Origin of the sequence: Nitrospira sp. ND1 (genome assembly GCF_900170025.1) — a bacterium.
GTDB lineage: Bacteria > Nitrospirota > Nitrospiria > Nitrospirales > Nitrospiraceae > Nitrospira_A.
In genome coordinates, this window is record NZ_FWEX01000005.1 from 731155 (window position 1) to 788641 (window position 57487).

The 57487-nt window shown below is 59.9% G+C and carries 56 protein-coding genes, 1 pseudogene and 2 riboswitches (2 of these 59 running past the window's edge); of the genes and pseudogenes, 9 read left to right on the top strand and 48 right to left on the bottom strand.

What is annotated here, in order from left to right; genetic code table 11:
- From hflX to NSND_RS03670, 18 genes and pseudogenes are all read right to left on the bottom strand, one after another.
- A protein-coding gene (gene hflX, locus NSND_RS03585; RefSeq protein ID WP_080877652.1) for a GTPase HflX crosses the window boundary here: on the bottom strand, nt 1-541 show its 5' portion. 848 nt of this gene lie to the left of the window's left edge; only the first 541 of its 1389 coding nucleotides appear in the window; its start codon is at nt 539-541; its stop codon lies beyond the left edge, outside the window.
- Between the two features lie 94 nt (nt 542-635).
- On the bottom strand, nt 636-1034 hold the full coding sequence (locus NSND_RS03590; RefSeq protein ID WP_080877653.1) for a YkvA family protein: 399 nt from the start codon (nt 1032-1034) through the stop codon (nt 636-638).
- Nucleotides 1035-1320: 286 nt separating this feature from the next.
- Nucleotides 1321-2226, bottom strand: coding sequence for an HNH endonuclease (locus NSND_RS03595; protein ID WP_080877654.1), 906 nt, complete (start codon nt 2224-2226; stop codon nt 1321-1323).
- A gap of 56 nt (nt 2227-2282) precedes the next feature.
- A complete protein-coding gene (gene hsdR, locus NSND_RS03600) occupies nt 2283-4616 on the bottom strand; it encodes an EcoAI/FtnUII family type I restriction enzme subunit R (protein WP_080877655.1) in 2334 nt (777 codons plus the stop codon).
- Nucleotides 4617-5597 carry a virulence protein RhuM/Fic/DOC family protein gene (gene rhuM, locus NSND_RS03605; RefSeq protein WP_080877656.1) on the bottom strand — a complete coding sequence of 327 codons (981 nt, stop codon included), beginning with the start codon at nt 5595-5597 and terminating at the stop codon, nt 4617-4619.
- 13 nt (nt 5598-5610) lie between these two features.
- Entirely contained in the window at nt 5611-6789 is a 1179-nt protein-coding gene (locus tag NSND_RS03610) for a restriction endonuclease subunit S (RefSeq protein ID WP_159450614.1), read from the bottom strand.
- 38 nt (nt 6790-6827) lie between these two features.
- A complete protein-coding gene (locus NSND_RS03615) occupies nt 6828-8285 on the bottom strand; it encodes a class I SAM-dependent DNA methyltransferase (RefSeq protein WP_080877658.1) in 1458 nt (485 codons plus the stop codon).
- 172 nt (nt 8286-8457) lie between these two features.
- On the bottom strand, nt 8458-8826 hold the full coding sequence (locus NSND_RS03620) for a hypothetical protein (protein ID WP_143833378.1): 369 nt from the start codon (nt 8824-8826) through the stop codon (nt 8458-8460).
- 227 nt (nt 8827-9053) lie between these two features.
- Nucleotides 9054-9332, bottom strand: coding sequence for a DUF2442 domain-containing protein (locus NSND_RS03625; protein WP_080877660.1), 279 nt, complete (start codon nt 9330-9332; stop codon nt 9054-9056).
- A gap of 5 nt (nt 9333-9337) precedes the next feature.
- The gene (locus tag NSND_RS03630) at nt 9338-9598 is read right to left on the bottom strand and encodes a DUF4160 domain-containing protein (protein WP_080877661.1); all 261 of its coding nucleotides are present in this window, start codon (nt 9596-9598) and stop codon (nt 9338-9340) included.
- A 99-nt stretch (nt 9599-9697) separates the two neighbouring features.
- Nucleotides 9698-9987: pseudogene (locus NSND_RS22035) on the bottom strand (nucleotidyltransferase family protein).
- 401 nt (nt 9988-10388) lie between these two features.
- Nucleotides 10389-10730: a helix-turn-helix domain-containing protein gene (locus NSND_RS03640; RefSeq protein WP_080877662.1), complete on the bottom strand. Its 342-nt coding sequence runs from the start codon at nt 10728-10730 to the stop codon at nt 10389-10391.
- Nucleotides 10731-10751: 21 nt separating this feature from the next.
- Nucleotides 10752-11045: a BrnA antitoxin family protein gene (locus NSND_RS21605; protein ID WP_080877663.1), complete on the bottom strand. Its 294-nt coding sequence runs from the start codon at nt 11043-11045 to the stop codon at nt 10752-10754.
- Nucleotides 10963-11253 carry a BrnT family toxin gene (locus NSND_RS22040; RefSeq protein ID WP_080877664.1) on the bottom strand — a complete coding sequence of 97 codons (291 nt, stop codon included), beginning with the start codon at nt 11251-11253 and terminating at the stop codon, nt 10963-10965. Before NSND_RS22040 ends, NSND_RS21605 begins: the two co-directional genes overlap by 83 nt.
- Before the next feature lie 135 nt (nt 11254-11388).
- Nucleotides 11389-12378: a helix-turn-helix transcriptional regulator gene (locus NSND_RS03655; protein ID WP_080877665.1), complete on the bottom strand. Its 990-nt coding sequence runs from the start codon at nt 12376-12378 to the stop codon at nt 11389-11391.
- Nucleotides 12379-12556: 178 nt separating this feature from the next.
- Nucleotides 12557-12835 (bottom strand): MoaD/ThiS family protein, encoded by a 279-nt coding sequence (locus NSND_RS03660; protein WP_080877666.1) that lies wholly within the window; start codon nt 12833-12835, stop codon nt 12557-12559.
- Between the two features lie 122 nt (nt 12836-12957).
- The gene (locus tag NSND_RS03665) at nt 12958-13200 is read right to left on the bottom strand and encodes a cytochrome c3 family protein (RefSeq protein ID WP_080877667.1); all 243 of its coding nucleotides are present in this window, start codon (nt 13198-13200) and stop codon (nt 12958-12960) included.
- A complete protein-coding gene (locus NSND_RS03670) occupies nt 13197-16037 on the bottom strand; it encodes an FAD-binding and (Fe-S)-binding domain-containing protein (RefSeq protein WP_080877668.1) in 2841 nt (946 codons plus the stop codon). The genes NSND_RS03665 and NSND_RS03670 overlap by 4 nt, the downstream gene beginning before the upstream one ends.
- A gap of 107 nt (nt 16038-16144) precedes the next feature.
- On the opposite strand from NSND_RS03670, the gene NSND_RS03675 reads away from it, so the two are divergent.
- Nucleotides 16145-17116: a 2-hydroxyacid dehydrogenase gene (locus NSND_RS03675; protein WP_080877669.1), complete on the top strand. Its 972-nt coding sequence runs from the start codon at nt 16145-16147 to the stop codon at nt 17114-17116.
- A gap of 55 nt (nt 17117-17171) precedes the next feature.
- Here NSND_RS03675 and NSND_RS03680 read toward each other — a convergent pair whose 3' ends face one another.
- Together NSND_RS03680 and NSND_RS03685 are read right to left on the bottom strand one after the other, a co-directional pair.
- Nucleotides 17172-19091, bottom strand: a complete 1920-nt coding sequence (locus tag NSND_RS03680; protein WP_080877670.1) for a tetratricopeptide repeat protein — start codon at nt 19089-19091, stop codon at nt 17172-17174.
- A gap of 176 nt (nt 19092-19267) precedes the next feature.
- A complete protein-coding gene (locus tag NSND_RS03685; RefSeq protein WP_013249168.1) occupies nt 19268-19486 on the bottom strand; it encodes a cold shock domain-containing protein in 219 nt (72 codons plus the stop codon).
- A 310-nt stretch (nt 19487-19796) separates the two neighbouring features.
- On the opposite strand from NSND_RS03685, the gene NSND_RS03690 reads away from it, so the two are divergent.
- The 5 genes from NSND_RS03690 to lpxD all read left to right on the top strand — a co-directional run bounded on the left by NSND_RS03690 (nt 19797) and on the right by lpxD (nt 24881).
- Nucleotides 19797-20882 (top strand): LptF/LptG family permease, encoded by a 1086-nt coding sequence (locus tag NSND_RS03690; RefSeq protein ID WP_159450616.1) that lies wholly within the window; start codon nt 19797-19799, stop codon nt 20880-20882.
- Between the two features lie 4 nt (nt 20883-20886).
- On the top strand, nt 20887-21978 hold the full coding sequence (gene lptG, locus NSND_RS03695) for an LPS export ABC transporter permease LptG (protein ID WP_080877672.1): 1092 nt from the start codon (nt 20887-20889) through the stop codon (nt 21976-21978).
- Nucleotides 21979-22132: 154 nt separating this feature from the next.
- Entirely contained in the window at nt 22133-23389 is a 1257-nt protein-coding gene (fabF, locus tag NSND_RS03700; protein WP_080877673.1) for a beta-ketoacyl-ACP synthase II, read from the top strand.
- Between the two features lie 63 nt (nt 23390-23452).
- The gene (locus tag NSND_RS03705) at nt 23453-23794 is read left to right on the top strand and encodes an acyl carrier protein (RefSeq protein WP_159450617.1); all 342 of its coding nucleotides are present in this window, start codon (nt 23453-23455) and stop codon (nt 23792-23794) included.
- A gap of 4 nt (nt 23795-23798) precedes the next feature.
- Nucleotides 23799-24881, top strand: coding sequence for a UDP-3-O-(3-hydroxymyristoyl)glucosamine N-acyltransferase (lpxD, locus tag NSND_RS03710; protein ID WP_159450618.1), 1083 nt, complete (start codon nt 23799-23801; stop codon nt 24879-24881).
- 18 nt (nt 24882-24899) lie between these two features.
- On the opposite strand, the gene NSND_RS03715 is transcribed toward lpxD, so the two are convergent.
- The 28 genes from NSND_RS03715 to NSND_RS03840 all read right to left on the bottom strand — a co-directional run bounded on the left by NSND_RS03715 (nt 24900) and on the right by NSND_RS03840 (nt 55663).
- Nucleotides 24900-25424 (bottom strand): hypothetical protein, encoded by a 525-nt coding sequence (locus tag NSND_RS03715; RefSeq protein WP_080877676.1) that lies wholly within the window; start codon nt 25422-25424, stop codon nt 24900-24902.
- A 487-nt stretch (nt 25425-25911) separates the two neighbouring features.
- Nucleotides 25912-27984 (bottom strand): HD domain-containing phosphohydrolase, encoded by a 2073-nt coding sequence (locus tag NSND_RS03720; RefSeq protein WP_080877677.1) that lies wholly within the window; start codon nt 27982-27984, stop codon nt 25912-25914.
- Between the two features lie 199 nt (nt 27985-28183).
- Nucleotides 28184-29155: a hypothetical protein gene (locus NSND_RS03725; RefSeq protein ID WP_080877678.1), complete on the bottom strand. Its 972-nt coding sequence runs from the start codon at nt 29153-29155 to the stop codon at nt 28184-28186.
- A gap of 35 nt (nt 29156-29190) precedes the next feature.
- Nucleotides 29191-30681 (bottom strand): response regulator, encoded by a 1491-nt coding sequence (locus tag NSND_RS03730; protein ID WP_080877679.1) that lies wholly within the window; start codon nt 30679-30681, stop codon nt 29191-29193.
- Between the two features lie 28 nt (nt 30682-30709).
- Nucleotides 30710-31186 (bottom strand): chemotaxis protein CheW, encoded by a 477-nt coding sequence (locus NSND_RS03735; protein WP_159450619.1) that lies wholly within the window; start codon nt 31184-31186, stop codon nt 30710-30712.
- A gap of 16 nt (nt 31187-31202) precedes the next feature.
- Nucleotides 31203-31775 carry a chemotaxis protein CheW gene (locus NSND_RS20845; protein WP_143833379.1) on the bottom strand — a complete coding sequence of 191 codons (573 nt, stop codon included), beginning with the start codon at nt 31773-31775 and terminating at the stop codon, nt 31203-31205.
- A gap of 47 nt (nt 31776-31822) precedes the next feature.
- Nucleotides 31823-35212: a hybrid sensor histidine kinase/response regulator gene (locus NSND_RS03740; protein WP_080877681.1), complete on the bottom strand. Its 3390-nt coding sequence runs from the start codon at nt 35210-35212 to the stop codon at nt 31823-31825.
- A 52-nt stretch (nt 35213-35264) separates the two neighbouring features.
- The gene (locus NSND_RS03745; RefSeq protein ID WP_080877682.1) at nt 35265-37139 is read right to left on the bottom strand and encodes a methyl-accepting chemotaxis protein; all 1875 of its coding nucleotides are present in this window, start codon (nt 37137-37139) and stop codon (nt 35265-35267) included.
- A gap of 95 nt (nt 37140-37234) precedes the next feature.
- Nucleotides 37235-37780, bottom strand: a complete 546-nt coding sequence (locus NSND_RS03750; protein ID WP_080877683.1) for a chemotaxis protein CheW — start codon at nt 37778-37780, stop codon at nt 37235-37237.
- 3 nt (nt 37781-37783) lie between these two features.
- Complete coding sequence (locus NSND_RS03755; protein WP_080877684.1) at nt 37784-38146, bottom strand: response regulator transcription factor; 363 nt, start codon at nt 38144-38146, stop codon at nt 37784-37786.
- Nucleotides 38147-38210: 64 nt separating this feature from the next.
- Entirely contained in the window at nt 38211-38945 is a 735-nt protein-coding gene (locus tag NSND_RS03760) for a Tll0287-like domain-containing protein (protein WP_080877685.1), read from the bottom strand.
- A gap of 395 nt (nt 38946-39340) precedes the next feature.
- Complete coding sequence (locus NSND_RS03765; protein WP_080877686.1) at nt 39341-40912, bottom strand: cobyric acid synthase; 1572 nt, start codon at nt 40910-40912, stop codon at nt 39341-39343.
- A gap of 15 nt (nt 40913-40927) precedes the next feature.
- The gene (locus NSND_RS03770) at nt 40928-41656 is read right to left on the bottom strand and encodes an adenosylcobinamide amidohydrolase (RefSeq protein WP_080877687.1); all 729 of its coding nucleotides are present in this window, start codon (nt 41654-41656) and stop codon (nt 40928-40930) included.
- On the bottom strand, nt 41653-42771 hold the full coding sequence (gene cobD, locus NSND_RS03775; protein WP_080877688.1) for a threonine-phosphate decarboxylase CobD: 1119 nt from the start codon (nt 42769-42771) through the stop codon (nt 41653-41655). Before cobD ends, NSND_RS03770 begins: the two co-directional genes overlap by 4 nt.
- Complete coding sequence (cbiB, locus tag NSND_RS03780; RefSeq protein ID WP_080877689.1) at nt 42759-43715, bottom strand: adenosylcobinamide-phosphate synthase CbiB; 957 nt, start codon at nt 43713-43715, stop codon at nt 42759-42761. Before cbiB ends, cobD begins: the two co-directional genes overlap by 13 nt.
- Nucleotides 43712-44467: an adenosylcobinamide-GDP ribazoletransferase gene (gene cobS, locus NSND_RS03785; protein ID WP_159450620.1), complete on the bottom strand. Its 756-nt coding sequence runs from the start codon at nt 44465-44467 to the stop codon at nt 43712-43714. Before cobS ends, cbiB begins: the two co-directional genes overlap by 4 nt.
- A 10-nt stretch (nt 44468-44477) precedes the next feature.
- Nucleotides 44478-45530, bottom strand: coding sequence for a nicotinate-nucleotide--dimethylbenzimidazole phosphoribosyltransferase (gene cobT / locus NSND_RS03790; protein ID WP_080877691.1), 1053 nt, complete (start codon nt 45528-45530; stop codon nt 44478-44480).
- A 16-nt stretch (nt 45531-45546) separates the two neighbouring features.
- Nucleotides 45547-46083, bottom strand: coding sequence for a bifunctional adenosylcobinamide kinase/adenosylcobinamide-phosphate guanylyltransferase (gene cobU, locus NSND_RS03795; protein ID WP_200810484.1), 537 nt, complete (start codon nt 46081-46083; stop codon nt 45547-45549).
- A gap of 4 nt (nt 46084-46087) precedes the next feature.
- On the bottom strand, nt 46088-46684 hold the full coding sequence (locus tag NSND_RS03800; RefSeq protein WP_080877692.1) for a cob(I)yrinic acid a,c-diamide adenosyltransferase: 597 nt from the start codon (nt 46682-46684) through the stop codon (nt 46088-46090).
- A complete protein-coding gene (gene bluB / locus NSND_RS03805; protein ID WP_080877853.1) occupies nt 46630-47406 on the bottom strand; it encodes a 5,6-dimethylbenzimidazole synthase in 777 nt (258 codons plus the stop codon). Before bluB ends, NSND_RS03800 begins: the two co-directional genes overlap by 55 nt.
- The gene (locus NSND_RS22045) at nt 47396-47599 is read right to left on the bottom strand and encodes a cysteine-rich CWC family protein (protein ID WP_159450621.1); all 204 of its coding nucleotides are present in this window, start codon (nt 47597-47599) and stop codon (nt 47396-47398) included. The genes bluB and NSND_RS22045 overlap by 11 nt, the downstream gene beginning before the upstream one ends.
- An 8-nt stretch (nt 47600-47607) precedes the next feature.
- On the bottom strand, nt 47608-48207 hold the full coding sequence (gene cobO, locus NSND_RS03810) for a cob(I)yrinic acid a,c-diamide adenosyltransferase (RefSeq protein ID WP_080877693.1): 600 nt from the start codon (nt 48205-48207) through the stop codon (nt 47608-47610).
- Nucleotide 48208: 1 nt separating this feature from the next.
- Nucleotides 48209-49606, bottom strand: coding sequence for a cobyrinate a,c-diamide synthase (locus tag NSND_RS03815; protein ID WP_080877694.1), 1398 nt, complete (start codon nt 49604-49606; stop codon nt 48209-48211).
- A 24-nt stretch (nt 49607-49630) separates the two neighbouring features.
- Nucleotides 49631-51613, bottom strand: a complete 1983-nt coding sequence (locus NSND_RS03820; RefSeq protein WP_080877695.1) for a TonB-dependent receptor plug domain-containing protein — start codon at nt 51611-51613, stop codon at nt 49631-49633.
- 27 nt (nt 51614-51640) lie between these two features.
- Nucleotides 51641-51903: riboswitch (cobalamin riboswitch) on the bottom strand.
- Nucleotides 51904-51966: 63 nt separating this feature from the next.
- Nucleotides 51967-52863 (bottom strand): ABC transporter ATP-binding protein, encoded by an 897-nt coding sequence (locus tag NSND_RS03825; RefSeq protein ID WP_080877696.1) that lies wholly within the window; start codon nt 52861-52863, stop codon nt 51967-51969.
- Entirely contained in the window at nt 52860-53930 is a 1071-nt protein-coding gene (locus NSND_RS03830; RefSeq protein ID WP_235000153.1) for a FecCD family ABC transporter permease, read from the bottom strand. The genes NSND_RS03825 and NSND_RS03830 overlap by 4 nt, the downstream gene beginning before the upstream one ends.
- An 86-nt stretch (nt 53931-54016) precedes the next feature.
- Nucleotides 54017-55159: an ABC transporter substrate-binding protein gene (locus NSND_RS03835; protein WP_235000154.1), complete on the bottom strand. Its 1143-nt coding sequence runs from the start codon at nt 55157-55159 to the stop codon at nt 54017-54019.
- Nucleotides 55123-55305: riboswitch (cobalamin riboswitch) on the bottom strand. (Overlaps the previous gene by 37 nt.)
- 100 nt (nt 55306-55405) lie before the next feature.
- Nucleotides 55406-55663 (bottom strand): SemiSWEET transporter, encoded by a 258-nt coding sequence (locus tag NSND_RS03840; protein ID WP_013249203.1) that lies wholly within the window; start codon nt 55661-55663, stop codon nt 55406-55408.
- A gap of 158 nt (nt 55664-55821) precedes the next feature.
- Between NSND_RS03840 and rpmB the strand changes: the two genes are divergently transcribed.
- From rpmB to NSND_RS03855, 3 genes are all read left to right on the top strand, one after another.
- Nucleotides 55822-56013, top strand: coding sequence for a 50S ribosomal protein L28 (gene rpmB / locus NSND_RS03845; RefSeq protein WP_013249204.1), 192 nt, complete (start codon nt 55822-55824; stop codon nt 56011-56013).
- A gap of 258 nt (nt 56014-56271) precedes the next feature.
- Entirely contained in the window at nt 56272-56646 is a 375-nt protein-coding gene (locus tag NSND_RS03850) for a hypothetical protein (RefSeq protein WP_080877698.1), read from the top strand.
- 592 nt (nt 56647-57238) lie between these two features.
- Nucleotides 57239-57487, top strand: the 5' end (the start) of a protein-coding gene (locus tag NSND_RS03855) for a glycoside hydrolase family 26 protein (RefSeq protein ID WP_235000155.1). The gene runs 762 nt beyond the window's last position; 249 of the gene's 1011 nt are visible here — the first part of the coding sequence; the start codon lies at nt 57239-57241; its stop codon lies off the right edge, out of view.

The window sequence follows — 57487 nt, forward strand, 5'->3', positions numbered from 1 at the left end:
GCGCAAGATAATTGAGGCGCGCGATCTCCACCTGCAGCCGGGCCGCTCTGGTTCGCGCGTGCCGGCTGAAAATCTCAATGATGACCCCGGTCCGATCGAGCACCGGCACGCCGGCGGCACGTTCCAGGTTTTTCAATTGGGACGGCGACAGGTCACAGTCCACGATGACGATTTGCGCCTGCTCGCGCGGGCCGGGGGAAGGCTCGATGGTGTCGTCCGATTCGTCGTCGTCCGATTCTTCCGTGACGTCCGAATCCTCCGCCTCGAACTTCGACGCCCCTTTGTGCTTCGGCCGTGCAAACGCCGATTCGATTTTCCCGGACCCACCGGTCCATTGCGCCAATTCGGCAAGTTTGCCCTGCCCCAGGACCGCGGCATATCGATCGGAACTCCGCTTTTGCGTCACACGGCCCACGACCTGGTACCCGAGGGTTTTGACCAGACGGGTGAGCTCTTGCAGCGAACTGTCCAGCTCCTCCGCAGTCACGCGGGGGGTGCGGATCGCCACAAGCACGGCATTCGATTGTGAGGGCTTCGACATCGCAGGCCTTTCCTTGATCACATCTTCGTGAGGGTGGCCATTCTAACAGGGAATTTCGTGCAAAAGCCTACTCACGTCGCAGGACTTCTTCCGGTCACGTGCCCTGTTCCCAATTCTTAAAGTCCTTCAGTTCTTCAGCAATGCTGTTCAGCACCCAGGCAATCACCGCCGCATCATCCGCATAACCGACCACAGGAATGAAGTCGGGGATCACATCGAGCGGGCTGATGAGATACAGAATCGCCGCCACGATGGTGACGAGCTTGTGAACCGAAAAGCCGGTATAGGCTCCGCTTACGGACGCTTTCAGGAGCCGCACCAATAATTGAAGGTCGTTCAACAGCTTGCCACCGCGCCCTTGCGCGATCGATACCGCCGCGGCCAACAGATGACGAAGCCGCTCTTTGTCCCTGAGGTACTCCGCCGCGGTCTGTGTGAACCCGCGAAACATGGTCAACGCCCTCAGGAGCATCGCTGGAGTCATCGGCTTCATGAGGTCCTCCCTGAGGGGTGAGCATTGCACTGGCACACCATCACGATTGAGGATAACAGGCAGTCCGCGAAGGATCAATTTGGGGAGAGGGCAAAGGATAGGATCGAACCATCAGCGGCGTGGTGGGGAAGGAAGATCAGAGGCAAGCGATGCGTGAGAGGGCGTGGCTGACGGTGAACAAGCCGAAGGCACCGAGGTGTGGGGCTCACGGGAGGGATAAACTCCCGCCAGGTCAGAATGTTTGATTTCAAGGCCTGCCCCTGGTTGAGGACTGGTTTATGGTTATTCATCGGCGGTGTAACATTCTTCGCAGCTTCGGGACATCCCCCGCCTCACCGTCCAGTCGGTGTAGCATCTGGTGGCAGTTCGGACAGACCGTGATGAGGTGGTCAAGAGAAGACTCAACCGTGTCAGAAAGTTTACTGAGAGGGATGACATGGTGCGCTTCAGCGAAAGTCTTTCCTATATCTCCATAGACTTCCCTGAATGTCATCTCGCACACTTGACAGCGATAGTTATCTCGCCGCTTGCAACGTTCTGCCAATTCGCGGCTGCGCTCTCGTGCCAAGTGCTGCTCTACGACACGCCGTTCGATGGCTCTATAAGCTTCTGACTCATCAGGTGCGCCACTATCTGCTGCCGCTTTCGTCCCACTAAAACTCGCAAAGACTTCCTCGAAGAATGACAGCGCGCGCACTACGATAGCCGCTATTGCATCGTTGTCTTCCGACAAGGAGGAATCGAATTTCCCGTAGAAGGAACCCCTCTGCCCAGACTCTTGGTATTCCTCGTATATTGGAAAGTTAAAAAGTTCCCTTTCCAGTGGCCGCTTTAAAACATAGTCCCGACTGGAGCCAGTTGCTGGCCGCATATCCAAACCTGAGAGCTGTTTAACAGGCCGCAGGGACTCAGGTAATACATCGACAAATGCACGAAGGTTTTCAGCTTGTGCTGCATACAATCCGTACCAGAAAAATCGCTGGCCGTGTTTGGGGTACTGACAAAACCAGACCTCAAATCGTAGATTCCGGTGCTTCAAAGATCCAAGTTCTACGCGCCACCCGTTGGTGTAAGACTCCTTCAGCTTGGCTTCCGTGCGAACATTGGCGAGCCCTCTTAGCTTTACTGGCAGTGGACGTAATATCTGTTGCGCGACACTTTTGAGTTTTTCTTTATCTTCTTCATCTGGCATGCGGATCCCCTTGTTGCATGACTGTCACCGTTGTCTGTTCATTGCTCATATGGTAGTCATGGATTTGCCTGCATCTGAGGCTGATACAGATACTTCTGAAATCCAGCGAACACCTGACCGATCTCCTCCGGCTTTCCCAGATCGGCCACGGCATCGGCGATGGAGTTGTGGTACTTGAGGCGCAGCAGCGGAGTCAGTTTTTCCTGATCAAGTTCCTCCACGCCGACCGTGACGTAATGCGAGAGCACGAAGTCGAGAAAGACCTGCTGCTTGCTGTTGAAGTGGTGGCTGATTTCTACCTTGGCCTTTGAGGCGCGATCTTCCCGGCTCAACGGCGGGAGCGCATAGGCCACGTGCGCCAGCACATCGAAGAGGTCGCTTCTCTCGGCGTCGATAATCTTCTGCATCTCGGCCATCTGCTCCTTGCCAAAACCTTTCTCGGCCAACCGCTCCAGGAGTTTGGCTCGCGTGTCCGGCAGGCTCCACAAGGCGCGCAGTTCCGCTTCGTCTTTGAAGAACTCAGGCAGCTTGCCAAAGAGCAGTTCCATAAATTGCTGGGCCGACATCGGCGTGCCGTCAGGGTGCCAGAAGGATGTGACCATCATGTGCTGAATCATCCTCGCCTTGCCGTCGGCCAACTTCACTTTGATCTTTTGTCGTTTGGCGTATTCGGCAGGCTTTTCGCGAACCCTGTCCGGCAATAGATCCGGTCGCGGCGGGAGAGGGGCAGGCGTTGGGTCCGGCTCTATCGGCTCGCCGTCCCACTCCGGGTCATTGAAATGGTGGTGCGCCTTCACGAAATCGTAGATCGTGAAGTAGTCCTTGCCGTCGTAGAGCCTGGTGCCGCGCCCGATGATCTGCTTGAACTCGATCATGGAGTTGATCGGACGCATCAGCACAATGTTCCGGATGTTCCGCGCGTCCACGCCGGTGGAAAGTTTCTGTGAGGTGGTGAGGATTGTCGGAATGGTCTTCTCGTTGTCTTGAAAATCCCGTAAGTGCTGCTCGCCGAGCGCACCGTCGTTGGCCGTCACCCGTTGGCAGTAGTTTGGATCTGTGCCAGTCTTCATTTGATTGATCAGATCGCGCACCGCCAGCGCATGGTCTTGAGTGGCGCAGAAGACCAGCGTCTTCTCTTGCTGATTGATCAGGTCCATGAAGAGCTTGACCCGGTGCGCTTCCCGTTCCTTGATCTCGATGATCTTATTGAAGTCCGGTTCGGTGTAACGCTTCCCGGTTTCGATCTCCCCCTCGATCAGCTTGTCGTCGGGCGTGTAGACATAGTCGTCGAGCGTCGTGGAAATTTGCTTCACCTTGAAGGGCGTCAGGTAGCCGTCGTTGATACCGTCCTTCAGCGAATAAATAAAGACCGGCTCGCCGAAATAGGCATAGGTATCCACGTTATCTTTGCGCTTGGGCGTGGCGGTCAGGCCGAGCTGCACGGCGGGCGCGAAGTATTCGAGAATGTCCCGCCAGTTGCTTTCATCGTTCGCCCCGCCGCGATGGCACTCGTCGATGACGATGAAGTCGAAGAAGTCCGGCGGGTACTCGCCGAAATAGGGCGATGGCTTACCATCCTTCGGTGGGCCGCTCATGAACGTCTGAAAGATCGTGAAGAATAGGCTTCCGTTCTTCGGCACTCTGCCTTTCTTGCGAATGTCGTCGGGAGCGATCCGGACAAGCGCATCCTCGGGAAACGCGGAGAAGGCGTTGTAGGCCTGATCGGCGAGAATGTTCCGGTCGGCCAGGAAGAGAATGCGCGGACGGCGCGACGGTTCCCGGCTCAGGTTCCAGCGACTCTGAAAGAGTTTCCAGGCGATCTGGAAGGCGATGAAGGTCTTGCCCGTGCCGGTCGCCAGCGTCAACAGCACGCGCGGCTTACCAGCAGCGACAGCCGCCATCACCCGTTCAACGGCGATATCCTGATAGTAGCGGCCCGGGTGCGAGCCGGCCTTATCCTCGAATGGCACTAAGGCGAAGCGGTCCCGCCAGGCGTCCTGCTTGGCGAACGTGCGTGACCAGAGTTCATCCGGGCTGGGATAGTGCGGCCACTCGCCTTCCTTGCCCGTCTCCATGTCGATGCCATAGATCCCTTGGCCGTTGGTGGCATAGCTGAAGCGGACGGCGAGTTTCCCGGCATACTGTTTTGCTTGCGCGACGCCTTCAGTCAACGCTTCATCCCAGGCCTTGGCTTCAATCACGGCAAGCTTGGTATTCCGGTAGACGAGGACGTAATCGGCGATCAGCGGCTTCGCACGCCGCCCCAAGCCTTCTATGCGGCCCAGCGTGATGGGATATTCGCGCAGCACGCGGCTTCCCTCCACCACGCCCCACCCCGCCGCCTTCAGCGCTGGGTCGATGTGCTCGGCTCTGGTTTCGGCTTCGTTCACTTACGTTCCCTGTGCCAGCATGTTCATGATCAGGCGGATCATCGTGTCTTTATGGGATGGGTTGGATTCGGCAACCAACAGCGCCAACGCCGCCAAACCGATGTCGTTGATCACCGGTTGCCCGGTGCGATCCAGCAGGCGGCCATTGCGATTGAGGAAATCGACGAATAGAAAGGCCCCGCTCCGTTTGTTGCCATCCGCAAACGGGTGATTCTTGATGACGAAGTACAGGAGATGGGCAGCTTTGGACTCCACGCTCGGGTAAGCCGGTTCGCCAAACACACTCTGGTCGAGGTTCCCAAGCAGCGCCTCAAAAGCCTCTTGCCGTTCCTGGGCGAAGAGCGTGGACGCTTCGCCGCGAGCGATCAGGTCTGCCTTGAGCCCGGCCAATGCCGCACGAGCTTCCGCCACTGTAAACAGCGTTCCGCCCGTCGTCGTCGGTGGCTCAGTCAGCAGCCCTTCGTCATAGCGTTGCAGCAGCACAAAGGTCTGCGCATAGCGCGTGACGATATCAACCAGCCCACGCCCCATGTCGGCTTGAAGTTCAGGGCTGCGCGCGGCTTTTCGCACCAGTTGCAGGGCCGCTTCCAACTCGCGGGCATTGGCTTCGAACCGCTGGCGACTGATGGTATACCCTTGGGTGAGGTGCTCGCGCAGAATGCGGGTGGCCCATTGGCGGAAACGGGTCGCACGGGTGGAATTCACTCGATAGCCGACAGAAATGACGGCATCCAGATTGAAATGCTCTATCTGTCTGGCAATCCTGCGTTTTCCCTCCTGTTGAACTGTTTCCATTTTGGAAACAGTTGAGTCTCGCTCCAATTCCCCACTGGCGAAGATGTTTCTAAGATGTTTCGAGACCGCCGCCTTCTGGACATCGAACAAGGCAGCCATCTGCTCCTGAGAAAGCCAAACCGTCTCGCGTTCAAGCCTGACTTCGATGCTGCCGCTGTTCGTTTCGTAGATGCTAATCTCGCTCATGAGGGTGCTCTTGTTATAGCTGTCCGCTGAAGGCCTGGTGCAGCAGCGACTTCTTTAACTCGCCCAGCGCGGCGAGCTTTTGCCGGCAGATGGATTCGAGGCGTTGAGTTTCGGCCCTGAGCTTATCAAGCCGGTTTGTCATTCGTTCCTGTTCAGAAAGAGATGGCAAGCTGATTGGGAAGGAAGGGAACTCCTTAAGTGCGATGCGATCCACGGTCGCACCACGCACCGTCTTGCTATCGACGAACTTCCGAAAAGGTGGCGAAATGTATTGGTAGACAAAAAATCGAGGATCTACTCGCTTTCGATTGACGCGAACCAATCCCATGCGCCTGCCAAGACAACATTCAAGCCCTTCCGGAATGATCGCCGCCTGACCTAGCCGTGTTTCATATGAGAAAACAACGTCATCAGACTGTGGCTTGACGCGGCGAGTCCACTGCCGGAAATCTTGTAGCGTTACATGCCGGGTTTCTCCGAGGTTGATCTTTCCATCTTGGAGCGCGCTAATCCCTAAAAACACCGGGCCAGCATCAACCGTTTTGGGAGTCGCATGCGGTCCGTCGAACACTTCTGCAACATCGCCAATCGGCACTACGGGACTATCGCCGCGCCTGGTGAAGACGGATTCGAGGTGGCTTTCGAAGAGGGCGCGGGCGTTGCGGAGGTTCCGTTCGGCGTTGGCCGTGGCGATGGCGAGGCCGTCAAATGCTTCCTCCAGCTTCCCCACGATCTGCTGCTGCTCCGCCAGTGGGGGGACGGGGACTGGAAGGGAGCGAACGATAGCAGAATTTAACCCCTTCATGATCGCGCCGTGGGCTTGGGCTTCAATCGCATCAAGGACAGCGGTGCTGCCCTGAATTGCCCAAGCCAAGTAATCTGTTCGGATGACGCGCTGGTCGGGCCTCATTCTCAACAGATGCGAGTCCATGATTGACCGACGTATCGATGGAGGAACAACGGCAACCTTGCCAATTGTCCCCATCATGGTGAGCAACAAGTCGCCGGGGACAACCTCGACAGACTCCAATGTCTGAAACTTTTCCTGTGAGATGTAGCGTTCACCTAGTTCGTCAAATTTACCGCTAAGTACGTTCTCAATGCCGAGGACGTGAATCCCATTGGATACCAGATCGCACTTCTTTAGCTGGCTTCCGAATGGCCCGATCTTGATGCCGGCTTTGTCCTGCACAACGAGCTCTTCGAGCGGGCGTATTTGCCACCCCCTCTTCATTTCAGCAGCGCCTTGATGTTCCCAAGCACTTCAGCACTCTCAGCGTCCAGCAAGGCAATTTCTTGCATGATCTCTTGCGGGCTGCGGTGCATGACTTCCTCGTCGCCGTTCGGGTTCTTCACGGAGAGGTCGAAGGTCTTCTGGTCGATGCTTTTGACGTCCAGACTCCAGGACTTGGGCGAATCGGCTGAGGTCTTTTGCAGCTTGATGAACTCTTTGAGATCGTCGTCATTCAGCGGGTTGGTCTTGCCGAGGCTGCGGCCCGGGTCGAGCTGGTAGTACCAAACCATTCTCGTCGGTGCGCCCTTTTCGAAAAATAGGACAACGGTTTTCACGCCCGCGCCCTGGAACGTGCCGCCGGGACAATCCAGAATTGTGTGGAGATTGCAGCTTTCCAGCAGCAGCTTCCGCAAACTCACCGAGGCGTTATCGCCGTTGGAGAGAAACGTATTCTTGATCACCACACCGCCGCGTCCGCCCGCCTTAAGGCTCTTGATGAAATGCTGGAGAAAGAGAAAGGCCGTCTCGCCGGTGCGAATGGGGAAGTTCTGCTGCACTTCCTTCCGCTCTTTCCCGCCGAAGGGCGGATTGGCCAGCACGACGTCGTAGCGATCCTTCTCCTGAATGTCGGCGAGGTTTTCGGTAAGCGTGTTGGTGTGGATGATGTTCGGCGCCTCGATGCCGTGCAGGATCATGTTCATGATCGCGATCACGTAGGCGAGCGACTTCTTCTCTTTCCCATAGAAAGTCTTTTCCTGCAGCGTCTTGAGATCCTTCGTCGAGCGGTTGCCCTTGGCGGTCAGATAGTCGAACGCTTCGCAGAGGAAGCCCGCCGATCCGCAGGCGCCGTCATAGATGCGCTCGCCGATCTTCGGTTTCACCACCTGGACCATCGCGCGGATCAGCGGGCGCGGGGTGTAGTATTCGCCGCCGTTGCGCCCGGCGTTGCCCATGTTCTTGATCTTGGCTTCGTAGAGGTGCGAGAGCTCGTGCTTCTCTTTTTGCGAGAGGAAGCGCAGTTCGTCGATGTGGTCGATGATCTCGCGCAGGTTGTAGCCGCTCTGGATCTTGTTTTTGATCTCGCCGAAGATCTCGCCGATCTTGTATTCGATGGTGTTCGGTCCGCTGGCCTTCTGCTTGAAGCTATGGAGATAAGGAAACAGCTTGAGAGTGACGAAGTCGCGCAGATCGTCGCCCGTCATCGCCTTGTTGTGATCGAGTTTGCCGTCTTTACCTTTCGGTGCGGCCCAGCTTTCCCATCGGTAGTCTTTGTCCAGGATGAAGCTGTAGCGTTTGCCCTCCAGCTTGGCCTCGTCTGCCCTATCCTGCTCCAGCCCATCGAGGTACTTGAGGAACAACAGCCAGGAGGTCTGCTCGGTATAGTCCAGCTCGGTCGTGCACCCGGCTTCTTTTCTGAGTACGTCGTCGATATTTCTAAATGCTTGTTCGAACATGCAGCTTCATTCCCCCAGACACAATCGTGCAGTTTGCGCCGCAGGATACTCTTTCCCACGCCTTTATTCACTCGCGTTTTTACCGGCAACAGCGACTGGTGGGTGCCTAGGGGACTGGGGATCGTCGCTCGTGAAGCGTCGTTCGCTGGAATGGGGAAAGGCATGTGTCGCCTCACCGCCTCTTCCCCATCCCTCCCCCACCATCCAACGGCGCAAACGGTACGGTGGGATTGAACTCATTGATCGGATTCAACGGATTCTCGGGGCGGTAGCGATTGACCGGGTTGAAGGGATTGTTGAAGTTGAACTGGTTGATCGAATTGGCTGGGTTGTCTGGATCGAACCGGTTGATTGGATTAAATGGATTCGCCGGGTCGTAGGCATTGATGGGATTCAGCGGGTTAGTGGGCTGATACTGGTTGATGGGGTTGAAGATATTAAAGTCTCGCTCGTACTTCTCGTCGAAGCCGGGCTCTGCCCGCCCTGTCCCGGTCATTGCCATCAGCAGGAATGCGCCGATCAGTGCTGCGTGTCGCATCATTGCCTCCCTTCTGTCTGTGTACGTCATGCCGACAGCATACTCCCCTGCCGTGACATCCGGGGTCATAATGGGGGGCGAGACGGGAAAAAGATGAAAGCAACAGAGCACTGTTCGGATCAGGAACGGAGGGACATGAAAGGTGTTGCAGTTGAGTGATGGGTGCTAAATTGGGAAACGGGGAGACGGATAGGAGCCTCCACAGACTAGCGACAGGTAGGCCATGGGAGTCAGTGGATCGCTTTGGCTTCGTACTTGGGAAGCGGCGCCCCGGTGATCCGCGTGTAGAGCACAACCGGATCGAGATCGGCACCGTTGGGCCAGTAAATGGTCCCCAGATCTGGATGGACTGCGAGTTCTCTGAACCGAACCAGGTCCTTGAGTGGAGCGAAGACACCCTCAAAGTGAATGATTGTGGCTAGGTCCAGCTCGCCCTCGATGCCGTCTTCAAATCGCAGCCGCACTCGATACCCGTCAAGAGGCGCGGCTTCGACAAGGTCTTTGAGCATGGCTCTTACTCCAGCGGTTTAATTTTTTTCAGCGGCGCTCGCTGTTCGGCCAATGACCAGTCTTCCCACAATTCATCCCGGTGTAAGGCGCCCCACTCCGCAACCAGTCCCAATGCCCGTGGAGGCAGGTATCCATCCAAGAGCATGAGAGAATCGATGCCCATGATTGCCTTGTAATCCCCATAGCGAATGTGAAAATGAGGCGGTGCATGATCGTCGTAATACATCGTGATGATCATCCCCAAAAAACGGCAGAGTTCAGGCATCACGAGGTAGTCTAGCCAATTCCTGCCTAGAACGCCAGCAATGGCACGTGAGATGTCAGACGCGGGCCGAGGGACATAGAGAGCGGTTTCGATCATCCTTCATAACGCGATCGCGTCTTTCAAGACCTCTGTTCGAACCACACGTCGAAGCCCGCGTTCGGAGGCCACATCGACCGACCGTTTCAGCAATCGCTCCAGATCGAGGATCAGTGCCGCATGGTCAGCAGGCTTCGACCTTCCTCCATCTCAACGAGGAAGTCGATGTCACTGCTCGGACGAGCGGTTCCACGCGCGACCGATCCAAACACTCTCACCTTCCGCGCACCGTGGCGTGCAGCAATGGTGAGAATCTGCGCTCGCTTGGACTGGAGTGATTGTCGGATGCTCATCACCTGTCTCCTGTGCATAGTGTAGCCAAAACCCGTGGGGAAGGCCAGCTGGAAAGCCCCCGCTAGCAGTGTAGCTCGGTCGGAAGCGAGAGCTGATAGCTTATGGCGTATGGCGGGAGGAAGCGCATCGTGCTAGAGGAAGAGCTCATGGCTTATGGCCGATGGCCGGACCTCGAAATCTGGGGGATCGTATCTCGTGAACCGTATCTCGCTGGGGGACAGGATGCCGTGAAAGGTGAACTGTGAGGCGTAAAACGTAGATCGGGAACTGTAAGACATACGACGTAAAATACGAGGGAAATAGAAACATATGAGCGATAGCGGGAACAAAAAAGACTGAAGCTTGGGAACAGGCTTTGAACATGTTTGGCGTATACGGCGGTATGGGCACGACCGTAAAGTTACGCTGCCCGCCCCTTTTTGCTGCGGCCTTCGACGCTGATCGCTTTGGCAAGATCGGCGGAGCTGGCGCCGAGGAGCAAGAGCGAGCTGACCAAGAGGTCAATGGACACGGAGGGGTCGCCGGCTTCCATCTTCGCCACCCTGGATTGGCTGGATTGGAGGCGCTCAGCCAGTTGAACTTGTGACACACCCTGTTTAGTTCGTCGATCTTTCAGACTCCGACTGAGCGCTAACTTTATATCGATGAGCGCAGACTCTGCCTCGGACAGGCCCAGGCACTCCTTCACCGACCCGACAGCCCATCCGGCCGCTTCCAGCTTGGCTCGTTTTGTGTTCTTCATTTGAAGTGCCCGCGGAAAGTTCTACGCAGCTTTTGCGGCCGCTTTCGCTAGGAGTTCATGAATCAAGGATTGATACGGCTTCCCCTGCTTGGCAGCCATCCTGCGCAGCTGGCTCAGAAGTTTCGGGGACAGACGAATGGCGATCAACTGCTTGGCCATGCCGCTGGCCGGCCGGCCGACTCGACGCATACGTTTCAACTCTGCGTCCGTCGCTTCCGGGATATCGGAGAAATCAATTTGCGAGTCCGGTATATGCTTGACGCTCTTTTCTACTCGCCTGCCTTGCGCTGATGAGCCGGATAGTTTCTTTTTCATGGCCTCTCCTTCGTATCGTATACACCACAAACAAGATTCGCCCTGACAGAGATCGGCCTATGCGCCGGCGGCGGCGTTCATGCGCAGAGTGTCGCAGATCATCCCCGTCCAGCGCATCGGCATCGACGAAAATGGTGGTTGCCTCTTCAAACGAAACGCCATGTTTCTTATGGTTGGTAATGGCCTTCGTGATGTCCCACGTAAACACATTCTCGTATATACGCTAATACAGCCTCCATCGCAAGGCTGACGGCTGGATCACAGGGCCTGTATGCAACAACCCGCGCACTACAGGGTCAATTCTTCAACTTCGGCCTTGTCTTATGGCACCCCTATCGCCCCCTCACTCCCCTTGCGCCGCGATTCGTTGCGCTTCCTGACGCACGGCTTCCCGCAGGCTGTCGGGCTTGAGCACCTTCACCCCGCTGCCGAAGCTCAGCACCCACCCGACCAGTTCCCGGGTATCGGCCACGGAAAGGGTCATCCGCAGGCCTCCGCCTTTGGTTCGTTTGGTTTCCTGCGTAGCGTGCCAGACTCTATCTTTCACCCAGGCGGCAGTGGCCTTGTTGAATTCCAATTCCACCTCGATGCGCGGCCCGCGCATGACGGTCAGCGCATCCTGCACGAAGGCGTCGAGATCGAAATGCAGAGGCATCTGATAGGGATGGTCGGTGGGCGTGACGGACTTGATCCGCTCCACGGCAAACATGCGCGGCTCACGCCGCAGATGGCAATAAGCAATCAGGTAGAGGCCGCCGGTGGCGTACCAGAGGCGATAGGGATCCACTTCGCGCCTGGTCGTTCGCCCGCGCGACGCGGAGTCGTAGCGGATCTGCACGGTCGTGGCGTCGGCGATGGCTCTGGTGAGGCGGTCGATGGTTTCGCGATGTTGCCGATAGCGTTTGTGCGGACCGAGACCCACGCTGAAGGTGCCGTCGAGTTGTTGGACCAGGGCCACGCCCTGCGGCGGCAGCGCGGCGGCGGCCTTGCCTAACGCAGACTGCAACGAGGTGTGGAGTTCGGTGCCTTCCAGCGGGGTGATGAGCCGACGGCTGAAGGTCAGCGCCATCAACTCCGAGGGTGAGAATCGCAGGCCGGGGACGTTCCGAAATCCCTCCATCAGACGCCAGCAGGTCTGACCGTTGATGCGTTCGGTGACGAGGGGGTAACCGGCTTCTTCCAGCGCGGCGAGATCGCGACGCAAGGTGCGAGGATGCCGGGTGGAGCCTGGTGCGAGCGACTCAGCCAGCTGTTCCAGCGTGAGGCCCTGCCGCGACGCCTCCAGCTGCTTCAACACCACCAACAGACGCACCGCTTGATCGTTGCGCGCCATCGTCTCTCCGTTCCCGTCCCGGTCGATTGCGGCGCCAGTCTACCAGGAAGGCCCGAGGGGAGGAAGAGCGTCGGAGAGGGAAAAGAGCTGATGGCTTATGGCCGATGGTAGGAAGTGGCGCCTCCCGACTATACGCTATCAGCTATACGCTCTTGCGCCTCTTCCCGGAGTCGCCTACTCAAGTAGGAATATCGGTGGTGCCGTCGTAGGAGGCGCGGGATTGGTGGGAGATTTTTAAGACATCGCCGTCTTTCACCACGGAATCGAGCGAGCCGACCTTGCGGTTCACGGTCACGAGCAATTCGCCGCGCACCACGAACGGCGCCAGGGCATCCATGAGATCGGCATTGCCTTCGATGAGTAGCTTAATGGGCACCGATCCTTCCACTTCCACATCCATTTCCGGTTCCGTCACCCGCTGTTGTAATGTCGGCCCAAGAATCAACACTTTGACCATGATCTACAGTTCCTTCATGAGATTAGTAATTAGGAGCGTATGGCTTATAGCATATGGCTAAGAGTCGGCGACGGAGTTCCGATACAAGAGACGAACGACGCTTGACGAACGACGGCCCTCCATTACCCTTGCGCGCGCGCGTGGCAATGCAGGCAATCCTGCCGCTTGGGATGCTGCACCGGCAAGGGGCGCGCGCCAGCCGGCGCATGGCAGGTCGTACACTGGCTCTCTACCGCGATCGCTTGGTGCGCGCTGTTCGCCGGCACCTTCGGGTTGCGGTCGCGCGGCGACGGCAGCAGGGCCACGCCTCCGACCACGAGCAGCGCCAGCACCACAAAAATGATATCCACTTTGCGAAAAGTCATTGGCCGGCTCCTGGTCGGGTCTCTGTTGCAGCCCCCGCCTCATAGGCGTCGTTGAGTAATTGCGCCACATGTTTCACCGCCACGCGGCCGCGCATGCCGTTGCTGAGCTGAATCATGCAGGCCGGGCAACTGGTGGCCACCGTCTCCGCCCCGCTCTGCTCGATATTCCGCCGCTTCCGGTCGAAGACCTTCTGCGACGTCTCGTAATCTTTCACGATGTAGGTGCCGGCGCCGCCCGCACAACGATCGGCGTCGGTCATCTCCACATAGTCCGATCCCGGCAGCTGTTTGAGCAACTGCCGCGGTTCTTTGGTCACCCCGGCGGCTCGCAGGTGACAGGACGAATGGTAGGTGACCTTCCCGCCCTGGCCTTCCGGCGTCCCCATCGGTGGATGCTGGTCGGATCGCGCCACGAATTCCGTGATGTGTACCACCTTCTTCGCCAACACATCCGCCGCCTGCTGTTCCGGCCCGCTCTCGAAAAACTTTTTGTATTCCTTGAGCATCAGCGTGCAGGAGGCGCAGCCCGTGACGACCTGATCATAGCCCGCCAGGGATTGCAGATTGAAGCGGGCGTTGTCTTTCACCAAATCTACATGCCCGTAGGTTTCGATCGGCGTCCCGGAACAACGCTGCGGTGGAAGCTCCGGCTCTACGTGATGTTTGCGTAAGACGGAAATGACCGCGTCCCCCACCCCATCGTCGAAGTAGTTCGCCGCGCAGCCATGGAAATAGGCGACGCGAGGGCCAGCCTTTTTCGCCGACGGTTGCGTGAGCTCCGGATACCGATTGCGCAAATGAGTCGTCGCGAGCTTGGGCAGGACCATGTCCGCCGGAAGTTTGGCTGTGGAGGCGATGCGCTTCATCACCGGCGCGGCCAGGCGTTCGAGCAGGGCGCGTGGAGCGGGCCGATCCCACCATGACTGCGTCCTGGCCAATAGTTTAAGTATCGCTTCAAATACCGGCAACTTCGCCTGCAGGGCAAAGAGCCAGCGCGAGCCCTGATTGGGATTCTCGGCGCGCCGCTGCAGGATCAGCTCCGACACATCCACCCCGGCCGGACAGATCGTGCGGCAGGATTTGCAATTCAAGCAGGCTTCCACCACCCGCTTCGAGTCGAGGTAGCTGTAGTCCTTCGCCGTGACGATTTCGAACCAACCGCGCGAGCTCATGTCTTCCGACTGGAACACGTCGTAGACCGGACAGACGGAGTTACACTTCGCGCAGGTCGCACAGGATTTCGACAGCCGCTGGTAGTCGATGTGTTCGGTAAACGGCGTCTCGCTGATCTTGATGCCGGGGTTCATCACGTTCGCGGGATCGAGCGTCTGCTTCACCTGCACGAAGAGTTGATACAACTCCTCCCCGAACATCTTGCGCACATATTCCGCCCGCACACGGCCGTCGCCGTGCTCGCCGCAAATGGACCCGTCGAACCGGGAGAGCACCGCGCCGTGGATCTCATGATAGGCCCGCACCATCTTGTCGAAGTCCTGGCGGTCGTTCACGTCGAGCAAGGGCGTGATGTGGGCGTTGCCGTTGCCGATATGGCCGAAGATTGCCACCGGCACATGCTGCCCCTCAAAGAAGGTTTCCAGGTAGCGGATCAACTCGCTGATCCGTGTGGCGGGCACGACCACGTCGTCCACGAAGTTGATCGGCTTCTTGCGCGGATCGAACCGGTAGAGCGTGGGATACAGGGCCTTTCTGGCTTTCCAGAGTTGGTCGCGCTGCTCCTTGTCGTAGGCGATGGTGAGATCGCCGCACAGTTGATAGCGTCCGCAGATGGCAGCCATTTGATCGGCCCGTTCGCGCAGGTCGCCCTCGCCTTCGCTGCTGTCGAGTTCAGCCAGCAGCGTGGCGGCCGCATCGGCGGGAATGCCATGCGCCGACCGCCCGATCAAGTTCAGCGTGTTCGCATCCATGACTTCCAACGCGCTCGGCCGGAGGCTCAACAAATGCGGCACCGCTTCCCCCACTTCTTCAAGGCGGCGAAAGTGAATCAACGCCGTCAGCGTACCCTGTGGTTTCGGCACGAGACGAAGCGTCGCTTCGCTCACCACTCCCAACGTACCCTCACTGCCGACGAACAGTTTAGGGAGATCAAAGACACCGCGACTCAGGCCGTCGACGAGGCCAAACAGGTTATACCCGCAACTATTCTTGCTCACCGTCGGCTTCTTGCTGTCGATCAGGCTGCGCTGCCGCTGGACGAGGTCGAGGATCGGCTTGAGCGACGGATGGGCCGCGAGGGTCTGATCCAGTCCCGGATCGTTGAGGTTGATCGAGGAAGCGGAGAGCCAGGAGCCGGACGGCAGGCAGACACGCATGGCCTGGACGTTATCCTTGACGGCGCCGTAGATCAGGGTGTGGGGCCCGGCCGAATTGTTGGCGAGCATGCCCCCGAGCTTGCACATGTCTCCGCTGGACGGGTCGGGACCGAAGAGAAGATTGCGTCGCCCGAGCTGCTTGTTCAATTCAGCCAGGACGATCCCCGGCTGCACGCGGGCCCAGCGTTCCTCCCCATTCACTTCGAGGATACGATTCATCTTGGAGATATCCAGGATGATGCCGGAGCCGATCGCAGAGCCGGTCAGATTGGTGCCGGCCGCGCGCGGCGTGAGGGGGATGCCCCGCTCCACCGCAAATCGCACGACGGTATCGATGTCGCCTTCATGCTCCGCGAGCACGACGGCTTGCGGCTGCATCCGGTAAATGCTGGCATCGACGGCGTAGGCGGTCAGCGTGGGCACGTCGTTCCGGACCTTCGCCTGTCCGAGGAGTTGCCGAAGGCCGCTGACGACGACGCATGAGGTGTTGGGAAGGATGAGGGTCATGCTTGTGATTACGTTGCGTCATTGTAGTCGCTCGGCAGAGAGCAGGACAAGTGAGTTGTTGCGTCGCACACGATTCGCTAAGATACGTGCCATTCGAACGAGGCGCCATGTCACCTCCCATCCTCTACATCTCCCGACTGTTGCCCGATCCGGTCATGGCGGCAGCACGCCAGCAGTTTCAGCTCTTCAATGAGCCGCGCGACATCGCGCCCTCGTGGGAGACCTTCAAGGCAGGCCTTCGCGAAGCCGATGCGGCCATCTGCACCCTGACCGATCGCGTGGATACAGCTCTGCTGGCCGAGCCGACCAGACTCAAGATCCTGGCGAACTACGCCGTGGGTTACAACAATATCGACCTCGCCGCCGCGACGGCCAAGGGCATTGTCGTCACGAATACTCCGGACGTCTTGACCGACTCCACTGCCGATCTCACCTGGGCCTTGATCCTGGCGGTGGCGCGGCGGGTGGCAGAAGGCGATGCCTACGTGCGAGCCGGCGCTTGGCCCGGTTGGGCACCGACTCAGATGCTGGGGACGGATGTCTCGGGCAAGGTGCTGGGGATCGTCGGCATGGGCCGGATCGGACAGGCGGTGGCGAAGCGGGCCGCCGGGTTCAACATGCGCATTTGTTACAGCTCACGGACCCCGCATGCGCCGGGACAGGGCTCATCGCAATGGGAACAGCGCGCCCTGCCCGACCTGCTGAGGGAGGCCGACTTCGTGACTCTGCATGTGCCGCTCAGCCCGGAGACTCATCACTTGATCGGTCCGCGGCAGCTGGCACTCATGAAGCCCACGGCGTTTCTGATCAATACCTCGCGAGGTCCGGTGGTGGATGAAGGCGCGTTGGTCGATGCGCTCCTGCGACGTCGGCTGGCCGGCGCGGGGCTGGATGTGTTTGAACAGGAGCCGGTCTTTCACCCCAGCCTGCGCGACCTCCGGCAGGTGGTGCTCCTCCCGCACCTCGGCTCCGCAACCCTGGCGACACGTGTGCGCATGGGGATGATCTGTCTGGAGAATGTTGCCGCAGTCTGCGCCGGGAGGCTGGCTCCGAATCAGGTGAATCGCACGCAGGCGTAGGACCTCTACCCTCGCATCAGCCCATCAGCAGCAGGATTTCTAGGTAAAGCGAGGTTTAGTGGCCCGCTAGTGGCAGGGGACTGGTCTGACTGGAAGCCGGACGTTCCGGATGGGCGACCCCGTTGGTGCCGAGGGTGCGCAGCGCTTCAACCCGGCGGGGCACGTCGTGAAACGAGGGAATGGACTGATACATGGCGAGTGCTCGATCGCGGGCGCCGGTTTTCTCGTAGAGCATGGCCAGTTCATACCGCACAAGCTGCGCATTGCCTCCCCGGCAGCGCGAATCGGCGATGAGCTTCTCCAGCAATTGAATGGCCTGATCGAACCGGTTCTGCTCCTTGAGGCAAAGTCCCAGCATCAGGCAGGAATCGACGAAAAACCCGGAGTCCTTCATCGAGGAGACGAACTCTTCCTTCGCTTCTTCCAACAACCCCATGTCCTTGTAGGCCATGCCCAGCGCGTACTGCGTTTCCGCGTCCACCTGGGCGATGGGTTGCGCAGCAGGAACGGGGGCCGGAGTAGGCTCGACGGGAGTGGCCTGGGCAACGGGCAGCGCCGGAGCCGGAACGGGTGGAGGCGGCGGGGCGACCTGAGCCAGCACAGGCGCCGCCGGGGGCGCTGGAGCGGCAGGAGTAGCCGAGCTGTCCTGCAATCGGAACGGCATGTCTACCGCAGGCGCGGCAATGACCGGAGCGGGAGCCGGTTCCGGTTGTGGTTCCGGTTCGAGCTGGATCGCGACAGGCTCCGGTGTCATCACCATCGGCTCTGTGACTTCCGGTTCGGTGGACGATGAGGCAGTCGGGTCGAACGCCGGCGCGAGCTTGCGGGCAATGGCACTGCCCGGGGCCAAGGCCTGGACCTTCTCGAACAGCTCAGCCGGCAGCGTGGGCATGCCCGGTTCCGGATGTTCCAGCAAAATTTCCACGGCCCTGCCGAAATGCTGCGCTGCCGTGGCGGCATCCCCTTTTTCCTGATAGAGCTCGCCCAGCAGTTCCAACATCGGCACGGATGCCGGTTCGACCTTGAGATAGTCGTTAATCAACGACTCGGCCATGACATAGTCTTGCGCGCGCAGCGCGGCGCCGGCCAGGAATCGATATTCACCCAACGCGACCTGCAAATTTCCCTGCAACAGATGCAGCCGCGCCAGCAGTTGGCAGATTTCCGGATTGCCCGGCTCCCGGCTCAGCAGCTGGGTCAACATGGCTTCGGCACCGGCATACTGCCCTTCTTCGATCCGGCGCGTCGCTTCAGCCATGAGATCGCTGCCTTCACCCGGCTTCGCCGCGGCCGCAGACGGTTTGGCGACGCGTGCCAGGTTCAAGGGCGCGCCTCCGCCCGCCTCGATCATGGTAACGATTTCTTTGGCTTCGGCGTTCTCCGGATTCAGGCGCAAGACCGCCGCATACATGGCATTGGCCTGTTCATACTGTTGGGCGGCCGAACGCTCCCGCCCGAGTTGGAGATACACGCGAATCGCTTCGTCGACTAATTGTTCCTGCTCACAGAGTTCCGCCACGCGCAGCTGCGCATCCAGGTTCGACGGATCCTGTGAAATGATTTTGCGGTAGATCTCCAGGGCTTCTTTGTTGCGGCCGTCCTTAAAATAGTGCTTGCCCAGGGTCAAATAATCCTGAACGGCGCTGCTCAACAACCCTCGCTCCGCATTCAAGTCGCCGAGGTGTCGATAGATGTCGATCTTGGTGGGATCGACCTTGAGAATTTTTTTATAGGCGGCAATGGCCTTGAGGACAGACCCTTCGGAGCGGAAGGCGCCGGCGGCCTGAAGAAAGGCGGCGACGGCGTCGGGCGTGGCATTGCGTTTCAGCTGGAGGTCGCCGATGGAGTTGAAAATCGTCCCGTCGGCCGGGGTATCGGTGGTGAGTTTTCGCCATTCGGCAATGGCAGCTTCGTACTGCCCCTTGGAGGCAAAGAGCTGCGCGTTTTGGAGAACTGTTCGGCGATCGACAGCCAAGAAGACTCCTCACCCGACGTTGAGAGTCAACGCTAACAGTCTGCCTTTTCTTTGTCAAACAAATGGATAAAAGAGCAACACCGCGAACGCGGCGTCCAGAGCGGACGAAATCAACGATGGCAAACCGGCGGCCCCTCCGGAACACGGAGGGGCCGCGGATTACGATGCCCCGGCAATCAGGAGGCCGTTGCGAGATCCTTCAACACGTTCGCCGCTTGCGGCCCCTTGGCTCCCTGCACGATGTCGAACTCGACGTTCTCCCCCTCTTTCAACGTCTTGAATCCCTCGCCCTGCAGCGCGGAATAATGCACGAAGACATCGTCTCCGCCATCGAGCCGGATAAACCCGAACCCCTTACGATCGTTGAACCATTTCACTGTCCCCTTGGTCTTCATACGGTCCTCCCTTTCTCAACGCACAGACATAATGAGCGCATCAGCTCGCCGGCTGAGTCGCATGGCATGGTAATGATGACGATAAAAGGAGAAATAAAACCGACGAGCGTGAAAGCTCTTGCGAGGCGTTGAGACAATATTCAACCCGAACCATCGTGACCTACTGAAAAGTGCGCAGCGATGTACCATGGGGTGAAAATCTTGTCAAGCGGGAAGTTTCGAGAATGGCTCTCAGATCTGTTTACAAGCTCCGTAGACTCTTCTATAGTGCGGCAACTCAAGTCTCCGATGTAGGATTTCGACCGCCCTCGTGCTGCACACCATCCTCGATCGCTATATTTTCCGCGAGCTCTTCTCCCCGTTCGGCATCAGCCTGGCGGCGCTCTGTTTCGTCATGCTCACGAAAGAGCTGTTGCGGCTGGTGGAACTGCTGGTGACGAAGGGCATCGGCTTTCTCTCGGTGCTGAAAGTGTTCGCCCATTTGCTGCCGTCGTTTCTGGTCCTCACCCTGCCCATCGCGGGCATCATTGCCACCATTACGGCCTTCGGCCGGTTATCCCTCGACAAGGAACTCGTGGCGATGCGCGCCGCCGGCTTCAGCCTCCTGCGGCTGTCTCAGTCGGTGTTTCTTTTCGCCGGGCTGGTCTGCGGCCTGACGCTGGTGATGGCGCAGTACGGGCAACCCTGGAGCAACGTCAATCTCAAGAAGGTGGCGCTGAACCTGTTGCGCGACGAACTCGTGTTGGAACTCGATCGCGGCGTCTTTAATGAAGCCATTCCCAAGATGACGATCTACGTACCGGACGCCCAGGAGGGACAGGACAACCGGGGCATTTTCGTGGCCGATGAACGGAACCCGGCCGATCCACGTATCATCGTCGCGCAGCAGTATCAGGTCATGACCGATCCGGCCAGCAGCCAGGTGGCGCTACGGCTGATGAACGGCGTCATCCATAGTCGCCCCCAGAATCCGGAGGAGTATCAGAAGATTTCGTTTACGTCCTACGACTTGAAGCTGAGCTTGAGCGCGAGCCTGTACGGCGCGGAGGAACGCACGCCGATCGACGTCATTCGCGCCAAGCTGGAGAGCACCGGCTGGACGGATACCAACGCGTTGCGGCGCTTGATGGAATATTATAAGGACCTGGCCTTCCCTGCGGCCTCGCTGGTGTTCTGTATCCTGGGAGTGCCGGTCGGCATCGTGTCCAAACGTTCGGGCAGCATCGGCGGGTTTGCGGTGGGCGTGCTGGTGGTCATCGCCTACTATGTCCTCAATGTGGCCTGCGAGTTCCTGGTCACCACCCTGTGGATTTCCCCGTTCGCCGGCGCCTGGTTACCCAACGTGATGTTCACCCTGGTGACCATTCTGTGGTTCTATCGGGTGAGCCGCCAATAGTCCTATGAACATTCTGTTTCGCTATATGCTGCGCGAGTACGTGAAGATCTTCGGCATGTGCTTCGCCGGGCTCATGACGATTTACCTCGTGATCGACTTCTTCGAGAAGGTGCGCCGCTTCCTGCGGTACGACGCCCATGCCCTCGATGTGCTGGCCTACTTCGTCCTCAAGATGCCCGCTATTTCGTACCAGATCGCGCCGCTCGCGGTCCTGATGGCGACCCTGCTCACGATCGGCCTGTTGTCGCGCAGCCATGAAATCACCGCGATGCGCAGTTGCGGTATCAGTCTCTACTGGATTACCTCCCCGTTCCTGTTTCTCGGTACCGTGCTGGCGATGGTCCTGTTCCTCTTCAGTTCAACCGTCATTCCCCTCGCCCTCGCCAAGGCCGAGCAGATCAAAACGACCCGGATCGAAAAACGAGAGTTGCCGGTCTCGGTGAAAGCAGCGCAGCCCTGGGTCAGCCTGGGCGGCCAAACATTGATGAACATCGACACCATCGACCCCGGCGGAGCCGTGTTGCGAAAAATCCGCCTCTATCGCTTGAGCCCCACGTTCGAGCTGGAGCAGATTGCGGAGGCACAGCGCGCGGTGTATTCGCCGCAGGGCTGGGTCCTGGAAGACGGCATCCGGCGCTCGTTCCGGCAGGATGGGACGGTCTCGGTGAACAGTTTTCAGACGGAACCCCTGCCGCTCGCGCAAATTCCCGACGACTTCACGACCTGGCTGGAGTTGGATTCGGAAACGATGACGCTGCCGGAGATTCGTGCCTATGTCGATCGGCTGCATCTGGGCGGCACGATCCTCCCGCGCCTGCTGACTGATTATTATGGCCGGATCGCCTTCCCCTGCGTGACCTTTATTATGGTGGTCGTCGGCATTGCCTTGAGCCTCCGGCGCACCGGCGTGCGCGGCAGCGGCATGGCCATGGGCATCGGACAAGCCATGGCCGTAGGATTCTTTTATTGGTCCACCCATTCCGTGGCAATTGCGCTGGGACGCGGCGGGGCACTTGCGCCGATGCTGGCCGGCTGGATGGCCAATCTGGTATTTCTGACGTTTGGCTTTTATCTGCTGTTGAAGGTCCGTTACTGAGAGGATCGCGAAATAGTCCGCCAGCGGCGTTCGCCATTCGACAGTCGCAGCATCGCTCGCGAGTGCCTGATGCTTACAGCATTGACTGTGGCGCCACCGTACGGTAAGTAGACAGGCCGCACAAGGCATCACCGGCAAGCAGTGAAAGGGTTCTATGTCGACGAGAGTCGTCATCACAGGTCTGGGAGTCGTCTCCCCCATCGGCATCGGGGTGCCGCAGTTCTGGAAAGCGGCATTGGAAGGCCGGTCCGGGATCTCGGCCATTACCTCCTTCGATCCGTTCCCGTTGGAAGGGTACCGGTCGCGCGTGGCCGGACGCATTCTCGGATTTTCCCCCGAACAGTATCTCCCAGCCGGTCAAGGCGACCGGGTGGACCGCTACGCCCAGTTCGCCCTTGTGGCCGCCAAGGAAGCGCTGGCGGACGCCGACTTCCGCATGGAGCGGGAAGAGCCGCACCGTGTCGGGGTCATCGTCGGCGCCGGCATGGGCGGCATGGTGATGGGCGAACGGGAAATCACGCAGCTGTATGAACAGAAACGCCCGCACCGGGTACATCCCAACTTTATTCCGGTCATTACACTGAATTCGGCTTCCGGCATCGTGGCCATGGCCTATGGGGCCAAAGGACCCAACCTGACGATTTCCACGGCTTGCTCATCGAGCGCCCATGCCCTTGGTCAGGCCATGCACGCCATTCGCGCCGGCACGGCGGATGCGGTGATCGTCGTCGGCGCCGATGCCAGTATCACGCCCCTGGTCTTTGCCGGATTTTGCTCGCTGCGCGCACTTTCGACCAAGTATAACGATGCACCGGAACGAGCCTCACGACCCTTCGATCGCGGACGGGATGGCTTTGTCATGGGTGAAGGCGCCGGCGCGCTGATTGTCGAATCGCTCGCCCACGCCAAGAAACGCAAGGCCCGGATGTACGCGGAAGTGGCCGGATACGCCGCCACCAGCGAAGCTCATCACATGGTGATTCCACGCGAGGACGGCGAAGAGGTGGCCATCACGATGCGCCTGGCCTTGAAGGATGCGGGCGTCACGCCTGCGCAAGTCAATTACATCAATGCCCATGCGACTTCCACGACGGTGGGTGATGCGGTCGAGGTGAAGGCCATTCGTCTCCTGTTCAAATCCCGGGCGGATAAGCTGGCGGTGAGCGCCACGAAGTCACTCGTGGGGCATACGCTGGGTGCCGCGGGATCGCTGGCCGGGATCGTCTCGGCCCTGACCCTTACCAGCGGGCAGATCCACCCGACGCTCAACCTTGACGATCCGGATCCGGCCTGCGCCCTCGCGGGGCTGTCTGCGCAACCGCAAACCCGCAAAACCAAGGTCGCGCTGATCAACGCGTTCGGCTTCGGCAGTAACAATGCCGCGGTCGTCTTAAAATCTCTGTCGACCTGACCCGCGTCGGGCGACGACATTCGTGCACCTGCGATGTGCCGGCAAGAAACGAAGGAACCGGTTATGGCTAAGACTTCAGACGTTTCCGACAAGATCATTCAGGCGCTGGCGGACTATCTCAAGCGGGATGCGGCGTCGATTCAGACGACCCATCACCTGCGGGACGACCTGGGTTTGGATTCGATGGCGGTGATCGAAATGCTGTACCGCATCGAAGAAGTCTTTAATCTCCAGATCCCCGACCAGGACCTCGTCGGCCTGACCACCGTCGGCCAGGTGATCGCCTATGTGCAAGGCCGCGTCGCCCCTCCGAAGGCTCCCGCGAAGGCGGCCGCGAAAACTCCGGCGAAAGCCGCCGCGAAGCCACCTGCCGCCAAGCGTTCTACCAAGAGCAAGAAGGCCTAGCCGTATGACGACCGCACCGAGACACACGCCGCTGACACTCCGGGAACTCCACAGCTATGTCGGAGGAGAGCTGGTCGGTTCACCGGATGCGACCGTCACCGGAGTGGCAAGCCTGGAAGAGGCCGGACCGGACGACCTCGCCTTCCTGACCTCCGAACGCAATTTGAAATCTCCGCAGACCGCCACTATCGGGGCCCTGCTCGTGGGACGTCGCCTGCCGGATTGTCCGTCACCGCAACTCGTGGTGGACAATCCTGCGTATGCCTTTGCGCGGGCCGCCCAGCAGTTTTTTGCGCGACCGACCCGCATGCGCGGCATCGCCCAGGGCATCACCCGTGGCGAGGACGTGACCATCGGCGCGGATGTGTCGATCTGGCCCGGCGTGACCCTCGGGGACCGCGTCTCCATCGGCGCGCGGGTGACCCTCTATCCGGGGGTCTTTATCGGCGACGATAGCGCCATCGGTGATGATGCCCTCCTCTACCCCAACGTGGTGGTTCGTGAAGGCTGCCGTCTCGGAGCTCGCGTGATCGTGCACAGCGGCACGGTGATCGGCAGTGACGGATTCGGCTACGTCCAGTATCAGGGACGTCACCAGAAGATTCCGCAATTGGGCGGCGTGCTCATCGAAGATGACGTGGAACTGGGCTCCAATGTGAGCGTGGATCGCGCGACGTTCGGCAACACCGTCATCAAGCGCGGGACGAAAATCGATAACCTCGTGCAGATCGCCCACAACGTGGTGGTGGGTGAGCACAATATTCTCGTCGCGCAAGTCGGTATCGCGGGGAGTACGACGCTGGGAAAGTATGTGATGGTGGGTGGCCAGGCCGGCCTCGCCGACCATTTGCAGATCGGCGATCAGGTGATGATTGCGGCTAAGTCCGGCGTCACAAGAAGTCTGGAGCCCAATCAAATCGTCTCCGGCGCGCCGGTGATGCCCCATGCGACGTTTCTGAAGGCCCAGGCGGTGATTCCGCAGTTGCCGGAACTACGCCAGCGCGTCCGCGAGTTGGAAGAGCGCCTTGCGAAACTGGAACAGATCCGACAACCTCCCGCCAAGTCCCGCAAGCCCCGTCGCAAATAGCCCGCGTCAGCCGCATCGTTAGTTCTTCAGCATCGACTTCCAAAAGAACAGCTTGGCCCAGAAAAATCCCGCCCAGGGCAGGAAACAGGCCGCGATCGGATGGACCGCGCCATAGATCATGCTGACCATTGAGCCCGCGAGCAATACCGCCAGGCCGACCATATAGGCGCCCGGAGCCCAGGGTGACCCGCTGGCCTGTTCCTGACTGGCCGCACTCTCTCGTTTGGGTTTGCCGCTCTTACTGACCGTCGGCTGCCGCATGCGCGCCGCAAACACCTCCGGGCGATTGGTCAAGATCCACCGGTGGTACGTCGTCTGCACCCACCCGAGCACCCCGCCCAGCAGCAACAACCCGGAACTTTGGAGAAAGGTCCACCACGTGTAGCTGTCGGTAGCGATGAGCTGATACCCGAGCCCGCCGACCCCGCCGATCATGGAAATCAGGCCAAGGATGCCGGCAGGAAATAACATGTATGCTTTGATGTAGGCCGTCGCACGCGCGTCGTGCCCTTCCTGCTGCTTGAGAGAGATCAGTTTTGCCATGGGCGTGATGGTCGTACAATCGCAACCTCAACCGCAAGCGAAAATGTGTCGGACCGGGACAAATTTCAGCGAGCAGCGAAGCAAGCATACCTTTTCCGTGCAGGGCCCCTCGTCACTCGACGAGCAAGAGGCGTGAGCACAGGGGGCGCAGGCCGACGGAGTTGATTCCCTCCAAGCTCGCACGGCAACACGTGTTCAGCAGGCGGTGGATCGATCGTTCAGGATTGACGTGGGGAACCGGCGATCTCAACTGAGTGGCATCATTCTTCCCTGTCCACAAGAACTGTGGACGGACTGTGCGCAACCATGTGGACAGACCTCCGCCGACAGTGGCTGCGTAGGAATGCCCGCAATGTGCTCAATAATTAGGCGGCATCACGTGAGATTTCTCAGCAGGATGGAACAGTGTTCATCTTTGAGCGGTTGAGGGCAGGCGACGCGGAGAGGCAGGCAAACCGGCTATCAATTGGGAGCGCTTCGTCAACCGCTACGCCATGGGGAGGATGTCAAAAATGGCCGCCCGTTCCACGCGGCCGACATCGACCCATTGCTGGGCCAGCGGAATGAGCGTGGCCAATCGTTCTTCCACGGCTGCCAGTCGCTCGCGGATGACCACCGGTTTGTGCTGGGCCGTGACGCGGAGGAATGTACGCAGGCCATGCAGGAACAGGCTGATATTCGCCGCGGCCACCCGGTCGGCCGCATCGAAAAGCGCCTCGATCTCGACAAAAATGGGTTCCAACGCCTGGGGTGGGAAGACGCGATCCTCACTGGTGAGAGCGACATGCCTGAGCGTCGCGATCACCGCCGGGATATGCGCCTGCATGTGCGCGAGAAATCGCTCGTCCAACTCATCCAGCTCCTGCAACAGTCGCCCGATGGCACGCGCATCCACCACGCCTGTCCCTCGCGCCATCTCCTGCTCGGCACGCTGAATCACGGTTTCCAACACATCGCGCACCGGTTGCAGCGATCGACCTCGCGCCTGATGCAACTGCCGCAAGGCGTCAAGAATAGATGCGGCCGGCAACGAAGTGGAAGGCGCGTCGCACGGAACGTCAGCCTCGACAGGGGCCGGCGCTTCAGCGACCATCGGCTCAGGCATTTCAGTCACAGGCTGCTGCACAGCGACGGCAGCTTCGAGATGATCCTGGGGTGGCCGCTCGAGCGCCTGAAGCGCCTGCACCGTCTTGCTGATTTCGAGCAGCCCCTCCCGAAGCGACGCCACATGATGAGCCGCCACGGTGCGCTCATGTTTTGCGGCGGCCTGAAGGAGCGGAAGCAGTCGGGTCGCCATGTCTTCCACGGCCGTCAACCCGACGGTCGCGGCGGATTGCGCGAGGTTGCTGACGCTCTGCCATAAAATCGTCGTCAACTTGGCGCGGCGCCCCTGTTCACTTGTCGTGTCGAGCCGCTCAAGCGCCGTCTGGATCTGATTGAGCCATTCACGGGCCTCCAATACAAACAGGCCGAGAATTTCCCGCCGGACATGCGGGCCCTGGTCAGGCGCGTCGATCGTCGACTGGACCTGCGCAGGCTGCGCAGCTGCCTTGGGTTGCTCCACCGCGGCCTGAATCACGCCGGCGATCGCATCCAGACTTTCGAGCAAGGCGGCAAACTGATCCGATGCGCTCGTCGGCGTGGCGGGCTCGGCAGCCATCGGTGCGGGTGCAAACGTGAAGCGCTCCAATGCCGGTGAATCGACAGTTTCTGCGACCGACACCTGGGGCAACTGACTGAGATCGAGAAACCGCGGCGGATCGGTCACCCCTGTCTCCTGTGCGCCGGTCACACGAAGCACCGGACGAGATGGGTAGCGAGGCGTGATTCGCACCACCACCCCTTCTTCGCCGCTGCTCAGGCGCACTTTGGTACCCAGCGGGTAGACCGAGAGTTGCTCGACCAATCCTTTCATGATTTCACGGGGAAACGCAGTACGCTCCGTGTTCAATAACTCACGGATCGCCTCGTGCGGGAGGAGGCGCCGGCGGTAGGGGCGCGGACTGACCAACGCATCGAAGATATCGACGAGCCCGATGATCTGCGCCAGCTCATTAATTTCACGCCCCTTTAAACGGTTTGGGTACCCCTGCCCCTTCCCGCGCTCATGGGCCTGCAATACCACTTCGGCCAGCCAGGCATAGTCCGCACCGAGACGTTCGATCACCCCATACCCCGAACGCGGATGTTGCTCGACCAGAGCCCGCTCATCGGAGCTCAGACGGCCGGTCTTCGTCAGTAGATGCTGCGGCACGGCAAAAATGCCGATGTCGTGCAGGAGCCCGGCCAACGCCAAACGCCGCAACTCCGCGCCGTAATAGCCGAGGCCGATCCCGACCTTCGTCGCGAGAATGCTCACATTGACTAGATTGGTAACCAGCGGAGGGCCGACAGGACTGGAGAGGGCTTCAACGACTAACTGATCATTTTCCTGAATCGACTCGACGATGCTGCCGGCAAGATGGGTCAACTCCGTCAGGTTCACCGGTTCCTGCCGTTGCACGGCGGCAGCGACCCGCATCAGCGCATCCTCAGCCTGCCGGTAGTGATTCTGCTCCATTTCCTCTTAGCCTCCAGCCTCGACGCGCTTCGTCACGCGGCACGCCTTTGTTTTCACCTCTGCATGGTCCAACGCTCCGAGTCAGGCGAATCAGCGAAGCCGTCCGGAATGATCCCCATGGTGGAGGTGCGCCTTCAACTCAACAAAGCCTGTCCTGGAAGTCCTGTCCGAGGCCGGTCGCGCGCTGTGAGGAGCGTCCTCAGGCGGCAGGCAGCAGCCGGCTCATCAGATCATGTTCCTGTTGTCCGGCGGTGATCCAGTCCTCGATCGTGGTCATCACGGCGAGAATGCGTGCTTCGACGGCCTGGACACGTTGGGACGCGATCACGATACGACGCTGGACAATCAAGGCCAGGAAGTTCTGAAGGCCGGTGAGAAAGGTCACCAGCGGGGTGGCATTGACCTGCTTGGCAATGCCTTGGAGTTGTTCGATCTGTTGCATGCAGGTGCCGAGCACGTTGCCTGGTTCCAAAACCGTCAATCCCTCGACCCGGAGCCTGTTCAGGTTCTGCGCAATGCCGGGCAATGCTTGTCGTAGTGAGTCCAGGCATCGGGCGTCCGTGCTTTGGAGCTCACCCAGCAGCTGCTGAAACGCGGTCATCTGTATCTGGCTCTCCCCTTGTCTCGCTTCCTGCTCCAATCGGTGCATGACTTGTGGAATCAAACTGCGGGAAGGGACTTCCTTGGCAACCTGCTCGTCTTGAAGCATGCGAAGCGCGTTCAGGAGCGTGAGGAAATCGATGGCCGGTTCCGGTTGTGGAGGCGCGCCCTGCTCAGGACCAAGGTCCAGCGTAATGCCAGTGGCCATGGTGACGGACGCGATGACGAGACAGAACTGTTCACGGACCGTGCCGAAATCCTGCTTGGTCGCCGTCGTCCGGTCTTTCAGGGTGTCGATGAAGGGAAGCAGTGCGAAGGTAGCGCGTTCGACATCGGGAAGGTTCACCGTGGCGGCAGAACCACCGAGACTGGTGATGCCCCTCACCACGGCATCCACCAGTTGCGCATGCCGATCGGTATCCGGCTGGCTTTCCAGTTCGGTCAGGGCGGAATGGATTTGGATGAGCCACTCTTGCGCCTCTTGACCGAACAGTTCAATCAGTTCTTTTTGAAAATCGTCTTCGGTCTGTTCTGGTTCGGTCGACACAGTGGCGCCCTGCCTCTGACCCATGCACTCGCCTGAACATACGGACGAGTGACGGCCTCCTAGCGTTTTCCATTACCGAGTTGGGAGGCCAGCCCCGCGATCTCCCCCAGCTTCCTCGCCATATCTTCGAACCGGCGAGTCGACTGCTCCGCCATGTGCTCGGCTTCCATCGCCCGTTTCTCGAGCTGCATCGAACGCTCCTGCTCGCTGACCAGGGCGAGATCCAGCTCACTGGCACGTTGCGCCGTCGCTTCCAACTGTTTGACCTGAACTAACAGCGCCGCCGCAGCCTCCCGTTCAGCCGAGAGCGCCGCGTCCAGCTCGGTGATCTGAGCATGGGCTTTCGCACAGGCCTCTTCCAGCGCCGGCACCTTGTCTGCAACCTGTTCCAGCTCGACACGCTCCCGTCGCTGCAGTTCCGCTTGCTCACGTTCAGCGGCCAAGGTCGTTTCGAGCTCGTGCACGCGCGTTTCGACCTGCTCAAGACCGGTAATCTGCTGCACCAATTGATTCGCCGCTTCCCGCTCTGCCTCCAGATGGGCCTCCAATTCCACGATGCGCGCGGCATGACGGGCCCCTTCCGAAACCTGTTGGGACAATTGCTGGGCACGATGCTGCTCATCGGCCAGAGCCGTCTCCAGTTCGCCGATCCGGTGCATCTGTCTCGAGACTCCATCCAACTGTTCTGCGAGAGCGGTTCGCTGCGCCCGCTCGTCGGCTAGACTCTGGTCCAATGTGTGTGCATGTGACGACAGGGCTGCAACCTGCTCGTGCTGCTCATCCAACGCACGCTGGATGTGCCCGATCTGCTGGGTCTGCTCCAGACTCCGCCGACGCTCCTCGTCCAACTGCGCTTCGAGTTCGCCGATCCGCGTGTCACGTTCCGCCAGGATTGCATGATGATGCTCATGATCATGCGCCGGCGTAGCCGGCTCAGCGGCATGGAATGCAGGGGCCGCATCCACCATCGTGTCGCGGGTCATCGTCGCCGGTATGGCGTGAGGATCGTCAAGACTGCTCGTGATCGGCTCGAGCGACGGCCGATGCTCCTGAGTGTCTACGCGGGCCTCTTCGAGTTCTTCCGGCACATGAATGGCGGGTGCGGCCGCGACCTCTGCCACGATAGATGGCTCCACGGCCACGTGCTGCTGCGGCAGTTCCGGAACCGGAGCAGGCTTTTGTGGGCGCTTCGTCAACAGGTCCAGCACACGGTCCTTGAGTGAGGAGCCCTGAAACGGCTTCTTCAAGACCCCGTCGGCCTTACAGGACTCCGCTTGTCGGGACACTTCATCGTTCACGATACCGCTGATCAGCAGCACGGGAAGATCCGCGAGGTTTGCCTGTCCCCGAATGTACGCACAGACCTCATAGCCGCTCTTGTCCGGCATGATGACATCGGACACGATGAGGTCGGGGCGATCCTTACTTAACAGCGCCAGAGCCTCAGATCCGTTCGCCGCAAGTGTCACCCCCATGCCGGCCTCGGTCAGGAGACGCTCGGCCACCTTACGGACTGCGATACTGTCGTCGGCAATCAAGATCTTTGGCATGTCGTTCCTCTACACAAGGCAAGGCTCATCACGCGGGGCGGTTCGATGAGACCCCCAAGGTTGTCAGGTTGATGATAGGAAGTTCTTCTTCGCCGGCGATGCACGTTCCCGCGATGTCGGGATCGTTGCCGGCGCGATACTGCACTGCCGAGCGTGCCACCATGTGCAAGGAAGGAACCTGGGAATCGATACAGATTGCCAGCGGTCCATCCACATGTTTGACAACCAGACACAGCGGTTCACCATCCTGCAGGGAACGCTTGAACTTCGCCGCCAGGTCGAATACCGGAAGACATCCCTTCTCCTGTCGGACGAGAGCGCGCACAAACGGCGTATCGCTGGGAACCGCCGTCGAGCCCGTCCACGGCATCACCCCGCCGATCTCCTCGGTTCTGGCGGCCAACCGTTGCCCGCCCACCGAAAACACCACCATGTGCTGCATCCGCGCCTCGGTCGCGCCTTTGCTACCCTTGTGCGGTTGTCTGCCTAGCTGAGTACGTAGCATGGTCGATCCTTGTGACCTACTTGGCCGATCCGGCTGACATCGCCGACGCCTCTTCCAAGGCCGCCGAAGGCAGGCGGAGTCTGGAATCGAATTCGCCCGGCCGGCGCTCCGACACCCGAAGGGCAAACACATCCAAGACATTGGTCCGGGAGGGGAGCTCGAGCACCCAAAACGGATTGGCGATCAGCGCGATATACGACGACTCAACAAACAATCCGAGCAATCGCTCCCGCTCCCCTCCCCGAAACTGCGCAGGGAGCGGCTGGATCAGCGTCCGTTCGACATCGATGAGGCCCACGACCTTGTCCACCGCAAAGGACCGCGATCGTTGCTCATTGGCATAGAGCACGATCCGGGTCTCAGCCGTGACGCCTTTGGCCTGGATCGTCAAACGACGGGCGAGATCGGTGCGTTCGTAGGAAGCATTGGCCCAGGTGACATGCCCGTCCTGGCCCCCCTCAGCCGGAGTCACAATGCCGCGAACCCAGTGGGAGGGAAAGGCCACATGCGTGGGGCCCATGAGCGCCACGAGAAATCGGACCGCCAACCCGCTCGACACCACTGCTGCCTTATGTCCCCGGAGCCCCATGCCTGTCCTTCATTCTGCCAGTAACGGTACGAATCGACAAAACGTTCCTATTTTTTCACGACGCTTTCGCGGCCTGTCCACTTGCGGACTTCCTGGATCAGGGCGCGTTCTTCCACCGGCTTGGCAATGTACCCCGAGGCCCCCACACTCACGGCCATCTGGCGATGCTTTTCACCCGCCCGCGTGGTCATGACGAGAATCGGTGTGGCCTGAGTCTGCGGCCTGGCGCGAAGCGCCTGAATGACTTCAAAGCCGTTCAACTTCGGCATTTCGAGATCGGTGATGATGAGCTGGTACTGCTGCACCAATGCCTTGCGACAGCCTTCTTCTCCGTCGGTCGCCGTTTCGACGATATACCCGGCCGACTCCAGCATGCGTCCGACAAACTTTCTGATGCTGAGCGAGTCATCGATCAACAAGAGCGGAAGCTGCGTATCCGGAAGCTGCGGCGAAGCGGGCTGCGCCGGTCCCTCAAGCATCGGCGAGGAGGCGGGGTTTTGAATGACCGACATGGCCTCATGGTATTCGCGAGTCGTCAACCGGCTGACGTCCAGAACCAGCACCACACGCCCCTCGGGATCGATAGTCGCGCCACCGAACACGGACCGTTCATACGGCCTCAGCCCACCCAATGATTTAATGACGATTTCCTGCCGGCCCAGCAATTCATCCACCGCGCAACCAAGCGCGCCGGTCGAGGTTCGAACGACGACCACGGGAGTCGCTCCCTCAATGGTGCCGGCATCCCGGCGAATGAGGCTGCCGAGCGGATAGACCTCAATGGCTTCGTCGCCGATCTGCAGCACCGATCGATCCCCCATCTGCTGGATCGTCGACGCCGTCGACATTGTGACTTCACGCACGCTCGGAAGCGGAATCGCGTAGCGCTCTTTCCCGACCCGAACGAGCAGCGCAGTTGCGATCAAGAGGGTGAGTGGCAAATGCATCGTGAACTTGGTGCCCTGCCCGTAGACGGATTCCACCTCGATGTGGCCGTTCATCGTCTCGATGACCCGCTTCACCACATCCATGCCGACGCCGCGTCCGGCCTGATCCCCGACCGCCTCGGCAGTGGAAAACCCCGGCAGGAAGATGAACTTGATAATTTCGCTCTCCGGCAATGAGTCCGCGACATCCGCTCGTACCAGACCCAGCTTGACCGCTTTGGCCTTGATCTTGACGATGTCGAGCCCCGCTCCGTCGTCTTCGACTTCGATAAGCACCGAGTTCCCTCGATGCGCGGCGTGGAGATAGATCGTACCGGCCGCCGGCTTCCCTTGGCTGCGACGGATGCCCGCAGGCTCGATCCCGTGGTACACCGCATTTCTGACCAGATGGACAAGCGGATCGACAAGCCGCTCCACGACACCGGTGTCGATTTCGGTATGTTCGCCGGACGTGACTAAATTGACTTCTTTTCCGGTAGCGCGGGCCATCTCACGGGCCGCGCGGCGGAAGCGCGTGAACGGCGTCCCGATCGGCACCATGCGGGCGCGGGCAATTTCATCGCGCATGCCCAAGGTCAACTGTTGCAGCGACCCCATGTCGTCCTGGGCGCGATGGATCGATCCGCTCAGCTGCGACATCGATTCGGTGATGTCCGCGGTGACCTCGCTGATTCGCCGGGCCAGGATGTTGAAGTCGTCGTACTTGTCGAATTCCAGGCTGCCGAAATCACTGACGCCCGGATACGCCTGCGGCGCGCCTTCGCTCGAGGACGCGGGAGAGGGCTGAAAGGAAAAGGTATGTTTATCTTCGAAGGTGCGTACGGCATCGGTCAGCCGGTTCTTGTTGGCCAAGACCTGTGTGGCCAATTGATCCAACGTGCGCAGCCGCTGCTCCAGCCGGCCGCGATCGATAACCAATTCGCCGACCAGATTGAGGAGGCGTTCCAAACGATCACGGCTGACCCGGATCACCTCTCGCTCTTCGCCGGTCTTCCCATCGACGCCTTTGGCCGAATCCTGTCCGTCGGCTTCGCGAATTTCTTCCACCGAGGCGCCTTCGGCAATCGATGAGACGATGGGGTGATCTTGGTCCGGTGCCGGCTGAGCCTGTCCCAGTTGCTTCAACTCCTGCAAGGAGTTCGCAAACCGTTGTCTCGTTCGCCCCACCATGGATACATCCCGTCGCATCAAGGCGCGAATGACATCGATTGAGCGCAACAGGACATCCGTGTGACCGGGAAGGAGCACCAGCTGCCCTTCGCGAACGGCGCCCATGAAGTCTTCAATGTGATGAGTCAGATCACCGATCGCCTGAAAGCCTACGGTATAGGCCGAGCCTTTCAGCGTATGGGCTGTGCGGAACAGTTGGTGGATCGTGTCGGGATTGCCCGCGTCCTTATCGACTCGCAGCAAGTCGGCTTCGAGGCTTTCCAAATATTCCTGCGCTTCCGGCGCGAAATAGGACATCACCTCAGAATCGAGGGCCGGGATCAGATAGGCCTCGGAGAGCTCCTGGGAGTCCGCCTCGCTCATGGAGTGCACAGCGGATTCGGGACCGGATGTGGCGGCAGGCACGGCCTCCTGCACCGACTTCTCTTCAGGCCGCCTCGTCTCAGCGGCAGCCGCTGCAGACTCACCCTGGCTCACACCCTGCTCCAATTCTCTGAGCTTCGTCCTGATGCGAGGCACCTCCTGACGCAAGCGCGTCAGTGATTGAGCGTCCCGCGCCATCAGGGAACGGATCACATCCACCGCCTGCCGCAGAACGGCGATCCAATGCGGCGCGATCGTGACAGCGCCCTCGCGAACGGCCATCATGCAGGATTCAATCGGATGAGAGAGATCTCCCACGACCTCAAATCCAACGGTATAGGCCGACCCTTTCAGCGTGTGCGCCACCCGATACAATTGATGAATCGTGTCGGCATTTGCCAAGTCAGAGTCCAACCGTTGGAGCAGGGTCTGGATCGTGTTGAGGTATTCTTCTGCCTCCGGCGAGAAGTAGGACAGCACCTCTTCGTCCAGGACAGGAATGAGGTACTCATCCGCCGGCTGATCGGAACGCTGCACAGACGCTGCCGACGGGTCGCTCGAAACGGCCGGCATCAAGTCGGAGTGGCGCCGGACAAATCCCTCAACCACGGAGGCATCTTCCCCTCCCCCACGCCCGATCTGCTCGACCTGCCCTCGAAAAGAGGCGGCAATCTCGCGCATCAGTTGCATGGCTTCGGGCCAGCGCGCCGCCGGAATCTCCTGCACTCGTTCGAGCGTATCTTCGAGTAGGGCCCCGAGTTGCCCGAGCGCCGGGAACCCGTAGAGGAGCGCCGCGCCTTTGAGCTTGTGGCCGACCGTGTGAAACTCGGCGACGTCGCCCGGCTCCGGATGCGCCTTCCCATCGGGATGCAACGCTTTCCAGAAGCGCCCCATATCGTCGCCGGCCTCGGCCACGAAAATGTCCAGCAACTGGTCGCGATCGAAATCAGCGCTCATTCACCCACTCAGCATCCGAGCGGAGGTCGGTCACCGCTCTTCAAGAATTCTCTTACGCGAGCTTGAACTGAGCGACCGAAGAGTTGAGGCCTTCGGCCAGTTTTGCCATGTCTTCGATCGTGAGTCGCGTCGAGTCCGTCTGCTTCTGCGTCGCCACGGCGCCGCCCGTGAACTCCTTAATGGCTCGACCGACTTTTTCCGTCGAGGCGGTCTGTTCGGACGCCGCGCTCGCGATGTTCTGGGCCAACTCGGAAGACCGTTTCGCAATGTCTGAAATTTCAGCGAACACGTCGCCGGTCCGGAGAGCCGAAGCGGATCCGGCTTCCACCGCCTGCGTTTCATGCTCCATGGCCACCACGGCATCCTGCGTTTCCGTTTGAATCACTTTCACGAGGTCGGCGATTTCACGTGTGGCTTGCGTGGAGCTTTCCGCCAGCTTTCTGACCTGGTCGGCGACGACGGCGAATCGTGCGCCGGCCTCACCCGCGCCGGCCGCCTCAATGGCGGCGTTGAGCGCGAGCAGGTTCGTTTGATTGGCGATATCGCGGATCGTCGACACGATCTGTGAAATTTCGAGTGAACGGTCACCGAGGCCCTTCACCTGCTTGGACATACGTTGCACCGCCGACCGGATGCTCTGCATGTCGCGCACGGTTTCCTGCACCGCGACGTTGCCGCGTTCCGTGGCCGACAGCACCTGCTTGGCGGAGTCGGAGGATGCGCCGGCCGTAGTGGCCACTTGACGCATACCGGCGGCCAACTGTTCGACCGCGCCCAGCGTACGCACGGATTCTTCCGCCTGCACCCGGGCTGTTCCGGACATTTGACCGGCTGAATCCCGCAGGGTACCGGCTGACTTGTTCACCCGATCAGCCGCCTCGCGCACCTGCTTCAACAATTGTCCGAACCGCGCGATCATGAGGTTGAACCCGTCCGCAAGGTTGCCGAACATGTCGGCCGTCACTTCGCCTCGCCGGGTCAAGTCTCCTTTACCGACTTCGGAGACCAGCACGAGGAATTGCATGAGCCGTTTCTGCATCAGGTCGCGCTCTTCCTCCGTCGACACCAGGGCGGTAATACGATCGAGCATGGAGTTGAACGCGGTGGCCATCTGGCCCAACTCATCGTGCGACTGAATCTTCGCGCGGGCCTGCAGATTGCCGCCGGCGGCCTGCGTCGCGACATTGGCGATGTGGCTGATGCTCCGGGAGAGGAATGTGGCGAGCAGATATCCGACGAACAATCCGAGGGCCACGGCGACCAGACCGCCGGCCACCAGAATCAGGGTACCGTTGTTGGCCAGGCTTTGCGCATCATCGTTGAGGTCCTTGGCGACGGCCTCGATGGCCGTAACCTGCTCATTGTGGCGTTTGACGGCATTTTCGAATGAGGGCGTCAAATTGACCGTTAAGGCCAGGATACCGAGGGCCCGCATTTGCTCCGCTTGCGTCGATGACAGGACGTTACGATCGAAGCTATCCGCCATGGCGCTCAGTGCGCCGTCGGCATCCTGAAAGTATTTTTTCAATGCCGGCTCAAAGAGGGTCAGATCCTTCGCCTCGTCCCGGCCCGATCGCGATACGCGCAGCGTCGTGCTCTTATAGTTGTTCACCACCTTGTCGATCTGGGCCTTCAGGGGCGGCAACTTGGTCACTTCCTGGGCGAAGTCGCCTTGTTTGGTGGCGGACGCGATATCCAGCAGAATCTGGTGATGTTTGGTCAACGCGGTTCCCATCTGGGCGAACTCAGCCAACGGCACCGTATAGTCCGCATACACCGTTTGCGACTGGGTGCTGAGTTGGCGCAGGGTGAGCACACCGACGCTGGCCATGATCATGATGATGACACTCACGAGACCGAAGCTGACCAGCAGCTTCGTCTTTGTTTTCATGTCCTGAAATTGATTCTTGACGCCTTGCCCGATCATGGTGCGCTCCTCCTTGTTCTGCTTTCCTCAACATCCGGTGGCCGGTCGCACAATCTTCGATGACGCAGGTTCGCAATGACCCGCGCGCCTGCGCTTTACGCGATCGACAATATCGCACTCCCTCCGTCAACCTGTGCAAAGACCTGCGGCACCTCCAGTACTCCACCCAGACGTTCATCCAGGCGAAGCACAGCCGAGACACAAGGACGCGCCCCCGCCGGTCCCGCTTGCATGGCCGGCAACAGGTGCTCGCGACTGACGGTGTGAATTTCAGGAACGTGATCGACGAGCATTCCCACCTGTCGGCTGCCATGGCGAATCACGACCGCGAAAGGCAGCACGGTCCCGGTCACGGGCAGGCCCAGGCTTCCTCGCAAATCGACGAGGGTAATGACCGTTCCCCGGAGATTGGTCACTCCGGTCAACAGGCCCGGCATGCTGGGCACGACGGTGACCGCTTCCACCTCAAACACTTCACTGACGTGGCGGAGATCGATGGCGAACAACTCGCCTCCCAGCGTGAGGACACACATACGCAGCGTGCCTTCGATCGACGCGGCAGAAGACCTCGATGGGCTGGAGGGTCCGTGAGCCGGAGTTGAGTCCGAGGAGTGAGCCTGGATCGTTGGCACGTCGCTCATGGGTTAGTTCAACGCCCGTTTGACTGCGGCGACCAGATCTTCGGCTTTAAACGGCTTCACCACGTACCCGTTGGCACCCTGCTGTTGGCCCCAGAATTTGTCGCTTTCCTGCCCCTTGGACGTGCAGAGGACGATCGGGATGCCCTTGAAGCGGTCATCGCTTTTCAGGTCGCGGCAGGCCTGGAACCCGTTACGCCCGGGCATCACGACATCCAGCACGATCAGGTCCGGCTTATCCAACGCCAGTTTGTCCTCGAGTTTGTCGGTGTTCGGATACGACACGACTGTGTGATTGGCAGACTTCAAATAGCCTTCGATCAACTGCAGTTCGGCGTACGAATCATCGACGACAACGATCTTGCTCATGAGTACGTCCCCCCTTCAAACCAGCTAAATGTGTGCGCGATAAAGACATTTGATCCGGTTGCGGCTATCGCATCGGAATCACGATGCTGATCGCACCGGCCAGATCGCCCTCGTGCCATCCTTCTTTCTTGGCGCCGGTGATGTCGCGCTCCCCTTTCGGGTCGCCATGGCAACTCAGGCACGTGCTCGCGGCATATTCCGGATCCATCATGCGCAGTACCGGCTTCCCGTCCAACATCGTGGTCTTGCTGTACGGCTGGCCTTTCGGATGGCGCGTGTCGGCAAAAATTCTCAACACTTCCGACTCAAACTCGTCCGGCCGATTGCTCGGAAACCGATAGTCGGTGCCCGTCAACTTCACACGAATTCCGGTCTTCCGATAGAACCGTTCGCCGGACTTGCGGGCGAAGACGGCGGGGATAATCCCTTTGAAGCCGACGCCCTGCTTATTGATGACGGGCTGCGCCTCGTCGATGACTTCTTTTTCGGATTCCACCATGGCGAGAAAAAGCGGCGCTTGCGGAACCGTGGCGGGCCGGCTCAGATCGATCTTGGTGGCTTTGCGAAATCGTTCAATCACCTGATTGGACACAAAGTCGCCGCTAAACCCTTTGTCGCCCTTGCTGGCGTCATTGATCGTGGCTTGGTATTCGGAAATCACCCCACGACCGACTTGCAACAACTTGATGAGCAACTCGGCCGTTTCCACCTCGGTATTGGCCGACGCGGGAGCAGCCGCGCCCATGCAGGTCACGGTCAATGCAGCCATCACGATTCTCTTGATGATATGTTTCGCCATGCCGTCTCCTCCTGCCTGCCTCGTAGCGCCCGGTCAACCCAATTCCCCTAAGTCAGCCAATCCCTTGTCAAAGATAGCGCAAAATTCTTCGTTGACAATTTCATCGACGCATGGAACCACGCCAGGACCCTGCAGCCCAGGCAGACGTTGTGCACGATCGGTGCCAAACAAAACAATTAGTTAGGATTGCGGAGCGGAAAGAATTCGAACCGATGAAGTCGGCGATTTTGCGGATGATTATGTGTGGATGGTCTACTATACCCACTATGGTCAGCTAGGCTGACATGGGTGCGTAATTGTTCACGATGGAAGTCGGAGCGCCAAAGTTTGGTCGCTTTTCGAGGGAAGCGTCAAAGTCCCTTCAGAACTTCGACGAAAAGAGGATTGCGGCTGGCCTAGACCGTCCCACCTTGACGAAGGAACGCCAGGATCGGGGCGAGATCTAGATGTCGTTCGACGTGATCGGCCCATCGATCCATCGCACCGGATCGCTGTCGGTTCACCTGTTGCGACAAGGCCATGTCGGCGGCTGGAAGCCCTTTTCTGATACGCAACCGGTTTAACCATGCACGTCGACAGAGTGGCTCGTCGAACAGGCCATGGATGTAGGTCCCCCAGACCAGACCGTCATCGCTCATCGCGCCGTCGAGCCACGCATCATCCCGTTCGGTGACGTCGCGTGGGCCTGCGGGCGACGGTTCTTTGCCCTGCAGTTCGAAGCAAGCTCGATGTCCATGTCGATCCGTCCGTCCCATGTGAATCAAGTACCCTCGAACCGGTGGCGCCGCCGGCCCACCGAGATACAAGGCACGCCCTTCGACCTGCTCGGTGATTTTCTCCCGCATCAACACCGTCGTCACCTGCAGCAGGCCGAGCCCCTCGCCGCTCCCGCCTGATTCGACCGCATCCGGATCGGCGATCCGGCGCCCCAACATTTGATACCCGCCGCAAATGCCGACCACTTCTCCCCCGCGGTGGACATGACCATGTAGGAGTGATTCGAACCCCTTGCCTCGCAGATAGGCGAGGTCCGCCAATGTGGTTTTGGAACCGGGAAGCAGAATCGCATCAGCCCCGGCCGCTTCTTCGGGGGTCGCCGCATATCGCAACGCCACATCCGGTTCACCGGCCAGCGCATTGAAATCGGTGAAGTTGCTCATGTGGGGCAGGAGGATCACCGCCAGGTTGATATAGTCACGCTGAAACGCGACCTGTCGTCGGATATCGACGTCCAGACTGTCCTCTTGATCGAGTGCCAGGTCGCGCAAAAACGGCAAGATGCCCAGGACAGGAATCCCTGTCCGCTCCGTCAAAAAACGGACGCCGTCGGCAAAGAGCGCCGCGTCTCCCCGGAACTTGTTGATGACGATCCCGCAGACCCGGTCACGCTCCTCCGGCGTGATGAGATCGAGCGTGCCGATAATCTGTGCGAACACGCCGCCACGATCGATATCCCCGACCAACACTACCTGGGCATCGGCCATCTCGACGACCGGCCAGTTCACCAGGTCGCGATCTCGCAGATTGACCTCTGCAGCGCTGCCGGCGCCTTCGATGACCATGACCTCATACTGCGAGGCGAGGCGGTTGTAACTGCGTTCCACCGGCTGGAACAATTCAGAGTCCCGGCTGCGCGCGAAATAGGCCCGGGCCTCGCGCGTGGCAAACACTTTTCCCTGCACGATGATCTGAGCCCTGGAATCGGATTCCGGCTTGAGCAGAATGGGATTCATATCCACATGGGGGGGAATTCCACAGGCTTCGGCTTGCAGAGCCTGAGCACGCCCGATCTCACCGCCCTCCGGCGTGACAAAGGAGTTCAACGACATATTCTGCGCCTTGAAGGGCGCGACGCGGAACCCGGCGCGGTACAACAGCCGGCAGAGCCCCGACGTGATCATGCTTTTCCCGACATCAGAGCCGGTCCCCAGAATCGCAATGGCTTTGGCACGAGAAGGATGAGGCATAGGAAATGAAGAACGTTACGTGCGATGTGTTGCCGCCCACTCTGTCGCGCGCGCCAGACCTTGCGTGAGGCACTCGGCGACGACCCGTCCGATCAAGGATCCGATCGGAGTATGGGTTCCGGCATAGTCCGACCGGGGAGCGCTCCCCCGCAGGGCACAGGCGACAACCACGGCGTCCGTCCCCGTGCCGGTCGCGCCGGGACGACCGGTCCAACTGGGCACCGCATGGTCACGCAGCACTCCGGTCTTGCTCTCCGTCACCACCTGTACCGCACAGACCAGGGCCGGCACGGCGAGGCAGGCATTGGTGACCACCATCAGATTGATCGTCCCGGCTCGACGGACCGTGCTGTCAGCTTCTTCTCGCGGCGGCGGCTCACCTGCCCGCACCGCGTTGGTGACACCGACGGTGGCAAAACACTCGACCCAGATTCCATCCTGCGCCTCACGGCACGTCACAACCTGTTTCATCGGAACTGCCGTCATCAGGCCGACACAATCGGGATCCACTCCCAAATCCACCGCGATTCGCTTGAGGTAACGGGCAGGATGTTCCCACTTCGAGTGAGTCGCCTGCCGAACAGGATTGGAGGACACCTGATGATTCACTATGTAGCGCGTCGTTCGAAGCCCTCCCCCCCTTGGAGCGGACGACAACACCCGCATGCGGGTTCCCAGATCGAGGATGAGCGTGTCCTTGGCAATTCGGTAGCGAGTGGTGAAACCATCCGGCCACATCGTCATGCGCCACCCTTGTGAAGGAGAACCGACAGGGTTCGCAGGAGGCGATCATTGTCGGCCCTGGGACGCACTGCGACGCGCACCGAACGGTCATTCAATCCAGGCACTTGCGAACAATCCCTTATCAGGAGTCCCTGCCGGCGAAGCGCGGCCACCACGGCGGTCGCTTTCTGCCCGACCGGCACCTCTATCAGCAGAAAATTGGCGGCAGAGGGAAAGACCGTGCAACCGGGCAACCGGGTCAGTGCCTTCTGAACGCGGGTTCGCTCCCGCTCCATGAAACGAAGGCTTCGCCCGGCGTGTCGCACATCTTTCAAGGCGGCGACCGCAGTTCGCTGCGCCAACATGTTCACCGACCAGGGCGGCTGCTGCGCCGCGATTCTGGCAATCACAGCAGGCTTCGCCGTGGCATAGCCCACACGCAGTCCGGGCAACCCATAGAACTTGGTAAAGCTGCGCAGCACGACGGTCCGTGGGGGAAGAGGCTCTGACAAGATCGACGCGTGATCCGCATATTCGGCGAAGGTTTCGTCCACGATACACCAGAGCCCCCGGCGAGCCACCAGACGCGCACACTTCCTTACCGCGGCAGCCTCGCAGGCGCGACCGGTCGGGCTGTTGGGATTGCAGAGGAGTACTGCATCAATAGGAGAGGCGCCGCTCGCAGACTGCCGCCGCTTCTGCAACGCCGCGAGGACCGACTCCAGCGGAGGACGATATCCGTCGGCACGATCCGCCATCAGCATGGTGACCCGTCCCCCGGCGCGTGTCATCGCTTCAGCATATTCGGAAAAGGTCGGGCCGATCAGCAGGAGATGTCTGATCCCCAATGTCCTGGGAAGGAGATGGATCAACTCGGTCGATCCGTTGCCGACCAGAAACTCCTCACTCGGGCGTTTCCAATACGCGGCCAGCGCCTGCCGCAGTGCCCAACAAGCCGGGTCCGGATAATGACCGAGCAACACCTCGGCTGTCCGCAGGGTTCGCACTGCGGCGGGAGACGGTCCCAAGGGATTGATGCTGGCGCTGAAATCCAGGAGTCGATGGAGATCTCGCCCTAACTCACGGGCCGCCGCATACACATCCCCGCCATGACCGATGCGCGTCATGATACCCATAGGGAGAGCAGCGCAAAGAAAAGCCCCAGTCCGGCAGCGACCACCACAATGCCAGTGGCCTGATCGATGTGCCCGGACGTCAACGCGGTGCCGGCATCACCGATCAATTCACCCTCGTGAGCCACACCGTCGTAATAATTCCGCCCGCCGAGTTGCACGCCCAATCCACCGGCCATGGCCGCTTCCGGCATGCCGCTGTTCGGGCTGGGATGTTTGTCGCCGTCCCGATGCAGGATGTACCAACTGTCCTGCACACGATGCCACTGAGCGGTCGCCAGACCCGAAGCCAGCGCGATGAAGCCGCCAGTCAGCCGGGCAGGCACCCAATTCATCACATCGTCCAATCGGGCAGAGGCCCAGCCGAAATGTTCATACCGCTCATCGTGGTGTCCCACCATCGAGTCGAGCGTATTCACCGCCTTGTAGGCCAGCGCGAGCGGCGCGCCGCCAAGGGAGAGGTAGACGAGCGGCGCAATAATGCCGTCGGCGGTGCTTTCGGCGATCGTCTCCACCGTGGCGCGCACGATTTCCGGTTCCTCCAACGTGGCGCTGTCCCGGCCGACGATCCTGGCCACGGCCTCACGCGCTCCGGCAAGATTCCCCTGCTGCAGCTCACGACTGACTGCCTGGACATGATCGAAGAGGTCCCGGCCCGCCAGTGTGGTATAGGCCAGGCCGATGCCGACCAGTTGTCCGAGGAGCGGAGAAAATGCAGCCGCCTGCGCAATCAGCCAGGTGGCCGCCGCATAGACCGCCGCCGGTAACCCCAGCGCGAGACAGGCCCCGGCGATTTGTAAGGATTGATCACTCCGGCAGAATGTTCTGACCTGATCATCGAACCAGGAAATGACCACGCCCATGCCCCGCACCGGATGAGGCAACCAACGGGGATCTCCCGCCACGACATCCAGCGCCGCCGCCAGTACCAACTCGCCGCCGGTCATCGCGCCATCACCAACACCGGGATCAACAAGAGGAAGAGAATTTCGATCAATTCATTCGTGGCACCCAACAGATCTCCCGTCACTCCGCCGAACCATGCCCGACAACCGCGCCGAACCACGACCACCACCAAGGCTCCCGATGCGATAGTCGCCGTTGCCGCAATCACTCCCATTCCGGCCATCAGCGCACAGGCCAACACGAGACTCGAGAGCAACACATGCTGCCAGGAGAGATGAGTCAAAAACGCGGCCGCTAGCCCGCCTTCGCTCCTGGCATAGGGAGACGCCCAGGCGACTGAGACCATCGCCCAACGGCCCAGCGCCGGCATACAGAGCAGCACGGGAAGACGAACCGGTTGAGGGAGGGCGAGCAATCCGGCATACCGCAACAGCAGCGAGAGAAAGAGACCGGTCGCACCCAGTGCCCCGACGCTCGGATCGCGCATGATGCGCAGCCGATCTGCCGCGGTTCGCCCGCCGGCCAGTCCATCTACAGTGTCCGCCAGCCCGTCTTGATGCAGCCCGCGTGTCATGAGCACCAGTAGCACGATCAGCAAAACATTCACCACCTCGGCCGCCAAAAACAAGCGCAAGCCCTGGTCAGCCGCCGCGAGAAATCCGCCGATCAGAAGCCCGACCGTGGAGTACCAGGCCATCGACGTAGCCAACTCCGCGGACGACGGCGCATGGTGGCTCCGGCTGATCGGAATCGCCGTGAGGAAATGCCAGGCAAACACAAAGGGTCTGGTCATGGCCGCCATCTCAGTCACGTTGCGAGACACCCGCTTCCTCGAACGTCGCCATCTCGGTAAGAATCTTGATCGACGCCTGCACGAGGCTCATCCCGAGGCAGGCTCCAGTCCCTTCGCCTAACCGCAGATCGAGATCGAGCAGCGGCTTCAAGCGCAGATGCTCCAGAATCGCCTGATGACCACGTTCCACCGAACGGTGCGAGGCGATCAGATAGTCCCGACAGAGCGGCTGCAACCCCACCGCGATCAACGCCGCAGCGCCGGCAATGAACCCATCTAACACCACAGGGACTCGTGCTGCCGCCGCACCCAGGATCAGCCCGGCCAAACCGGCAATCTCCAGACCGCCGACCTTCGCGAGCACATCGATGGCGTCGGCCCGGTTCGGACGATGCCGGTCGAGCGCCTGCTCAATGACGCCGACTTTGCGGGCATGGCCCGCCTCATCGATGCCGGTTCCTCGACCCGTGACCTCAGCCACCGGCCGCCCGGTCATGACTGCTGTGATCGCTGCACTCGGCGTCGTGTTGCCGATGCCCATCTCGCCGGTCCCGATCAAACCGATCCCCTCACGCGCAGCCTCCGTAGCCACCTCGATCCCGACCTGCAATGCTTGCACCGCCTGGTCACGACTCATGGCGGATTCCACCAGGAGATTGTTGGTTCCCGCCATCACCTTCTTGTGAATCAGGCCGGGGACCGACCCAAAGTCGTAGGCGACTCCAATATCCACCACCCGCACCTCGACTCCGGCGTGACGCGCGAGCACATTCACGCCGGCGCCGCCACGCAGGAAATTCAGCACCATTTGCGGCGTGACTTCGCGCGGATAGGCGCTCACCCCTTCAGTCGCCACACCATGGTCGGCCGCAAACGTAAACACGACTCCGCGCGGCACAGCCGGTTTCACTTCGCCCGTGATCGTGGCATAACGCACCGCGGTTTCTTCCAGCCGCCCCAGACTACCGAGAGGTTTGGTCAACCGATCCAGGCGCGCTTGCGTCTGCGCTGCGATCGCCTGATCCACCGGTTGAATGCGTGTCAACACTTCCTGGAGCGTCATCGGGTCTTCTCCCCTGTCATTTGAGTTTGAGCGACTGGCCGCTGACGACAAAGTAGACTTCGTCGGCCGCTGCCGCGATCTGTTGGTTGACCCGACCGGCGACATCGCGAAACGCGCGCGCACTGCGACTCGTCGGTACCAGCCCGAAGCCCAATTCGTTGCTCACCAACACGACCCGCGCCTGGGTGCCGCGAATAGCCTGCAGCACTGCTTCCACACGAGGGACCATCTCCTGCCCGGCAATGCGACGCCCGCACACGTTGCTCAACCAGAGTGTGAGGCAATCCACCACGACGGTGCGATAGGCCTGTCCTTCCGTTCGAAACCAGGCAGCCAGGTCACGCGGCACCTCGGCGGTGATCCAGTCGGTGGGACGGGTCTCGCGGTGCCGCGCAATACGCGCCTTCATTTCATCGTCCAGCGCCTGCCCGGTCGCGACAAAGGCCCTCGGGCCTCGACGGCCCGCCTGATCTAGCGCTGCCTCACTTTTTCCCGAGGCGGCGCCGCCAAGCACCAGAATAAGATGGGATCCTGTGGCCGAGTGCTTCTTCATCGGTTTACTCGGCGGTTGCGCCGGATTCGCGTTGCCATAAGAATTCCGGTTCGCCTTGGGTCTTCGACACCCAGCGGGCCAGGACGAACAGCGCGTCGCTCAACCGGTTCAGATACTTATTGAGCTCGGCTGCCACCGGTTCCTCGCGGCTCAACCGGATACAGATTCGTTCCGCGCGGCGGCAGATCGTTCGCGCTTGGTGAAGCGTCGCCGAGACCTTACCGCCACCGGGTAGAATGAACTCCTTCAGCGGGGCAAGCTCCTCCTGGCATCGATCGATCATCTCTTCGAGCTTTGTCACATCCTTGGCCGTTACCTCCGGCATGTTGGGAAAGGTCTGGCCCGGCGCCGTGGCCAGAATACTCCCGACATCGAAAAGCTTGTTCTGCACCCAGCGCAAATCCGCCTCCAATTGCGTCGACGCGGCGGACCCGCTCCCGGCTTCAGCATTCATCGCCCGCACCAATCCGACGGACGCATTCAACTCATCGACTGTGCCGTAGGCCTCGACCCGCAGACAGTCTTTCCAGACCTGTTGTCCGCCGGCTAACCTCGTTTGGCCCGCGTCGCCCGTTCTTGTATAGACCTTGGTGATTCGCATCCCGGTAGTCTCTCCTTCCCTTCGACTCTCTTACCCCATGCCTCATAGTGCACCAGATCTTGCACAGAAAGCCTGGCTCGCCACCCGGCGGCTTCAAGGTCCGGCTTCTTCGCAAACTCCGACACATACCCGAGACAGAGGTAGGCCAGCACCTTGACCGACTTTGGAATACCCAACACGCGCTTCAGCGCCGCATGATTTAAGATACTGACCCACCCAACCCCGATCCCTTCGGCGCGTGCCGCCAGCCAGAGATTCTGAATGGCACAACAGGTGCTGTAGAGATCTGTATCCCGCACGGTGGAACGGCCTAACACGTGCGGGCCACCTCGTTGGCGGCTGCAGGTCACACAGAGATTGAGCGACGATTCTTCAATACCTTCCAGCTTGAGCGTTCGATACAGATCCGCACGAGGTGTTTTGTACCGGAGCGCCGCAGCCGCATTCGTGTCCATAAACAGCTGCTTCACCGCGCGCTTTGTCTCATCTGTACGGACCACCACAAAGTCCCAGGGCTGCATGAGCCCCACCGATCCGGCATGATGCGCGGCATTCAGTAATCGCGCGAGCACTTCGTCGGGAATCGGCGTCGGCAGAAAGTTTCTGCGCACGTCCCGGCGCTCGAAAATTGCCCGATAGACCGCCTCTCGCTCGGCCTTGGAAAACGGTTCTGAAGGCTCGGCCGTTGTTCGAGTCAACCGCTCTCGTTTGTCACGTGCCATGAGGCATTTCATTCGAAGACTGCGGTCCAAGTACTCCATCCGCCACCTGCTGCAAACAGACGGGGCAAAGGCAGTCCTTAAAACGTGCCGCAATCCAATCCATCTGCTCCTCGGTAATACCGATCTTCCCGCACCAGCATTGATACCCGACACACTCGAACGTCTTCCGGCAATGCTCACAGGTCTTGGTCACCGGCCCTCTCAAAACTCCACCCCCGCCTGCGCCTTGATGCCTTTTCGGAACGGATGTTTCACCTGCTTCATCTCCGTCACCAGATCTGCAGCCTCGATCAATTCCTCCGGAGCCCCTCTGCCGGTGATCACGACATGTTGCATCGCCGGCCGCTGCTGCAAACGCGGCAGAACTTCAGTCACCGCCACATAGCCGTGGTGCAGTGCAATATTGAATTCATCCAGGATCACCATCGCATAAGACGGATCACGCATGAACTGGCAAGCCTTCGCCCAGGCCGCTTGCGCATGGCTCGTATCCCGCTCCCGATCCTGCGTCTCCCAGGTATACCCTTCGCCCATACGGAGGAACGTCACGCGATCGCCGAACGATTTCAGGATGCGCTCCTCTGCCGTGTCGATCGCCCCCTTGATGAATTGCACGATCGCCACCTTCATGCCGTGGCCGAGGCAACGGAGGGCCATCCCGAGCGCGGCGGTCGTTTTTCCCTTTCCCGCGCCGGTGTAGACGATCAGAAGCCCCTTCTCGTCCTGGGCCGCTTCGATCCGCCGATCCACGGAGGCCTTCAAGCGTTGCATCTTCGCCGTATGCTCGTCCTGTTCCGCCATCTCATCCTTTCGTGGCAGAGGCCTGCGCCCCGCGCAGTCGACGGGCAGTCCCCAGCAGATCAGCCACGACAGCCGGATGACTGCCGAAGTGCAAATGGCTGTACAACGCAAGGGTATTCCCCATCGTCAACCCGTCCTGCCCGACGGGTTTCCCCGCTGCATCCGACAAGGTACAGGCATGATGGAGTTCGCCGGTTGGTTCGAGCATCGAATAGTGAAACTCATGCCCGCGCACCACTGTCCCGGCTCCGCCCAGCATGCAGGATTCAGCGATCTCCACGGTTCGATAACCTAACGTCATCCCGTTTTTCCGCATGACCGCTTCCGCCGGAAACACCCCGACCATTTCATGTCGAGCGCCGGCCCCGTCACGAATGGCCTCCGTCAAGTACATCAGCCCGCCACATTCGGCATACACAGCCCCACCACGCCGGGCAAATGTCTGCACGGCCGAACGCATGGACATATTGGCCGCCAATGTCTCGCCATACAGTTCGGGGTAGCCTCCGCCGAAATACAGCAGATCTGCGACCGGCAACTCGTCATCGTGCAAGGGCGAAAACCTTACGATCTCCGCGCCTACCGATTCAAGTAACTCCAGATTATCCTGATAGTAAAAACAAAAGGCCGCATCGTAGGCCAGGCCGACTCGAACCGGTTGTTGCGTTGCCGCCGGCCTCGTGATCGGGAGATCTTCTCCCGGACATTCCCCGGCCGATCGAGCCATGGCCTCGACCCGATCCAAATCGATCGTCTGTGCAGCGGCTCTCGCCAATCGGTCATACAGATCGCCCTGCCCCTGCTCGATGGCAGTCCTCAGCCCGAGATGGCGATCCTGAATGGTCACCGAAGCATCGGGCTGCAGGTATCCCACAACCGCCAGATCCGTCTCCGACTCTACCGCCTGCCGCAATAACTGGTAATGGCCCTCACTCCGCACGCGATTGAACAGCACTCCACGAACCTGTACGGCCGCGTCGAATTTCGCATACCCGGATGCCATGGCTGCAGCCGATCTCGCCATGGCACTCCCGTCGATGACCAGCAGCACCGGCGCGTTGAGCTGCTTCGCCAGTTCAGCCGTGCTGCCCTGCTCATGCACCGGTGAGCTGCCGTCAAACAGCCCCATCATGCCTTCGATGATCGACAGGTCCGCATCGACCGAGGCGCGCGCGAAGATGGCCCGGTTGGCGCTCTCCCCCAACATCCAGCCATCCAGATTTCGCGACGGCCGTCCGGTCACCGCTTGGTGATGTCCGGGATCGATGAAGTCCGGCCCGGCCTTGAACGGCTGCACCACCAGCCCCCTGGCCTTCAAGGCTGCCATGAGCGCCAGGGTGACCGTGGTTTTGCCGGCACCACTGTGGGTGCCGGCGATGACGAGACGAGGACGTGACATTACAGTACGGCGCTCATCTCTTCCTCACGACTTTCCGCCAAACGTGACCCGCACACCGCCAAAAATCGAGCGGATCGGTGTGCCGGCGCTGGCGACTTCTTCATACTTTTCATTAAACAAATTCTCAGCCCGGAGATAGGCCTGGAGCTGCTTCGTGACATCGTACGTGACTGCCAACGACCACACATCGAACGCCGGCAGCGACTGCCGATCCCCGGTGGTATTGTATCGGGAACCCACGTACCGTCCGATCAGCGTGATCCAGAGCGGATCGATGGGTTGATAGCTGACCGAGGCACTCCACTGGTCGGTGGCCCAACGCGGTAGACGAGTCTGAGTGACCAAATCCCGAGTCATGGTGTTGGTATAGTTCGCCTGTACCACAAGGCCCTTGAGGAACGGACGGTCGCTGGAATAGGTGTACGAGAGTCCAGCCTCCCAGCCCTTCGTCGAGGCTTCACCGATCTGCTGAGGGCAAAACCCGAACGTGCTGAACGGCGCGCAAAACGTCGGATCAAACGTAGTGGTGATGAGATTCCGGTAGCGGTTCCAGAAAAACCCTCCTGTGAACTTCAGCTGCTTCGAGAAGAAATACTGGTCGATCCCCACGTCCATACTTTGGCTTTTTTCTGTGCCCAATTGGGAATTGCCAAAATTGGGAAAATACAATTCGTTCATCGTGGGGGCCCGGAAGCCAGTGGAATAGCTGCCTCGGATTTTCGTGTCGGTTTCCTTGTGGAGATACCCGCCGGTCAGCCGATAGGTCGTCGCATCGCCGAACACGTTGTAACTGTCATGGCGAATGCCCGCGGTGGCGAACAGGCGATCCCACAAATTGAATTGTGCCTGCGCGAATCCGGCATTGGAACTCAAAATCCGGTTGGTGAGTCCCGTATCATTCTCGCCCTGTTGTTCGCGAAATTGATACCCCGCACTCAACAACAACAGCTTCGTGATTTGGAAATTGTGCTGCCACTCCAACCGATTCGAGAGCACACGAATTTCGTTGTTGGAGTTGAACGGCGTGCTGAATGCCCCGGTGATCAGACTACGCTGCAACGTGCCTGACAAAAACTGCGAGGCCTCCTGTGCACGCGCAAGCGTGAGCTTCTGGGACCACCAGCCGGTGAGCGGCTGTTCATAACTACCGCTGAACACATATTCCTGACTCCGATTTTTTGAGCCATAGACGTCGCTTGGAGAGGTCGCCGATACACTATCGAGTTGCACGTCGGAATTCATCCAGCGCATCGTGAAATCAAGACGGCCGTCCTTTGGAAGGTCTACACCGATTCGCCCTGATCCCTGCCAGTTACGATAGGAGTCTCGCTCGCTAGCGCCACGCCGATAATTGACGGCCGAAAAACTCGAGGTGTCCCAGCGGGACAGCGAGAAGCTGTAGTCGACCGCGCCCTGTTTCCCGGACACCATGCCACCTTCACGCAGGGAGGCGAAGGATCCGTATTCCATGAACCCGGTGGCGGAGAGCGGACCCTGGCCGCGCTTCGTCACGATGTTGATGACGCCTCCCATGGCATCCGATCCCCACAACATGCTCTGCGAGCCGCGGAGAATCTCTACTCGCTCGATATTGTCGGTCGTCAGGTTGGCAAAGTTGTAACTACCGACGGTGCCGCTGTTGACGATCGCGCCGTCGATCAGGACCAAGGTCTGATTCGCACTGCCTCCTCGAATCTTGGCCGTGACCTCGGTGCCGGGCCCGCCGTTTGAAAACACCGCCACACCTTGGGCCAACCGAAGCGCGTCCACCACACTCCGGATGTTCTGTCGCTTCATGTCCTGTGCCGTAATGACTTCGACCGCACTGGTGACCTGGGTAACCGGCAACGGGGTTTTGGTTGCCGAGACCACCACTTCCTCGGCTTGTACGACAGGATCAGGCTCCAAAGGCTCTCCGGCAGTGGCCACTGCCGTCCAGACAGGCGGGACACTTGCGACACACAGCAACACGAAATAGGCAGACCATTCCCTGACAATACCCGACATACTGACACTCCCTTTCGCTCGAAGGGTTCAGTTACAAACCCGTCAGTTGGGTCTCCTGACTTGCGGATCATCGTTTCTCTGCGCCTTCCCAGCTGAGCGTGAAACGTAAAACGACGTTCGTGAAACGGTCGGAGGGAACCTCCTGCGCTTCACGAGATACGATTCACGAACCACGCCACTCGCCAGTGGCTCAATGCAGAGTCACTCCCCGCTTACAGTGGCGGCACCGTGATGGTTTTGCACCATCTTCCCCGACGCTGACGGCGTCTTCCTGACACTCCGCTCTCCAATGATGACGCGCCCCTTCTCTTCACACGGGTGGGCCGGGCACGAACCCATCCCGCAACACGTGATCATCCCCTGAACGGCACAGCCTGCCTCGGCAAGGTAATCCTGGGCAGTCCCGACTCCGGATGGGGATCGATCAAGACCTCACAGCCATAGACCGCCCGCAATGCCTCCACCGACAACACCTCAGCCGGCGTGCCCATCGAATACATCGACCCTTCCTTCAGCATGACGATCCGGTCGCAATACTGGCTGGCCAGGTTCAAATCGTGCGACACGATGACGACGGTCAGGCCCTGCTCGTCGGTCAAACGACGCAGCACCGAGCAAATTTCGAGTTGATGCTGAAGATCGAGAAAGGCGGTCGGCTCATCGAGCACGAGGACCCGGGGCGTTTGGGCCAAGGCCCGCGCAATCATCGTACGTTGACGTTCACCGCCGGACAGGTCGGTCACCGCACGCGAAGCCAGATGGCCGATGTCCATCGTGGCCATGGCCTGAGCGGCCGCCGCACAATCCTCCCGATCTTCCCAGCCGAACCCAAGACTCCACCTGGTCTGTCGGCGATGCGGATACCGTCCCATCAACACCGTTTCCGCCACCGTAAAGGAGAAAGCCGGCGGACTTTCCTGCGGGACGAACGCCACGGTCCGCGCCGTCTCCTCTCGTGAAAGGTCAGCCAGGTTTCTTCCGAAGAGCGAGAGGGTTCCCCGTTGAGGCACGGCAAGCTTGGCCAGGAGTTTCACGAGTGACGTCTTGCCCGATCCATTGGGCCCGACGATACCGAGTATTTCGCCTGGCTCGACGTGCAGGCTCACATCGCTGAGGACCCACCGGCTTTCCCGCCCAGACAACTTGCCATAGCAGAACGAGGCCCCCTGCACATCGTAGGCATGGTGCCGGTCCGAGTAGACACCAGCCGCAACATCAGCCGTACACATCGGGTCTACAGGAAGCCTCATACGAGCCGATCCTTTCGCCAGACCAGCAGGTAGACAAAGAACGGGCCGCCCGCGAGGGCCGTGATGATTCCGACCGGGACTTCCGACGGCACGAAGAATGTCCTGGCCATGGTATCGGCCACCATCAAAAATATGCCGCCCACGAGCGCTGAAGCCGGCAGGAGCAATCGATGATCCGCCCCGATCACCAGGCGCACCGCGTGAGGAATGATCATCCCGATGAATCCGATCATGCCGCTGACGGACACCACGGCGCCGGTGAGCAGCGCCGACACCAGAAAGATCACCCGTTTGGCGCGTTCGGTATCGATTCCCAACGACCGTGCCGGCTCTTCACCCAAGGCAAGGATATTCAGGACCCGTACCTGCTTGAAGAGCAGGACGAGACCGGCCAACAGATAGACTGAGAGCGCAGCCAGCGCGGGATAGGCCGGGGCCGTGAGCGATCCCATGAGCCAGGCCATCATGCCGAAGGAACGATTCGGTTCCATAATCGAGGTGATGAACATGATCAGCGCCGAGAAAATTGCGTTCAGGATCACACCGGCCAACAGCACGGAATGAATCGGAAGCCGGTCGTAGGTGGCCGCCATACGATAGACCACCAGCAGGGCCACCAGTCCGCCTAAAAACCCGCAGACCGGCAGGAGCGAGAAGGCGAGGACCGTGGTCCCGATCCCGAACAGCACCGCGACAGCCACACCCAGCGCGGCACCGCTCGACACCCCGAGCACGTAGGGATCGGCCAGAGGATTTCTGAGCAGGGCTTGCAGCGCCACCCCGACCGATGCCAGGCAGACTCCCACCAGAAATCCCAGAAAGACTCGCGGCAGACGCACCTGCAGTAGGATGACGCTGGTCGTCTTGAGCACGTCGTTGTCGGTAGGCTGGTCGAGCAGCGCGGACGACAGCACGCTGATAAGTTTCCCGAGTCCGATGTACTGTGTCCCGAGTTGCAGACAGACGACAGCCAGGATCAGCGCGACGACCGACAAACTGCCCATGATGACGCACCAACGCACCGGAGTCAGGATGGCCCCCTGAAACGGCCGTTCATGTCCGGTCATTGGAGCGGAACTGTGACGGCTCGTGGAAGGCAACGGGGGCGAGGTCAATGCTGGAGCAGGTGACGTGGAGTGGCCGACCGAAGGCATCATGGCTGGACCGGTACCGATTCGGGAGGAAAGGCCTCGGGGTGAATCACCCTCACGAGTTCTTCCAACCCTTCCATTACACGAGGCCCGGGACGATTGAGCGCATTGGCCGAAACCTCGCGCAACCGGTTCTGCTGCACAGCGGTCAGGGTCGTCCAGCGCCGCCACTCCTGCTGTTCGCGTCGAGGCACCGTTTCAACCGACCCCATTGGGAAGATCAGCACTTCGGGATCTTCTTTCAGGACCGTTTCCATGGTCAGCCGTGGATAGGGTGTTGCAGCTCCGGAGGCGATATTGGTTCCCCCGGCCAGGCCGATCATCTGGTGGATGTAACTGCCGGGACCAACCGTGATCAAGGGCTGGCTGTTGATCACATACAGCACGCGGATGCGCGGCAGGTGCTCGGTTCGACTGCTGATCTCGGCCATTCGACTCCGCATGGCCGCGGTCATGGCATGGGCTTCCGTCGAACGATCGAAAATGCGTCCCAGCGTGTGAATGTGCGAGAAAATGTTCTCCACCGAAGTGGCTTCCAGCAGGAGCACCGGAATCTTCAATTCCTCCAGCTTGGCCAACACATTCGCGCGGTGGAACTCCCGCGGCGCAATGATCAATTCCGGCCGGAGGGCCACGAGGGATTCAAGATTGGGGTTGGCGTACCCGACCTTGGATTTAGCCTTGGCTGCTGCCGGGAAATCGCAAAACTCCGTGACCCCGATGATCTGTTCGTCCAGCCCCAACGCAAACAACATCTCCGTGATGCTCGGCGCCAATGACACGACCCGTGTGGGCGCCTTGGCGACATAGAGTTTTCTGCCCGCATCGTCGATGAAGGTGCGCGGGGTAATGTTGGCCATGAACGGCATGCCCGTAAGGATGCCTTGCTGACGACGTTTCATCACCGTGTGATCTTCCTGGGTCTCTCCGAATGCGAAGGCAAGGCAGGCCAGCAGCACAGACGCGACCACGCCGATGCATGCGGCTGCGAACCGGCGACTGGAGACGATTCGAACGGCGCGCAAATAAAAAAATCCCCAGGGCCAACATGGAACCCTGAGGATTGCACCCGCAATATCATCCTCGCCTATTCCCCAGCCCACGAGGGAATAAAGGGTCTCCCTCAGGCAGGTCTTCTGGCTCATGGTTCATCCTACTCCCCGCGCCTTCCCACTCACCGAACGGTGAACAGTGGCGCCTGCGGGTTTCGTCCCCATTTACAGCGGCGGGACCGCGAGGGTTTTTCACCCTCTTCCCTTGACCCGAGGTGTCTTGAAAAGAGACAAACTTTAGGAGCGCATGGCCGATCTTGTCAAGTTCAAACTTGCCGTCACGACGTTCGATGGAGCAGCATAGGATATTGAACTGCATACCCAGACACCCTGCAGCCCCTACGAGCGATACCGGAGCTTCAGGATGAGAATCGCCAGGGTCAACACCAGGGTCACGAGATTCGCCAGAATAATGGGCAAGGCGCCGAGCATGAGCCCATAGATCAACCAGAGAAAGACCCCGGTCACGAAGGTGAGCAACATTCCCAGCGACACGTCCTGGGCGGAACGAGTGCGCCAGGTCTGTTGCAGCTGAGGAATGAACGCGATGGTGGTGAGGGTCCCTGCCAGCAATCCGATGAGCGTGACCTGATCCATATCTGCAACCTCAGTGGAGTGAGCGGCGCGAGCGGGAGAGGGCATCCTGGTAGGGAGAATTCACCTCAGCAGCTTGTCATGACCTGTGACGCTATGGTAGCATCCCCTCCCATCCAAGGACTAGTCGTTGAAAGACGCCGCAACAAAGGAGTAGGGCCGTGGCATTTGCCTGTGATCTCTGTGGGAAAAAGCATCAAACCGGTAATAACGTCAGCCACGCAAACAACAAGACGAAGCGCGTCTTCAATCCCAACCTGCAGCGAGTGAAGGCGCTCGTGAACGGGTCGGCCTTGCGCATTCGGGTTTGCACGCGTTGCCTGCGGTCCGGCCTGGTTAAAAAAGCCGTCTGATTGCTCCGCATTTCTCCCCCATCTCGTCAGCTCGTGATCTGATCTCACGCCTAAGTTGCGCCTTCTCCCCGCTCGCTCTTCTTCAGATTCGGTACGGCCTCACACACCCCCACGAATAGTCTGCCGCCTCGGACTCACGGAGACCGGGGACGATGCAGGAAATCTTCTCCAAAGGAGACGCGCCCCCGCTATCCGTGTACAATCCCCAGCCAGACAAGCGGGTGAAAAAAACGGATCCCAGTCGAATCGGGAGGCAACATGATAAAGATCAGTCGGTCGCTCAGCCTCATCATCATCTCCATGCTGCTCGCGGCATGCAGCCATTTTCAGAACCGGGAAGCGGCCTATCTGGATTCCGCCAAGGGGTGGGCCACTCAAGCCCAGGTGCGGGAGAAACTAGGCGCTCCCAAGACTGTTCGACAGGATGAAGGCGGAGCCACCGTGTGGGTGTATGAATTACGCGAGCAACAGTCCGGGAACCGTCTGACCGCACCCGGAATGTGGTGCGAACAGTACCTTCTCACCTTCGACGACAAGGCCGTGCTCCAGAAATGGAGACAGGTGTCCCATTTCCATGGCGGCGAACTCATGCCACAGGAATGCATTCCGGGGACTGAGCCGGAGAAATCCTAGGGAGCCAACGCTACTGCCTCCAAGCGAATTCCCATCGGCAATGTGTAGTGAATGGTCCCCCCCGCGTTCTGTTCAAGAATGTGCCTGGCTCCCGGGGGTATGATCGTAGGTAACTGCCGTTTTTCCATGAATTTTTGAGTTTGGATCCCTTTCTCCGCATGGTACGACCCTTGCTGAGTATCAGGACTAGATACTCGGAGGGCTTATCGTGAAAATACACCTTACAGCAATCCTCGTTCTCAGCTTTATTGCTGGCATTTGGGTCTCGTTCGACTCGTCCACACCGGCCGACGCCCAAACACGCTTATTTCGAAAACGCCAGCTACAAACGCAGCCTGTCACACCTCCCGTGAGTCAAACCACGACCGCACGAGACTATTCGGTCCTCAAGATCGTTCCTCCTCCCGCAGGCGGCCTATATCTGGGACAATACGAATGGCTTCAGAACGATATCGCAACATTCGAATCGGCAAGCGGACGCAAGACTGCGCTATGGTCCAAATATCGAGGGACCTGGGCCAACGGATATGATGCAGCGGGACAGCCCCATTTCGACGTGCAAGCTGCCAACCTCGCTTGGCAGGATGGGAAGGTGATCGTCGTCCAAGCCTACAACACTCACCCTGCACCGGGGGAGTCAGAGGCTCCCGAAGGTTTCACGGTCGACAAATTACTCAACGGAGTCTATGACGCGGAACTTCGACGGTTCGCCGGTGAGCTCCGGCAATATGGAAAGCCGACGTTTTTTATCTCGGGCCGCGAACCCAATGGGATCGGAGCTGACTACTTCGGCGGCTTCGGGCCGATCGGTGACAAATCGTTACAGTGGGCGATTGAAAAC

Coding starts and splice junctions, on each gene's coding strand:
- NSND_RS03590 (WP_080877653.1), bottom strand. CDS start 1,034: ATGAAGCCGATGACTCCAGCGATGCTCCTGAGGGCGTTGACCATGTTT.
- NSND_RS03595 (WP_080877654.1), bottom strand. CDS start 2,226: ATGCCAGATGAAGAAGATAAAGAAAAACTCAAAAGTGTCGCGCAACAG.
- rhuM (WP_080877656.1), bottom strand. CDS start 5,597: ATGAGCGAGATTAGCATCTACGAAACGAACAGCGGCAGCATCGAAGTC.
- NSND_RS03615 (WP_080877658.1), bottom strand. CDS start 8,285: ATGTTCGAACAAGCATTTAGAAATATCGACGACGTACTCAGAAAAGAA.
- NSND_RS03620 (WP_143833378.1), bottom strand. CDS start 8,826: ATGATGCGACACGCAGCACTGATCGGCGCATTCCTGCTGATGGCAATG.
- NSND_RS03625 (WP_080877660.1), bottom strand. CDS start 9,332: ATGCTCAAAGACCTTGTCGAAGCCGCGCCTCTTGACGGGTATCGAGTG.
- NSND_RS03630 (WP_080877661.1), bottom strand. CDS start 9,598: ATGCCTGAACTCTGCCGTTTTTTGGGGATGATCATCACGATGTATTAC.
- NSND_RS03640 (WP_080877662.1), bottom strand. CDS start 10,730: ATGAAGAACACAAAACGAGCCAAGCTGGAAGCGGCCGGATGGGCTGTC.
- NSND_RS21605 (WP_080877663.1), bottom strand. CDS start 11,045: ATGAAAAAGAAACTATCCGGCTCATCAGCGCAAGGCAGGCGAGTAGAA.
- NSND_RS03655 (WP_080877665.1), bottom strand. CDS start 12,378: ATGGCGCGCAACGATCAAGCGGTGCGTCTGTTGGTGGTGTTGAAGCAG.
- NSND_RS03660 (WP_080877666.1), bottom strand. CDS start 12,835: ATGGTCAAAGTGTTGATTCTTGGGCCGACATTACAACAGCGGGTGACG.
- NSND_RS03665 (WP_080877667.1), bottom strand. CDS start 13,200: ATGACTTTTCGCAAAGTGGATATCATTTTTGTGGTGCTGGCGCTGCTC.
- NSND_RS03670 (WP_080877668.1), bottom strand. CDS start 16,037: ATGACCCTCATCCTTCCCAACACCTCATGCGTCGTCGTCAGCGGCCTT.
- NSND_RS03675 (WP_080877669.1), top strand. CDS start 16,145: ATGTCACCTCCCATCCTCTACATCTCCCGACTGTTGCCCGATCCGGTC.
- NSND_RS03685 (WP_013249168.1), bottom strand. CDS start 19,486: ATGAAGACCAAGGGGACAGTGAAATGGTTCAACGATCGTAAGGGGTTC.
- lptG (WP_080877672.1), top strand. CDS start 20,887: ATGAACATTCTGTTTCGCTATATGCTGCGCGAGTACGTGAAGATCTTC.
- fabF (WP_080877673.1), top strand. CDS start 22,133: ATGTCGACGAGAGTCGTCATCACAGGTCTGGGAGTCGTCTCCCCCATC.
- NSND_RS03705 (WP_159450617.1), top strand. CDS start 23,453: ATGGCTAAGACTTCAGACGTTTCCGACAAGATCATTCAGGCGCTGGCG.
- lpxD (WP_159450618.1), top strand. CDS start 23,799: ATGACGACCGCACCGAGACACACGCCGCTGACACTCCGGGAACTCCAC.
- NSND_RS03715 (WP_080877676.1), bottom strand. CDS start 25,424: ATGGCAAAACTGATCTCTCTCAAGCAGCAGGAAGGGCACGACGCGCGT.
- NSND_RS03720 (WP_080877677.1), bottom strand. CDS start 27,984: ATGGAGCAGAATCACTACCGGCAGGCTGAGGATGCGCTGATGCGGGTC.
- NSND_RS03725 (WP_080877678.1), bottom strand. CDS start 29,155: ATGGGTCAGAGGCAGGGCGCCACTGTGTCGACCGAACCAGAACAGACC.
- NSND_RS03730 (WP_080877679.1), bottom strand. CDS start 30,681: ATGCCAAAGATCTTGATTGCCGACGACAGTATCGCAGTCCGTAAGGTG.
- NSND_RS03735 (WP_159450619.1), bottom strand. CDS start 31,186: ATGCTACGTACTCAGCTAGGCAGACAACCGCACAAGGGTAGCAAAGGC.
- NSND_RS20845 (WP_143833379.1), bottom strand. CDS start 31,775: ATGGGGCTCCGGGGACATAAGGCAGCAGTGGTGTCGAGCGGGTTGGCG.
- NSND_RS03740 (WP_080877681.1), bottom strand. CDS start 35,212: ATGAGCGCTGATTTCGATCGCGACCAGTTGCTGGACATTTTCGTGGCC.
- NSND_RS03745 (WP_080877682.1), bottom strand. CDS start 37,139: ATGATCGGGCAAGGCGTCAAGAATCAATTTCAGGACATGAAAACAAAG.
- NSND_RS03750 (WP_080877683.1), bottom strand. CDS start 37,780: ATGAGCGACGTGCCAACGATCCAGGCTCACTCCTCGGACTCAACTCCG.
- NSND_RS03755 (WP_080877684.1), bottom strand. CDS start 38,146: ATGAGCAAGATCGTTGTCGTCGATGATTCGTACGCCGAACTGCAGTTG.
- NSND_RS03760 (WP_080877685.1), bottom strand. CDS start 38,945: ATGGCGAAACATATCATCAAGAGAATCGTGATGGCTGCATTGACCGTG.
- NSND_RS03765 (WP_080877686.1), bottom strand. CDS start 40,912: ATGCCTCATCCTTCTCGTGCCAAAGCCATTGCGATTCTGGGGACCGGC.
- NSND_RS03770 (WP_080877687.1), bottom strand. CDS start 41,656: ATGACGATGTGGCCGGATGGTTTCACCACTCGCTACCGAATTGCCAAG.
- cobD (WP_080877688.1), bottom strand. CDS start 42,771: ATGGGTATCATGACGCGCATCGGTCATGGCGGGGATGTGTATGCGGCG.
- cbiB (WP_080877689.1), bottom strand. CDS start 43,715: ATGACCGGCGGCGAGTTGGTACTGGCGGCGGCGCTGGATGTCGTGGCG.
- cobS (WP_159450620.1), bottom strand. CDS start 44,467: ATGACCAGACCCTTTGTGTTTGCCTGGCATTTCCTCACGGCGATTCCG.
- cobT (WP_080877691.1), bottom strand. CDS start 45,530: ATGACGCTCCAGGAAGTGTTGACACGCATTCAACCGGTGGATCAGGCG.
- cobU (WP_200810484.1), bottom strand. CDS start 46,083: ATGAAGAAGCACTCGGCCACAGGATCCCATCTTATTCTGGTGCTTGGC.
- NSND_RS03800 (WP_080877692.1), bottom strand. CDS start 46,684: ATGCGAATCACCAAGGTCTATACAAGAACGGGCGACGCGGGCCAAACG.
- bluB (WP_080877853.1), bottom strand. CDS start 47,406: ATGGCACGTGACAAACGAGAGCGGTTGACTCGAACAACGGCCGAGCCT.
- cobO (WP_080877693.1), bottom strand. CDS start 48,207: ATGGCGGAACAGGACGAGCATACGGCGAAGATGCAACGCTTGAAGGCC.
- NSND_RS03815 (WP_080877694.1), bottom strand. CDS start 49,606: ATGTCACGTCCTCGTCTCGTCATCGCCGGCACCCACAGTGGTGCCGGC.
- NSND_RS03820 (WP_080877695.1), bottom strand. CDS start 51,613: ATGTCGGGTATTGTCAGGGAATGGTCTGCCTATTTCGTGTTGCTGTGT.
- NSND_RS03825 (WP_080877696.1), bottom strand. CDS start 52,863: ATGAGGCTTCCTGTAGACCCGATGTGTACGGCTGATGTTGCGGCTGGT.
- NSND_RS03830 (WP_235000153.1), bottom strand. CDS start 53,930: ATGACCGGACATGAACGGCCGTTTCAGGGGGCCATCCTGACTCCGGTG.
- NSND_RS03835 (WP_235000154.1), bottom strand. CDS start 55,159: ATGAGCCAGAAGACCTGCCTGAGGGAGACCCTTTATTCCCTCGTGGGC.
- NSND_RS03840 (WP_013249203.1), bottom strand. CDS start 55,663: ATGGATCAGGTCACGCTCATCGGATTGCTGGCAGGGACCCTCACCACC.
- NSND_RS03850 (WP_080877698.1), top strand. CDS start 56,272: ATGATAAAGATCAGTCGGTCGCTCAGCCTCATCATCATCTCCATGCTG.